The organism is Amycolatopsis sp. NPDC005961 (genome assembly GCF_040629235.1).
Classification (GTDB): Bacteria; Actinomycetota; Actinomycetes; order Mycobacteriales; family Pseudonocardiaceae; genus Amycolatopsis; species Amycolatopsis camponoti.
In genome coordinates, this window is record NZ_JBEXVF010000046.1 from 1 (window position 1) to 54,397 (window position 54,397).

Consider the following 54,397-nt stretch of genomic DNA (forward strand, 5'->3'; position numbering starts at 1 on the left):
GCCCGCCAGCCCGCCAGCCCGCCAGCCCGCCAGCCCGCCAGCCCGCCAGCCCGCCAGCCCGCCAGCCCGCCAGCCCGCCAGCCCGCCAGCCCGCCTACTGACAGGTAGCACCTGGTGAGCGATTGCGCCGTATGAGTGACAGGCGTACGCTTGCGGTTTTAGCAAGTGGTGCGTACGGTTGACAGTATGGCAGCCACACACGGGGAGATCGTCGCACGTATGCGTGCGGGGATGGCGGGGCTTGGCCTCAACCAGCAAGATCTTGCTGAACGTATCGGCATGAACCCTTCGTCGTTCTCCAGGGCTCTGGCTGGTCAGCGCCACTTCAAGTCGGTTGAAGTCGCGTTGGTCGCCGAGGCTCTGGGCTTGACGGTAGGCGAGCTGCTCGACGAAGTTGGTGAATCTCCGCAGGAAGTCATGGTGGCTGCTCGAACTCAGCCAGGCGTTGAGGCTGAATATGCAGCCGCATTGCATCGAGTTGAAGAGTTTGTGGAGATCAACCAGCTGCTTAACGAACTCGGTTACTACAACAGGGCTGAGAAGATTCCAATCGAGCCCGAGCTGGGAATCCCCGACTACAGACAAGGCGAGCGGCTCGCGGAAAAGCTTCGCGACAAAATCGGACTGCATGACGGTGATCTTCCGCTGAAGTTGGATGACTTCGCATCCTTCGTGGAAGCGAAGCTCGGAATTGATGTATCATTTGAGCCGTTGTCTGGCGGTTTTGATGGAATGTCAATTTCATGTGATAGTTTCAAATTGGCCGCGATTAATAGCAGAATTTCTGGTGTAAGGCAGAGGTTTACTCTGGCGCATGAGCTGGGGCATATCTTTGCTGGCGACTCGCAGTCTTTGCATGTCGATGAAAATATCTATGGTGTACGCTCTCCGGAGGAGCGAAGGGCCAACGCCTTTGCGGCCGCTTTTCTGATGCCTTCGCAATGCCTAAAAGATGCAACCGAAACCGCGACTATCGACGAAGATCTCATTGCGGATCTTTTGGGTAGGTACCGGGTTAGCCTCGAAGCGCTAACGTATAGACTTCACAATATTGGTGCGATTAATGCTGCTGAGCGCGATCGGATCGCGCGAATGTCTTCGAGTACTATCGCACTGCGCAGTGGACGGGCGGCAGATCTTCAGGCGCGCAATGACCGACGCTTTCCGGAGTTGCTCCTGATGCGTGCGATCCATGCCTATACCGAAGCGCGTATCAGTATTAGGCCAATCGCAAAGATTGCTCAAGTTCCACCGGAAGCGCTCCTTGAGGATCTTTCGCCTCACAAGTTTGCGCCTCCCGAGAACGCGGACGCGGTGGATGCCTAGAAATGAACGCACAGGTAGGCTCTGTTATATTTGACACCAATACGCTCGTGAACTTCGCTGTCGTTGATCGGCTTGACCTGCTTGAAGTCCACTACGGGTATCGGGCCTTGTGGACAGAGACGGTAGAAGTTGAGTTGCAGCGAGGCGTTTCCCAGGAGCCCAAAATTCGAGACATTTTGACTGCGAACTGGCTCGGAGACCCGGTAGAAATCCTGGTGACGCCTGACGAAAACCGCGAGATTGATCGGATTAGGCGAGCGCTGGGTGGGACTGCCTCCCTCCCCTTGCAGCACCTCGGTGAGGCTGAGATCATCTTCTACATGGAGAATCGTGCTCCGGGAGCGATCTTGATCACTGATGATATGCCGGCACTCGACTTCGCAAAGAACAAGGGGCTAACCGCGATCAATACGGCAAACGTTCTCGGGGAATGCTATTCGTATAGTGAGATCGGCTGTCCCCACGCTTACGAATTGCTTGTTGAGATGAGGAATAAAGGTCGCGGGGTGCGAGTTCCAGCAGATCATTCCTCGGTATGCTAGGTTCGTTGAACTGACGTCCCCTTTCACTTACTCGCCGCTGCTAGGACCTGCGATGCAGCCAGTGTCTCACGGTTGACCAGGCGAGATCGCGGTTCTTGATCACGATCGTTTGTCATCGTTCGCTGCTGTCATGTGGGCGGAATGTGGGCTGTGGATCCGGTTCACCCTTCGTGCGGTGCTGCTGTGCGCCTGCGGCGAACCTGCTGGCGCGCCGACGGACGGGAGCGCCTGGGTCCGTACCTCTGTTCGTCATGTTCGCCATGGGCAGCGACCTCACTACACATGGGGGCGGCCGACCTGATAGTGGCTACATGTGGTGCCGCCTACACGAGTGATGCGCATGAGATGGGCTAACGTTGGGGCATGACGTCACGTCTCTGGTGCCGGTTCGTTCTAGGGCGAACAGTCGGGCAGATTGCGCATGCGGCCTCCGACTTGGCTGGTTGTAGCCTTGCGACTTCCATGGACGGCTACAAGGTCGAGGTCAGCTTCCAAGACTCAAAAATTGGTTCCTTTACTCAGGTTGGCTCAGGCGATAGGGAAGAAGTGCACGGCTTCTATCTATCGACCTTCGAGACGTCTACTCATCTGAATTCCGTATCAGATGCAAGCAATCGGTCAATAATTGACGCTGCATTTGGCGCAACTGTTCGAGTTGCATCACTGATATCGGACACTTTCAAAGTTTCCCAGCCCACTGTTGGCTTGGCGGGAATAAAGCCGGAATTAGAGTCCGCAAAGGTCTTGCTCAATGACCACTGGGAGACTTTGGTGGGCTTCGGCGAGTATCGGCGCAACGGAATCGTGTCTGGCTGGCCAACGCCAAATCGGTCTCAGTTGGAGCACATTCTCTCTTTGCGAGAAATTGAACCATCGTCGATCCTGCTTGCACAAGCCTGTAATCAGGTGATGTTGAATCCGGATAGCACTAACGGGCCTGCTTTAGTGCTGGCTGCCACTGCCTGCGAGATAAAGATCAAGCAGCGGTTAGTAGACTTATCGAGCGACGATCAGTCGGAACTGCTTGAGCTGCTTCTGCCCGAAGGCCGGCCTGCAAAGCTGCGCGTTCTAGACATCGTGAAAGACGTAACAAAGGCAATATTCGGCCGCTCCTTGGCGATCGAAGATCCGCAGCTCTATGCGAAGTATGGAGAGTTGATAAAAGCGCGAAACGCCTTTACTCACCGAGGTTTGGATAGCGATTACCGCAGCTCGTGGACTCATGTGACTACGGCGCGAAATGTATTCAAATGGATAGATTCGCTGCCATAGCGAGACCTGCTTAAACTAGGGAATGACAGTGTCAGATGAAGTAAGCCCAAGTGACGGTAATGAAGATATTGAGCCACTTCGCAACGATGTCGCCGTGGCACACGCTGGGGCAAGTGAGTCGCGCGCAGAAGTGGCTTCCCCTCGGGTGAAGCGGCGTGCACTCGGTCCGACATTCTGGGGAAACTCTGTGATGGTTTTGGCAGCAGCCGTGCTGTCTGCAGGTGCAGCTCTCTGGGGAAGCTACATAGGCGCGTCAGGCTCTCGCGAGGCGGCACTGGAACAGCAGCACGTCGCTGCTCTCGACCAGCAAAACTCCGAGCTTAGAGCGAAGAGGTCTGAGGTTTACTTGCTATATCTGAATAGAGCTAACGAGTATTCGCGCAAGAACTTCGCACTCTTAGACGCCATCAAGAAATCTCACGGAGCGATTGACGTTAACCCAGGCGCCCCTGGACCAATCAAAGATTGGCTGGATGCCAGGGGAGCGTACCAGGATGCCGTGAATCTTATTTATGTATACGGGAGCAAGGCCGCCTGGGACGCTCATCGCGTCATGGCAAGTACGTTACCGCCCTCGCTTGGGACACTGAAGTTCGAAGATGTGGACAGCGGCAAGTTCACAAAAGCATACCAAGCGTTTCAGGTGGTTTTTTGCCAAGAGCTCAATCCGCGCGATAACAATGGGTGTCAATAGAGGGTCAATGTTTATTGGAGTGAGCGGCCTTTCGGCATCTCGTCGACCTGGCGTAGCCCGATCACGCTGTGTCAAGGGGGCCTATTCTGCTACTCGGCGGTTGCCTGCAGTCTGCCCCCTTGACGCGGCGTGATAGCCCTCGGGGAGGTTGACGAGATGCCGTTTGGCCGCACACGGACGCAACCGCCGCGCTCGACTTGGCCATCTCGGAGACCTGCCCGTCCGGCGAGGACATTCTCGTCTTCTTGAGCTGCGGTCCCTGGTGCAGCCGCCGGCCGGTCGCGTGGGTGCCGGAGGCGGGCCCCGCGCGTGCCGGCCGATAGCGGCGCGGCCCCGGAGGGGCCGCCTTGAACAAGAAAAGAAACTCTGAACACATCTGTTCCGAGGGACGGGCTGAGGTCACTCCGACTCGGACGGCTGAGACCGGATCTGGGTAATGCGGCCCTTGCTGATGCCGAGGGAAGCGGCAATCTCGGTGTACCTCATCCCGGCGTCGTGGGCTTGCTCGATCGCCTCCTTGCGCAGGCGTGACAGCTCGGCCATCCGCTCTCGGTACGTCTCGATCAGTGCTGTGGAACGCTTCGCCCGCCGGATCGGGTCGGGGTCCTGGTGAACGCGGTCAAACTCGTCGGCTTCCACGGTCGGGGTCCTAACTGGTCGGAATCAGGCGGCTGTCGTAGCCCGCCGCGATCAGCCTGTTGTACGCCGCCTCGACGTCGGCCGGGATGTCCTGGGGGATCGCGTACCCGGCGTCGGCGTAGATCGTCAGCCGCTGGGTGTCGCCGACAAGCATGTCGATCACGCGCTTGGGGTCGCCGATGCTCTCGACGTAGTCAGTCAATGGCTGTTGGATCGCGGAGCAGAGGAAGTCGACCTCTGGCCACAGCTTCTTCGCGGTCGTGTAGGCCCGGCGCTGCTGGTATGGCCGACTGAGGATGAGTGCGGTATTGACCTCGGTCCCGTGCTGGCGAAGTAGTTCACGGGTGAACTCGAAGTTCTCCGCCGTGTTCGTCGCCCTCGGCTCGACGAGAATGGCGGAGTCCGGGACGCCCTTATCCATCGCGATCTCTCGATAGTGGACGGCCTCGCCGCGAGGAAACCGGTCGACGGTGGTCGGAGCGTTGGCACCGGTGAAGGCGATCAGCGGGAAGAGGTGCCGGCCGTACAGCTCGGCTGCGTAGACGGCGACGCTCGGGTCATGGCTTCCGAGCCCGATGGCTACGTCGACAGGGCGTAACGGGTCGTCGATGCGGTGGAAGTTCCACAGCGTCTCGACGTCTTCCCGAAGCTCTCCGGGGATTCCCGTCGTCGGCGTCGGCACAGGTGTCTCCTCGCGGAACTACTCGGGGATCTCGAACGTGTAAGACCAGGCGAACCGGGAAGCCGCGTGAACCCCTCGTGCGAACTCGACCGGGGTGCCGTCCGCCGTCCGGGTCGTGCGCTCCAGGATCATCACGGGCTCACCGGCGGGGAGTTCCAGTTCGTCGATCTCCTCGGGAGTCGGCATGCGGGAGTGGAACGTCTCCGTCATGCTGTCGGGCTCCAGCCCCTGGAGCGTGAGCACGGCGAAGCCGCCGCCGGGAGTCGCCGTGCCGGGTTTCGGGTCGACGATCGGCGTGTTCTCGACGTGCTCGGGCCGGTAGTAGCTGGTGAGCGTGTGGGTCGGATGACCGTCTTGCTTGACCAGTCGCGCGCGCTCATACACGGGACTCCCGGGTTCGACGCCGAGGGCGCTCGCCACGTCGGCGTCGGCTTCGACCTTGCGGACCTGGTTGGTCTGATCGTTCCGGTTCCATGCCTGCCCCGAGGCTTCGCGGTCGGCGGCGAACGCCACGAGTCCGAACTTCCACTTGCTCTTCGCGTAGCGCTCTACACCGAGACGCTTCATCGGCGGCCGCGCTCGAACCACGGTGCCGCGTCGGCGGACGGACGTCACGAGCCCTTCGGACTCGAGAACGCTGATGGCCTTGCGCACCGTATTGACGTTGATGTCGTACTGGTTGGCGAGGTCATCCTGCTTCGGAAGCGTGCTGTCCGGCGGGTAGTCGCCTGCCCTGATGGCGTCCCTGAGCAGTGAGGCCAGGTCGCGGTAGCCGATCGTCAAGCCGCCTCCTCTCGGTGGGCGATAACCCTATCTCTACCTGCAGTCTACCGCGCCGATGAAGTAATAGAGATAGTTCTATTGACAGCTGCCATCCCCTCCGGTCTAATAGAGATAGTTCTAATGGTGACCTTGGAGGCAGGCATGCAGGACATCCCGTTCGTCAGCTCGGGCTACCGGTTCATGGTCACGGAGGCCCCGACGATGAAGATGCGCGAGGTCAAGGGGGAGCTCCAGCCCGCGATCGACCGCGAGGGCAACCAGGCGTTCGTAGTGATGCTGTTCGCGAAGCCGCGTCCGGTGGAGGGACGCCGCCCGGGCAAGGGCGAAGAGATCAAGGTGACGCTCGCATCGGACCCGGGGGAGGGGTTCGAGGAAGGCTCCTACGTCGAGTTGATCGACCCGGTCCTCAACACGTGGCAGACCATCGGGGATGACGGCCGGATCTCCGGCTCGGGTCTGTGGTTCAAGGCTCTCGGGTTGAAGCCTGTCGGGTCGGGTGCTGCGCAGCGCGCCGCCTGAGCCTGACGTCATGACCGGTGGGTGACCGGTTCGCGCGGCTACCTCCCCGGCTGTCGCGTCATCACCACCCTGGAGCCCTTCCCAAGTCGGTTGGCTGCCCGTTTTCGAGTCGGGCGAGGGCACTTCTTGTTCTTTGACAAATACAGAGTGGGCCGATCCATGCCTAAAACGCGCTGTTTGTGGTGGCGCGCCTCGATTCCCGGCCGGATCAACTGTCCGAGGGTCCTGGGGTTCTACCACGGAGTTTCGAGCGGAAGGAGTAGGCGAATGGGTGGCGCATTGAACGCGGTTCGGAGGGGGTTGTCGTCGTACGACCCGCACGGCCCGAAGCGGGGTTCCTGAGACCGACCACGTCTGTTCGGCAAGTTTCTGGCTGTCACCGACACGGGTTGCCACGTGCACCGTGTGCGGCCGCCAGTGGCACATGTAGGGAGGAAACAACGGTGTTCACGTACTTGGTGTGGCTGCTGCTGGTCGGGCTGCTGATCGTGGCGGCCCCGGTGTTCGGGGTTCTCGCGCTGGTCTCGGGGCTGGCGCTGGCGTGGAAGGCCGGCCGGTGAGCCGCCCGGTGAAGGTCGGTGTGGTGATCCGCATGCTCGCCGCGCGACTGGAGCGGGAACGGGCCGCCGCGCTGGCGGAGACGACGGAAGACCTGGCCTGGCAGGCGGGGTTCTGCGAAGGCATCGAGCACGCGCAGCACGTGATCCGGAACGGGGGCTGACATGTCGGAAATCCTGGCGATCATCACGGCGGCGAACGAGGCATACCGCGCGTTCGCGGCGACCGAAACGGATCGGGAGATCAAGGTCGCGGTCGGGAACGCGGTGCGCTTCCTGGCAGCGGACCTCACTTCGGCGGCTGAGCTGGTCGCCACGACGCGCGAAGGGTAGAGGCGAATGCAGGAGATTCAGGCGATTGTGGATGCGGCAACCGCTGCGTTCGAGAAGTTCCAGGCCACCGACGCCTCGGCCGAGGCGAAGAGGCAGGCCGGTCGGTGGGTCGCCGGGATGGTCGGTGAGCTGTCCAACCTGGCCTGGCAGTTGGAATACAACCCGGGACGGTGGAGCTGACATGCAGCTCGCGGTACTCAACCGACGCGCTCAGCAGCGCTACGCGACGTTCGTGTCCAACATGGACATGGTCGCCGAAGTCCTCGGCGAGGTCGACAAGCTCATCGACCGCTACGACGACGCCGCGATGGCCGACTCCTGGACCATCGCCACCAAGGACGAACTCAAGGCGCTGCGCACGAAGGCGTTCGACGAACTCGACCGGCTGCGCGTGCTGGGCAAGAAGCACGAAGCAGAGCTGATCTCGCGGGACTGGAGGTTCTGACCATGGCGCACCAGGTCGACCGGGTCGTCGACGACCTCGGTTCCACGCTCACGCAGCTCAAGGACTCGATGCGCGGGATGCCGTTGCACAGGAACGGTTTCAAGGCCGCGCACGACCGTATGGCTCGCGCGATGGGCACGCTCACCACCGAGCTGACCGACGCCCGGACCGCCATCACCCCCTGACCCCATGATGCGTTGCGCACGCGACCGGCCCCAGCTCCCACCACGGGACGCGGGGCCGGTCTTGTGCTGTTCGAGAGGACCACCAAAGCCATGAACACCCCCAAGTCGTCCCGCCAGACCGGGACCGAAGTCAAAGCACTCAAGTGGCTCGCCCACCACCCCGGCGCCACCCTCGCCCCGACCACGCTCGTCGGGTCCGGGCTCGAGCTCGGCTGGACCGCTGCCGGCGGGATCGCGGGCGGAACGGCCGGCGCCTTGCTCTGCTGGTACCGGGCGCACCCGGACACCTTCGACCACTACGCCGCCCCGCGGCTTCGGGCCTGGCGGCGCCGCTGGTCGGCCTACGTCGGGCCGCGCTTCACCCGGGCGTTGCGGGCGTGCGACATGTACGTCACCGACCGCAAGACCGGTGAAGACCTGTTCCCGCGCATCACCCGGCTGCGCTCCTACTCCCCGTCGGTCGACGTGGTCACGCTGGCGCTGGCGCGTGGGCAGGCTCGCCGCTCGATCGAGGAGAACCTGGAACGGCTCGCCGACACCCTGCGAGTGCAGCGGATCGCGTTCGAGCACCCGAAGCCCGGCTACGTCGTGTTGATCATCGAACGGTCGGAGCCGTTCACCGAGACCATCTCGGCCCCGGAGATGCCCGACACGCCGGATGCGGTCGACCTGGATGACATCTACGTCGGGGACACCGAGTACGGCACGGACTGGCGGCTGAGCCTGCGCTCGCACCTGTTCATCGCCGGGGCGACAGGTGCGGGCAAGAACTCGATCGTGCTGTCGCAGCTACGCGGCCTGGCTCCGCTGATCCGAGACGGGCTGGTCCGGTTGTGGATCTGCGACCCGAAGCAATTGGAGTTCCGCAAGTTCGGCGACGCCCACGTGGCCTACCGCTACGCCGACACCGAGGAGAGCTGCGCGGCGCTGGTGGAGGAGTACATCGCGGACCTGCGGTCGGTGCAGCAGTCCTTCGCCGCGACCGGGCGCCGCAAGATCGAGGTCTCGGCTGAGACGCCGTTGAACCTGCTGATCATCGACGAGATCGGGGCGCTGTTGGCCTACGGCGACGGTTCGATCGCCCGGACGTTGCGTAAGCAGCTCGCCATCGCCGGGTCCCAGGGTCGCGCCACGGGGCACTTCATGACCGCGTTGGTGCAGGAGCCGACCAAGGACACGGTCCCGGTCCGGGAGCTGTTCCCGACCCGGGTGTGCCTGCGGGTCACCGCACAGTCGCACGTGGACATGGTCCTCGGAGACGGCGCCCGCCTGCGCGGTGCCCTCGCCGACGAGATCCCGAACGTGCCCGACACCGCCGGTATCGGCTACGTGATCCGGCAGCGCACCCGCGTCCCGCAGCGCGTCCGGGCCGCCTACGTGGACGACCGGGAGATCGACGAGCTGATCGCGTTCATCCGCTCCGGCCGGCCGGTTCCCGGGCTTTCGGTGGTGGCGTGATGACCACGGTCACCTACCCGGCCTTACTGCGGCAGCCGCACTACCACGTCGTCGTGGGGGCCTACCCCCGTCCGCTCAGCGGCCGGATTCACCGCGACCGGTCCCGTGCGGTGTGGGAGATGCAGGTCGCGGCGGAGCAGTTCGCGGGACGCGGGATCGAGCTGTACGAGGCCCACGTTGCTTCACTCGATGAGGTGTACCTCGCGCGGTGCGGGGTGTGTGCCGAGCTGCCGGGGGACAAGCCGGACCTGTTCGAGGAGTGGGACGCCCTGCAGGAGACGTTGCGCACGTGGTGCCCGACCTGGGTCACCGAGTACCCGAACGTCTTCTGTCCTCGCCATCAACCGTCCGAAAAGGAATGACCATGTGGCGTCTCGGATTCTTCGTGTGGCGAGCTTGGCTCTACGCCAAGTACGGCGTCCCGGCCGCGCTCGTGCTGTGGCTGATCTACCTCGGGCAGGGCTGGTCCCCGCTGTTCTGGATCGTGGCCGCCGTGCTGGGCTGCGTGGGGCTCGGGATGGTGCTCGGGGTGACCGAGTTCCGCAACCGCGAGTTCGGCGACGTCGGACGGGAGCGCATCCGATGACCCGCCGCGACCCGGGGCAGCTCGGTCTGTTCGGCACCCCCACGCCGGCATCGGCTCCGACGCCCGGCCGCGCGTGCCCTCCGGCCCGGGGACGCCGCAAGCCCCTCGGCTCGCCCGGGAACCCGCTGGTGGCCAAGGACGTGCTCGCCGAAGTCCGGGAGGGGAAGTTCGGGCTACTGGACGACACCGACCGCGTGATGGTCCTCGACGGTGAGGGTCACTGCCGGGCTGCCCAGGAGGACGACGTGGTCATGCACCTGGTGGCCATCGGCTACGTCGAACGCAGCCCGGCCCGCGAGACGGTCTCGTGCCTGCACGGCGTCGTCTGCAAACCCGTCCTGCCGCTACGGCTCACCCGACGCGGCCGGGACATGCTCCAACGCTGGTCCAACCTCACGCCGCTGACCTGAAAGGCCTTGCTATGAGCGGAATTCACTACTTCGGACACATCGACCGGTTGCTCTACGAGTACTACACGGCAGAGCTGGCCATCCCCAGCAGCGAACGGGAGAAGCCGGGCTACCGGAACCCGCAGATGGCTGAGCTGGCCGACACCGTCGTCCGGCTGCTGGAGCAGGAAGCCGACCACTACCGCCACTACGCCGCCCGGTGGCGCGGCGAACACTGACCCGAAGGAGACATCCTCATGTCCACTGCGGACAGTACGAACCGGACTCGTCGGCTGGTGGACATCGTCCGAACCTTGGTTGCCGTGGTTCTTGGCACGATCGGTGCGGCGGCCGGGTTCACCCACACCCACGACTGGGCTGTGCACCACGGGCAGCTCGGCTGGATCGCCTGGGCCGACGCGGTGGTGATCGAGGGCATCGTGATCGTCGCCGGGTTCGAGATCCAGCGTGACCACCGCACCGGCGGTTCCCGCAAGCTCACGTTCCCGGTGGTGGTGCTGGTGGCCGGGTTCGGGGTGCAGATGGCCGCTCAGGTCGCGCTCGCCGAACCGACCCCGGCTGGGTGGCTGGTGGCCGCGATGCCGGCACTCGGGTTCCTCGTGGTCGTCAAGCTCCTCATGCGCCGCACCCCGACCCCGGAGACCCCGGCGGCTTCAGTGCCTGAGCCGGTCACCGTGACCGCGTCCCGGACCGACGCCGCAGCACCCCCGGCGCCGGTCGCCACGGTCGCTCCGGCCCGGCCTCGGCTCAAGCTGCCGGCTGAGCTGACCAGCCGGATCACCACCGCCGCCGAAACCGCCCGCAGCGAAGGCCGCGAGCTGACCATCGAGGAGATCCGCCGCGTCGTGCGGGTCCCGGAATCGATGGCCGCGCAGATCCTGCGCGAACTTGCGACCACCTGACCCACCTGCGACGTATCCCGCCACGGCGCGGGAGCCCGGCCACCAACCGGCTCCCGCGCCGTTTTCATGCCCGCCAACCGAAAGGCTCCGACATGCTGACGTTGGAAGACCGCCTCGCCGCCCGCGTGAAAGCCCTCGACTACCACGACTGGCGAGTCAAGGTCCGCGCCGTCAACGGCTGCGCCCGCCCCATCCGCCTCTCCGGCGCCCAGCAGCTCCAGGACGTCGCCACCGGGGCTGTGCTGCACCACCACGGCGGGGACATCTTCGCCCCGTGCGGCAACCGCCGGTCCGGGGTCTGCCCGGCCTGCTCCGACCGCTACGCCGCCGACGCCTTCCACCTCATCCGCGCCGGGCTCATCGGCGGCCACAAGGGCATCCCCACCACGGTCGGCGACCGGCCCCGCGCGTTCGTCACCCTCACCGCCCCCTCGTTCGGCCCGGTGCACACCGCGCACATCACCCGCAACGGGAAGCGTCGGCCGTGCGGCTGCGGGGAGTACCACCACGACGACGACACCCGCCTCGGCGCCCCGCTGGACCCGGAGACCTACGACTACGTCGGGTCGGTGCTCTGGCAGGCCCACGCCGGCGTCCTGTGGCAGCGCTTCACCATGCGACTCCGGCGAGAGATCGCCCGCCGGGCCGGGCTCAAGGCCCGCGAGTTCGCCGAACAGGCCCGACTCTCCTACGGGAAGGTCGCCGAATACCAGCGGCGCGGGCTTGTGCACTTCCACGCCGTAGTCCGCCTCGACGGCCCCGACGGCGCCGTCTCTCCCGCTCCCCGGTGGGCGCACCCGGACTTGCTCGAAGACGCCGTCTACGCGGCTGCTGGGGCCGTCCTCGTGCGAACCGCGTACCCCGACGGCACCGAGCTGCCGCTCACCTGGGGCACACAGGTCGACGTCCGCCGCATCGAACCGGCCGCATCGGCCGAGCTGGAAGACGATGCCGGCCAGATCTCCGAAGCCCGGCTCGCCGCCTACATCGCCAAGTACGCCACCAAGGGAACCGGCAAGAGCGAAGCCGCCGACCGGCCGATCCGCTCCCAGCTCGACATCGACCACCTGCAGGTGACCCCGCACCACCGCCGCATCATCCAAACCGCCTGGGATCTCGGGGACCTCCCGGTGTTCGAGGACCTGAAGCTCCGCCGGTGGGCGCACATGCTCGCGTTCCGGGGCCACTTCCTCACCAAGTCCCTCGCCTACTCCACGACGTTCAAGGCGATCCGCGGTGACCGCCGGGCGTTCCGGCTCGCCGAAACCCTCGAACGCCTGGGCCTCGACGACCGCGCCGACTCCGTCGCCGTGGTCAACGACTGGGCCTTCGACGGCTCCGGCTACCGCGACGACGCCGAACGCGAACTCGCCGCCGGTATCGCCGAACGCATCCGAGACGACCGCAAACTCAAGTACAGCAAGGAAAGCGACCATGAATAGCAAGCTGCTCAGCATCGAAGACGTAGCCGACTATCTCGGCATTCCGAAGAACACCCTCTACCAGTGGCGTACCAAGGGCTACGGGCCGACCGGCCGCCGCATCGGCAAGTACGTTCGCTACCGCTCCGAGGACGTCGACTCGTGGGTCGATCAGCAGGGGGTGGTCTGATGGGCAGGCCATCGCTCCCACTGGGAACCTGGGGAAAGATCCGCACGTACGACCTGCCGCACGGCGGAACGCGAGCTGTGGCGAACTACAAGGACTACGACGGCGTTACGCGACCGGTCGAACGGGTCGGGTCGACAAAGGCCAAGGCGATCAACAACCTGCTTGAAGCCTTGCGCGATCGCGCGCGAAGGTCGGGCGACGGTGAGATCAAGGCGGAGACCAAGGTTTCCGTCGCGGCAGATATGTGGTTGAAGTCGATTGACGAATCAAGCAAGGCCGCGCGCACCAAGCGGGAGTACCGCGACACGTGGAACCGGTACTTGGCGACGCCGATGGGGCATCTTCGAGTCCGAGACATCCGCGTCTCGACGGTGAACCGCCTGATCACTGAGACGCGGGATCGCAACGGCCGTGGTGCGGCGTCGCACGTCAAAGTCGTGCTGTCCGGCATCTTCGCTCTGGTCGTCCGACACGACGCACTCGACAAGAATCCGGTTCGCGAGATCGAGAGTCTGGGTGCCAAGAAACGCAAGAAGGAACGTACGGTAAACGCGAAGACCATCAGTCCCATTCTCGGGGTGTTCCACGCTGCTGAGAGTGCCAAGCGATGGGACTTGGTCGACATGGTCGACGTACTGTCCGGGCTCGGGTGCCGTATCGGCGAGCTGCTCGCGCTCGACTGGGAAACCTCGGTCAACTTCGATGCCGGCACGATCCGGTTTCACGGGACCGCGATTCGGGTGACCGGGCAGGGCCTATTCGTGCAGGACCACACCAAGAGCCGCGCGGGCATGCGCACGATCCGCCCGCCTGGCTGGGTGATGGACATCCTCAAACGTCGTCAGGCAGAGGCTGAGACGCTGTGGGTGTTCCCCTCAGCGACCGGCACTTTGCGGGACCCTGACAACACCCGGGCCCGGTTCCGGATGGTCGTTGAGAAGACGCCTTACAAGGGTCTGCACCCCCACGACTTCCGGCATTACGTCGCCGGGGTCCTCGATGATGCCGGCCTGACCGCTCGCGAGATCGCCGACTATCTCGGACACGAGCGAATCAGCACGACTCAAGAGGACTACATGGAACGAGGCGTTGTGGGCGAGGACGTCGGCCCGGCGCTGGCTGAGCGTCCGAAGATCGAGCTTCCCAAAGATGAGAGTTAAGCAAGGGTTGGCCTAGCGCGAAGCCCCTGGTCATCTACCCGACCAGGGGCTTTGTGCCCCCGGCAGGATTCGAACCTGCGACACCCGCTTTAGGAGAGCGGTGCTCTATCCCCTGAGCTACGAGGGCCTGCTACTGCCGACGCAAGCTTAGCCTGCCGAAGGGTGGTCGAGCACCTGGGGCGGTACGACCTACGGCGTCACCCAGGTGAGTGGTTCTCACCGGTCTCCCACATGGCGGATACACCCTGCCGGACGGTCCACCGCGCCTGACCTGGACGGACCAGCCGGTCACCTGGTCGTGTCTGGTTTCGAACTGCTGAACAACAGTAGGTAACCTTCGTTAACGGGACGCGGGGAGCCGCCTCCTACTGGCTGTTGCGGAGGGCTTCGTTGATCAAGCTCATGTTCGCCGACGACGAGGAACTGGTGCGCTCGGGGTTGCGCGCGATGATGTCCGGGGCTCAGGACATCGAGATCGTGGGCGAGGCCTCCGATGGCAGATCCGCAGTGGAGGTTGCCCGGCGGTACCACCCCGACGTCGCCCTGCTCGACATCAAGATGCGGGCTCCTGACGACGGCATTCGCGCCCTCAGGGCCATTCTCGCCCTTCCCGATCCGCCCACCGTGGCCATGCTGACCACCTTCGACATCGACGAGTACGTCAGCCTCGCGCTGCGGCTCGGCGCCAACGGCTTCCTCCTCAAGGACATCGATCCCGCCGCTCTGCTGAGGGCCGTCCGGGACCTGAGCCGCGGTGGGGCCGTCCTGGATCCGGGCGTTGCCGCGCGGATGGTCCAGTCCCACCGGGACGAACAACGCGCTGCTCAGCCGGCCCGGAAGCTGCTCGCCTCACTGTCCGAACGCGAACGCGAGGTCGTCGCGCTCATCGGGCAGGGACTGAGCAACGCCGAGATCGGCGGGCGCCTGCACCTGTCCGAAGCCACCGTCAAGGGGTACGTCTCCGCCGTGCTCTCCAAGATCGGGGCGGCCAACCGGGTGCAGGCCGCTTTGCTGGCCTACCGCGGTGGACTTCTCGACCAGTAGATGCTGCTCACGGCGCTGGAGTTCCTCGGGCTCGTCGCCTTCGCGGCGTCCGGGGCGCTCGCCGCCGTGCGGGCGCGGCTCGACGTCTTCGGCGTGGTCGTCGTCGGGCTCACCACCGCGCTCGGTGGCGGGGTCATCCGGGACGTCCTGCTCGGCATCCACCCGCCCACGACGCTGCGGAACTGGCCCTACCTCGCCGTCTGCGCGGCGACCGCCCTGGTCGTCTTCGCCTTCCACCCGCAGGTCGCGCGGCTGCGACGCGGTGTGCTGCTCGCCGACGCGCTCGGGCTCGGCGTCTTCGCCACCGCCGGGACGACCATCGCGCTGAACGCCGGCGCGACCGTCTACGCCGCGTGCCTGATCGGCATGACCACCGGCATCGGCGGCGGGGCCGTCCGGGATCTCCTGCTCCGGGAAATCCCCCTCGTCCTGCGGAAAGAGATTTACGCCGTCGCCGCGTTGGCCGGCTCGGCGCTCGTCGTGGTCGGTCACGCTGTGCGACTGCCGGAGGGGCCGGTGACCGTCATCGCGGCCGCCGTGGTCGTCGCGATCAGGATGATCGCGCTCTGGCGGCACTGGAACGCTCCGGTCGCGCGCGCACCGGAGTGAGGATTCTCTTTGTTAGTTCTGTGTGTGTTCTTAGGCGAGTCTCAGCACGCTGAGTAAAACTGTCGCCATGCGCATCCTTGTGGTGGACGACGACCGCGCCGTCCGTGAGTCGCTCCGGCGGTCCCTGGAGTTCAACGGTTACCAGGTCCAGCTGGCCAGCGACGGTGCGCAAGCCCTGGAAGCGATCATCGCCGACCGTCCGGACGCCATGGTCCTGGACGTCATGATGCCCCGCCTCGACGGCCTCGAGGTGGCCCGCCGCCTGCGCAGCACCGGCGACGACCTGCCGATCCTCGTGCTCACCGCGCGCGACACCGTCTCCGACCGCGTGTCCGGGCTGGACGCCGGCGCCGACGACTACCTGCCGAAGCCGTTCGCGCTGGAAGAGCTGCTCGCCCGGCTGCGGGCGCTGCTGCGCCGCGCCACCCCGGACGCCCAGAACGGCCAGGCGTCGGAGATGCTGTCCTTCGCGGATCTGACGCTCGACCCGGGCACGCGCGAGGTCCGCCGCGACGGCCGCGAGATCAGCCTGACCCGGACCGAGTTCGCGCTGCTGGAACTGTTCCTTTCCTACCCGAAGCACGTCCTCACGCGGGGCCGGATACTGGAGGAAGTATGGGGTTACGACTTCCCGACGTCGGGCAACGCGCTGGAGGTCTACGTCGGCTACTTGCGCCGCAAGACGGAGGCCGAGGGGGAGCCGAGGCTGATCCACACGGTGCGGGGGGTGGGCTACGTCCTGAGGGAAACCCCGCCGTGATCGAGCCCGGCGATCCCCGCGGCACGCGCTGGGGGACTCGCCGGTTCTCGCTGCGCGGCCGGGTGACGCTGCTCGCCGCCGCCTGTGTCGCCGGCGCCGTCGCGCTGGTGTCGCTCGGCGCGTACATGGTCGTGAGCAACAACCTCTACCAGCAGCTGGACGACGGCCTGATGGCGCGCGCCCAGGCGGCCGTCGCGTCGCCGCAGGTGCAGACCGAGCTGCGCCAGGTGCCGGGCGCGTTCCTGGCCAGCGCCGACCTGCAGATCGGGCAGCTCAACGCCGCACCCGACGTCCAGCACGCCGTGATGACCTACCCGCTCTCGAGCTCGCCGCCGCCGTTCGGGCAGGACGAGCTGGCCGTCGCGAACGGCGACTCGGCGGAGTCGCTGCGGACGGACTTCCGCACGGACAGCCGCGTGGTCGCGCTGCCCACCGGGCACGGCGAGGCCATCGTGCTCGCGCAGTCGATGGCGCCGACCAAGCGCACGCTGAACGAGCTCGCGCTGGTGCTGTTCCTGATCGGCGGCGCCGGCATCCTGGTCGCCGCCGCGGCGGGCACCGCGGTCGCGCGCACCGGTCTGCGCCCGGTCGACCGGCTGACGTCGGCCGCCGAGCGCGTCGCCAAGACCGGCGACCTGCGGCCGATCCCGGTCAGTGGCGACGACGAGCTCGCGCGCCTCACCACCAGCTTCAACACCATGCTCGGCACGGTCGCGGACTCGCAGGAACGCCAGCGCCAGCTGGTCGCGGACGCCGGCCACGAGCTGCGGACGCCGTTGACGTCGCTGCGCACCAACCTCGAGCTGCTGCTCGCCGCGAGCAAGCCGGGCGCGCCACCGCTGCCGGACGAGGACCGCGTCGACATCGTCGCGGACATCAGCGGCCAGCTCGACGAGCTGACGCAGCTCATCGGCGACCTCGTCGAGCTCGCGCGCCAGGACGAGCCCCGCGAACGCTTCGAGCGCGTCGAGTTGCTGGACGTCGTCGAGCGAGCGCTCGACCGGGCGCGGCGCCGCGCGGGCGAGATCAACTTCGACGTCTCGCTGCAGCCGTGGGTGCTCACCGGCGACAACAGCTCGATCGAACGCGCGGTGCTGAACCTGCTGGACAACGCGGTGAAGTTCTCCCCGGCGGACGCGACGGTCTGGGTGCGGCTGTACCCGCTCGGCGACGGCACCGCCGTGGTCGAGGTCGCCGACGAGGGCCCGGGCATCGCCGAAGAGGACCTGCCCAAGGTGTTCGACCGCTTCTACCGCTCGTCGGAGGCGCGGACGCTGCCCGGTTCGGGCCTCGGCCTGGCGATCGTGAAGCACGCGGCCGAACGGCACGGCGGCGCGGTCTACGCGGCGCGGGCGCCCGAGGGCGGCGCGCTGATGACGATCCGGCTGCCGGGGGCGCCTGGCTGATTCGTCGTGGTGTTGTTCGCCCGCGCCCGCTACGCCTGCTCCGTGACCTGGTCATTCGAAGTTCACCCAGGTCGACCCTGCGGATCCTGTGTTGAATCGTGTAGGATTTTGTGTGGTTGGGGTGTGACGGGGACGGAGTTGAGCGGTGCTGGCGCGTCAGCGACAGGCGGTGATCCTGGAAGAGGCACGCCGGACCGGTGCGGTCCGGGTCAGTGACCTCGTGACCAGGCTGGGTGTCTCCGATATGACGGTGCGCCGCGATCTGGACGTCTTGGCCGGGCGAGGGCTCGTCGAGAAGGTCTACGGCGGCGCCACTTCGATCGTCGGCAAGAGCACCGACGAACCCGGCTTCGAGGCCAAGTCCGTGCGCCAGCGTGCGCAGAAAGAGGCCATCGCCGAGCTCGCCGCGACGCTCGTGCGGCCCGGCACCGCGATCGGCATCTCCGCCGGCACCACCACGTGGACGCTCGCCCGCGCGCTCGACGCGATCCCGGGGCTCACCATCGTGACCAACTCGATCCAGGTCGCCGACGTGCTCCGCGGGTCGACGCAGCCGGACCGCACCGTCGTGCTCACCGGCGGGGTGCGGACGCCGTCGGACGCGCTGGTCGGGCCGGTCGCCGTGCACAGCCTGCGGTCGCTGCACCTCGACGTCGTCTTCCTCGGCGTGCACGGGATGGCCGAGGGGCCGGGGTTCACGACGCCCAACCTCACCGAGAGCGAGACCGACCGCGCGCTGGTCGAGGCCGGGCGCAAGCTCGTCGTGCTCGCCGACCACACCAAGTGGGGCACCGTCGGGATCTCCACGATCGCCGACCTGGACGAGGCCGACGTCGTCGTCACCGATGACGGAATTCCCGACGACGCCAAGGAAATACTCGCCGAAAGGGCAACGGAACTCATGATCGCCGAGACGGCGGAGACAGTCGAGGCCGAAGAAGCGTGAAGCGCACGGTACGACACCTGGCCGACGGCCGGGAGATCATCTACTTCGACCAGCCCGGCGCACCCGACCGCGTCGCCGAGGACACCCGCGACCTGCCGCCGGTTTCGGCCGCGTCGGAGATCCGGCTGGATCCGCTGACCGGCGAGTGGGTCGCGATGGCCGCGCACCGGCAGACGCGGACCTACAAGCCGCCGGCGGACCTCTGCCCGCTGTGCCCGAGCAAGCCCGGAAAACCGAGCGAAATCCCCGAAAGCGACTACGACGTCGTCGTCTTCGAGAACCGCTTTCCTTCCTTTGCCGAAGATGTCATCGGCGAGCCGTCCACTGTGGATGGTCTCGGACTGGTGCAGGTGCGGCCCGGCCGTGGACGCTGCGAGGTCGTCTGCTTCACCAGCGACCACGACGGCGCTTTCTCGCGGCTGAGCCCGAAGCAGGTGCGGGCGGTGGTGGACGCGTGGGCGGACCGCACCGCCGCGCTGTCCGAAGTGCCCGGTGTCGAACAGGTCTTCCCGTTCGAGAACCGCGGCGAGGAAATCGGCGTCACGCTGTCGCACCCGCACGGGCAGATCTACGGCTACCCGTTCGTCACGCCCAAGACCGGGCGGATGCTCGACGTCGCCCGTGCCTACCAGGCCGAACACGGCCGCCCGGTGCTCGGCGACGTGCTGGCCGCCGAGCGGAAGTCCGGGGCGCGCGTGGTGGCGTCCGGCGAGCACTGGACGGCGTACGTGCCCCCGGCCGCGCGCTGGCCGATCGAGGTGCACGTGGTGCCACACCGGCAGGTTCCGGACATCCCGGCCCTGACGGACGCCGAGCGTGACGACTTCGCCGACGTCTACCTGGACGTCCTGCGCCGGTGTGACGCGCTGTACGACCGGCCGCTGCCGTACATCGCGGCGTGGCACCAGGCGCCGGTGCGCCGCGACCGCGAGCTCGGCTGGCTCCACCTGGAACTGTTCTCCGTGTTGCGCGCCAAGGACAAGCTGAAGTACCTGGCGGGGTCCGAATCGGGCATGGCGGTGTGGGTCAACGACGCGACGCCGGAGCAGATCGCGGAAAAGCTCCGCGCGGCGGGCTGATCCGGCCATACTCATCTCCGATGCACAGGTTCGGCTCAGGAACCTCTCAGGACCGTCCCGCAAGGTGATGACATGACCGAGAACGACCCCACTGCGCACGACCCCGCCGCGCCGCGGCACCCCGAGACCGGCCAGCAGGCCGCTCAGGGCGGTTGGGCGGGGAGCCCGTACGGTGACCAGGCCGCCACGCCCGAGTCCGGCGGCACGCCGCAGTACTCGTCGCCGGAGCCGTCCTACCACGCGGTGACCGGGGCCGATCCGTCCTACGGGGCGCCGAACTCGAACCCCTGGTCCGCGTCGGGTCAGACCCAGCAGAGCGTCTACCCGAACCCCAGCCCGTACGGGCAGCCCGGCACGTCCGTCTACGGCGCGCCGCCGGCGCCGCCCGCGCAGCCGAAGCGATCCGGCGGCAAGCTGCTCGCCGGCGTCGCGCTGGTCGCGCTGCTCGTCGGCGGCATCGCGGGCGGGGCGGTCGGGTACCTCACCGGCGGCTCGTCCAGCGGACCGGGCAGCAACGCGCTCGACGCGCCGAAGCCGGCCCAGCAGACGGGCAACGCGCCCGCCGGCTCGGTCGAGGCGGTCGCGCAGAAGCTGTCGCCGAGCGTCGTCGAGCTGCAGGTGAGCGGGCAGCAGGGGGCAGGCGAGGGCTCCGGGTTCGTCATCAGCACCGACGGCTACATCCTGACCAACAACCACGTCGTCGAGGTCGCCGCGAACGGCGGGCAGATCCAGGCCGTGTTCCAGGACGGCAAGAAGTCCGCCGCCAAGGTCGTCGGCCGCGACCCGACGACCGACATCGCGGTCGTCAAGGTCGACGGCGTCGCCAACCTGACCCCCGTGGAGATCGGCCGGTCCGACGACCTGCGGGTCGGCCAGTCGGTGGTCGCCATCGGCTCGCCGTTCGAGCTGGCCGGCACGGTCACCTCCGGCATCGTCAGCTCGCTGCACCGGCCGGTGCGGGCGGGCGGCGGCCAGGGCGGCCAGGAGACGGTGATGGACGCCGTCCAGACCGACGCCGCGATCAACCCGGGCAACTCGGGCGGTCCGCTGGCCAACATGTCCGGCCAGGTCATCGGCATCAACTCGGCGATCTACAGCCCGCAGTCGGCGTCCGGCGGCCAGGGCCAGGGCGGCTCCGAGAGCGGCAACGTCGGCATCGGCTTCGCCATCCCGATCGACCAGGCCCGCCGCACCGCGGACACGATCATCAAGACCGGCCAGGCGGTGCAGACCTACATCGGCGCGCAGGTCACGGACGCCCCGCAGGGCGGCGCGAAGCTCGGTGCCATCACCGCCGGCAGCCCGGCGGAGAAGGCCGGCCTCAAGTCCGGCGACATCGTGACGAAGATCGACGACCGGAACATCGACACGTCCGACACACTGGTCGCCGCGATCCGCACCCGCGCCCCGGACGAGAAGGCGACGTTCACCCTCTCCGACGGCCGCACGGTCGAGGTGACGCTCGGCGGACAGCCCGTCCCGGCCAACTGATCCCACCAGACGCTCGGCCGCCTCGGCGCGGCCGAGACCAGCATCGGCTCGACCCCCGTACCTCGGGGCCGGACCCACAAAGGCCACGCGCGACCAGGCACTCGATGCCGGTCGCGCGTGGCCGCGTTTGCGGCCGGGGTCAGGTGCCGGAACGGTCGGTTCGCGTACCCGGAGGGTCGGCCGGCGTACTTGAGGGGTCGGTTCGCGTGCCTGGGGGGTCGGCTGGCGTACTCGGAGGGTCGGCCAGCGTGCCTGGAGGGTCGGCTGGTGTGTCTGGCGGGGCATCTCGCGTGATTGGCGGGGTATCTCGCGTGATTGGCGGGGCATCACGCGTGTCTGGAGGGACGACACGCGTACCTGGGCGGACGACACGGGCCAGGGCGGTCAGGACCACCGCGAGCCAGACCGCGGACAGGGTCAGGGCCAGGCCCAGGGCCGGGTTGCCGTCGTGGAGGCCGGGCATCGGGGGCGTTCCGTACGGGCGCCAGAGGAGCGGGAACGCCACGATCAGCAGCACGCCCGTGATGACCGTGCCCGTGACCACCGGAACCCGCCAAGGCGGCCGGAGGACGCGGGCCAGGGCGATGCCGAGCACCGCGGTCAGCGGGGCGACGACGCCGTCGTTGACGAGCGGTCCGCCGACGATCCAGCCGACCGTCCCGAAGACGTCCGGACGCAGCGGGAACGCGTACTCGACGAACAACACCACGCCCCAGGCCAGCGCCGCGAGGCCCGGCAGGGCGAGCAGAGCGCGAGCGGTCTTCACAGCGCCTCCAGCTTCGTGACCCACTTCGTCTGCAGCACCCCGGGCCGGTTCGGGGCGATGATGCGGCACGGGAAGCCGTGGTCGAGGTCGAGCACCTCGCCGTTCAGCTCCAGCGCCAGCAACGTCAGTTCGTCGGCCGTGTGCTCGCCAGGCAGGACGCTGACGCTATAGAGCCCGGAACGCTCCGAAGAGGACACCCGTACCGCGGTGCCCGGTGACGCGCCGACGGCTTTCAGCAGCACCGGCAACGAGATCCCGCGCCAGGTCGCCGACTGGCTCCAGCCCTCCACGCAGGCGATCGGCAGCTCGGCCGTCATCTGCGGCAGCGCGCGCAGCTCGTCGAGGGAGAACTTCTTCGTGCCGCCCGGGGTCACCACCGAGAGCCGCCAGGACGCCGACCACGTGACGCCCGCGGCCGCCGCCGTCCGGTTCACCGGGAGGTCCTGCGTGCCCTTGCCCGTCTTCCAGGAGAGGCCGGACACCCCGCGCAGGAACGGAACCGTCGCACCGGCGGTGGCGACGACGGCGACGCCCGTCGCCAGCCCGGTCGTGCGCAGGAACCCGCGCCGGGACAGCCCGGCGGCCGGCGGCTCCTCATCGGGCGTCCCGCGGCTCAGCGCCCGGCGGATGACCGGCAGCTTCACCGCGACGTGCACCAGGATCGACCCGATCGCCAGCCACGCGACCGCGTAGTGCACCTGCGGGAAGTAGAAGCCCCACGGGTAGTTCTGCGCGACGTTCAGCAGCCCCGTCGTCAGCTCGAAGAACGCCGCGCCCGAGAGCACCAGGATCGAGAGGCGCTCCAGCGCGTGCGGCAGCGAGCGGACGAGCGGCCGGCCGAACAGCTTCGGGTAGACGCTCCACAGCTTCGCCAGCAGCAGCGGTATCGACGCCACGCCGGAGATCACGTGCAGCCCCTGCGTGACACGGTAGAGCCCGACCGGGCGGCTGGGCCAGAAGAACCACTCCGGCGGGTGCTGGATCAGGTGGCTGATCAGGCCGGTGACGAAGCACGTCGTGAACGTGACCGCCAGCGCCAGGCCGATCTTCGACGTCACGCGCTCGTCGTGCGCCGCCGCCTTGAACTGTTCTTCCTTCGGGATGGGCAGTTTCACGATCGCTCCAGCCTCGCGAACCAGCGGTGGCCGTGCTGCGTGGTCCAGTCGACGCGCAACCCGGCGCGCACGGCGACTTCGGCGATCGCGTCCACGCCGACCCACGCCCAGGTGAACCACGCGACGTCGGCGTGCCCGGGCTGCAGCCGGACGCGCTCGTGCCGCAGCCCGTGCCCGGGCGGTTCCAGCTCGACGAGGACGTCGCCGTCGACGGCGATCAGTTGCGCCGCGCGCCGCAGCAGGACGACCGGGTCGCCGCCGATGCCGATGTTGCCGTCGGCGAGCAGGGCGTGCTGCCATCGTCCCTCGCCGGGCACGTGGTCGAAGACGTTGCGGTGCAACGCACTTCCGCCGCGACGGCGCGTCAACCGGACGGCCGTGCGCGAGCTGTCCACGCCCAGCGCGACGACTCCGCGCGCGGCCAGGGCCGCGGTGAGCCGCCCCGGACCGCATCCGATGTCGAGGGTCGGTCCGGCGCAGGCGTCGAGCAGGACCTCGTCGCCGTCGGACGGCGCTCCCCACCGCTCGACCGGCAGCTCGACCCGTTCGCCGTCGGCCAGTTCGAGCCAGCAGTGGTGGCCGAGCAGGCCGCGGTCGAACTCGTTGCCGATGAGTGCCGTCTTCATGCGACCGCCCGCCCTCGGACCGCCGCGACCGCGCGGGCGAACCGGCCGTCCGGGCACGCCGCCGCCACCGCGCGAGCGTCCACCATCGTGTCCACATCGGACAGACGGGCGGCTTGCCGCGGCCGCAGTCCGCACGCGGTGAGCGCGCTCAGCGTGCGTGCGCCGGTGTCGTCGCGCGACATCGGGACGCCCGCGAGGACCTGCGCGTGCCGCGGGTCGGCGAGGCCCAGCGCCCACCAGCCGCCGTCCTCGGCCGGGCCGAGCACCGAGTCGTGACTGCCGTGCACGACCGGGGCGGCCGCCGCGGTGAGCGAATCCGGGGTGACCTGCGGGGTGTCCATGCCGATCTGCAGGATCGGCAGACCCGTGTGCACCGCGGCGGCGTCCGCGTGGGCGTTCGCCAGGCGAGCCCCGAAGTCCCAGCCTCGCTGCGGGATCGTGGTGACGCCGCGCAGCGCCAGCCCGATTTCGGTGGCCAGGGCGGCGGCGCCGAGATCGCCGGTCATCGCGACGACCGGCGCCGCGCCCGGGACAGCGCACACGGCGTCGAGCGTGTCGAGCAGCGCGGCCGCGGCGATCTGCGCGGCCTGGGCGGGTGTCGCCGGCGGGCAGAGCCGGGTCTTGGCGAGCCCCGGCACCGGCGCCTTGGCCACGACGAGCAGCACGAACCGAGCGGTCATCGCGCCAGCACCCGCCCGAAGTCGCGGACCGCGCGCAGCGTGCCCCGCACCGAGCCGGACACCTTCGACTTCGTCCCCTTGGCGCGCTCGCCGTAGCGGACGTCGAACTCGCGCACCCGCCAGCCGGCCCGCTGGGCCTTGATCAGCAGTTCGAGCGGGTAACCGAACGCCCGGTCCGTGATACCGAGGCCGAGCAAGGCCCGCCGGTCCGCCGCGCGCAGCGGGGCGATGTCCCGCACCGGCAGCCCCCGGCGACGCAGCAGCTGCGCCAGCACGACGTTCCCGGCTCGAGCGTGCCACGGCCACACCCCGGGCCCAGTCGGCACCCGCCGTCCGACGGCCAGATCGGCGCCGTCCCCGACCGCGGTCACCAGCCGCGGCAGGTCGCCGAGGTCCAGGGACCCGTCGGCGTCGGCGAAGCACACGATGTCCGCCGTGGCGGCCTCCAGTCCCGCGTGCACGGCCGCGCCGTAGCCGCGGCGCGGCTCGTGGATGACCTTCGCGCCGAGCGAGGCCGCCACTTCGGGCGAGCCGTCGGCCGAACCGTTGTCGACCACGATCGCGCGGTAACCCGGCGGCAGCCCGGCCAGGACCCCCGGCAGGGCGCCCGCTTCATCGAGGCATGGGAGGACGACGTCCACTCCTGAGTCAGTCACGGCGCCGACCGTAAGTCCGGGGTGGACCGCGGAGAACCCTTGCGCTCCTTACTGAATCATGACGAGTGACGAGGTTCTTACCGGGTCGTTACGGCTGCCTCCACCGGCCCGCGGAGTCCGGCTCGCGGACTTATGGTGGTCGGTGATGAGCGAGCCGAACCCGGCAGCCCGGCTCGCCGAGCCGCCTGTCCGCGAACCCGAGATCCCGGTCGCCGGGCGCCGCGCCGATCTTCTGGCCGTCGCGGTGGCTGTGGTGCTCGTGGCCGCGGCCACGGCGGTCGGCATCTATTACAACCGGCCCCATTCCGGCGTCGTCATCTTCGTGTCGTCGCCGCCGCTGTTCGCCGACTGGCTCCCGCACGTCGGCCCGGGCTCGGTGTTCGCCGTGCTCATCGCCGTCGCGGTGGTGCTCCACGGCCCCGTGCTGGCCGCCCGCCTGCCGTGGCGCCGGGCGCTCGTCGCCTCCTACCTGGCTTCGCTCGCCTGGATCTTCTCGCTGGCCATGGTCGACGGCTGGTCCCGCGGGTTCGCCGGTCACCTGACCATTCCGCAGGAGTACCTCCACGAGGTCCCCGGCATCACCGACATCCCGCGGATGCTGCGTGAGTTCTCCTCCCGCATCCTCGACTTCCAGCCGGACTCGTGGACGACGCACGTGTCCGGCCACCCACCGGGCGCGACGCTCGTCTTCGTCTGGCTGGACCGGCTCGGCCTGCACGGCGGCGCGTGGGCCGCGACGGCCGTCGTGCTCGTCGGCAGCCTGGTCGCGGTGGCCGTGCCCGCCACGGTCGCCCTGCTCGGCCGCGCCGAAGCGGCTCGCGCGGTGCTGCCCTTCGCCGTCCTGACGCCCGGCGCGGTCTGGATCGGCGTGTCGGCGGACGGCTTGTTCGCCGGCACGACCGCCACCGGGCTGGCGCTGCTCGCCTTGTCCGCCAAGGGGTTCTCCCGCGGCCGCCGGTACGCCGTCCCCGCCGGGCTGGCGGCCGGGCTGCTGCTCGGCTTCGGGATCTTCCTTTCGTACGGCCTGGTGCTGCTCGGCCTGCTCGCGCTGGCCGTGGCCGTCCTCGGCCGGCAGTGGCGGGCGGCCGCCCTGGCCATCGCGGCGGCGCTGGCCGTCGTCGGCGCCTTCGCGTGGGCGGGCTTCTGGTGGCTCGACGGCTACCACCTGGTTGTCGAGCGCTACTACCAGGGCGTCGCGCTGGTCCGGCCCTACTCGTACTGGGTCTGGGCCGATCTGGCCGCGGTGTCCGTCGCGCTCGGTCCCGCGGTGGTGGCCGCCCTGCGCCGGGGTCTCGCGGACGCCTTCTTGCCCCGCCCGGGTCGTGCCCTGCTTTCCGACCCGGTGCTGCTCCTCGGCGTCGCCGCTCTGCTCACCATCGTGTTCGCCGACGTCTCGGGCCTGTCGAAAGCCGAGACCGAACGAATCTGGCTACCGTTCGGGGTGTGGTTGCTGCCGCTGACGGCCCTGCTGCCGCGGCCCGGGCGCCGGTGGTGGCTCGCCGCCCAGGCGGCGACGGCGCTGGCGGTCAACCACCTGCTGCTGACCGGCTGGTGAGGGAGACATGATGGACGATCAGGCCGGCCGCGTGCTCGTGGTCGACGACGACGAGACGGTCCGCGACGTCGTGCGCCGCTACCTCGAGGTCGCCGGGTTCACCGTCGACCAGGCCGGCGACGGCGCTCAAGGGCTGGCCGAGTTCGCCGCCCACGAGCCGGACCTGGTCGTCCTCGACGTCATGATGCCGGGGATCAACGGGCTCGAGGTGTGCAAGCGGCTGCGCCAGGTCAGCCAGGTGCCGATCGTCATGCTCACCGCCCTCGGCGAGGAGGAGAACCGGATCGCCGGGCTCCAGCTCGGCGCCGACGACTACGTCACGAAACCCTTCAGCCCCAAGGAACTCGCCCTCCGCGTCGCCTCGGTGCTGCGCCGCGCCCGGATGCCGCGTCCGGAACCGGCCGCCGCCGAACTGGCTGACGGCAACCTGCGTCTGCAGATGACCGCGCGCACGGCGACGCTCGCCGGCCGCGAGCTGCCGCTGACCTCGCGGGAGTTCGATCTGCTGGCCTTCTTCCTCGCCCATCCCGGCGTCGCGTATTCGCGCGGGGATCTGCTCGAGAAGGTGTGGGGCTGGGACTTCGGCGACCAATCGACGGTGACCGTCCACGTGCGACGGTTGCGCGAGAAGATCGAACGCGACCCGGCCAAGCCGACCCGGGTGGCGACGGTGTGGGGTGTCGGCTACCGCTACGACCGGGAGCAGCCGTGATCGAACCCGGTGAGTCCTTCGGTGAGACGCTGACGCATCTCTGGCACATCCTGCCGCTGGCACTGCTCTTCTCGTTGCCGATCGCGGCCCTCGGCGGGGTCGTGCTCTACGTGGTGCGCCGCGGTTCGCTGGCCACCACGCTCACCGTGCTGGTGCTGATCCCGGTGCTCGCCACCCTGGTCGGCGTGCTGGGCGTCAGCGGGTTCATGTTCACCCCGGCGCTGACCACGATGCTGCTGGTCTGCCTGCTCGTCGCCGTGGTCACCGTCCCGGCGGCGATCATCCTCGGCCGGGCCATCGCGCGCCGCAGCGTGTGGGAGCGGGAAGCGCGCAACCGCGAGCGTGCGGCCGAGGCGTCGCGGCGCGAGCTGGTCGCGTGGATCAGTCACGACCTGCGCAGCCCCTTGGCCGGCATCCAGGCGATGGCCGAGGCGCTGGCCGACGGCGTCGTGTCCGAACGCGACGAGGTCGCCGACTACGCCCAGCGGATCGGCGGCGAGACCCGGCGGCTGTCCGCGATGGTCGGCGACCTGTTCGAGCTCTCGCGCATCACCGCCGGCGCCCTCGAGCTGACGATGTCCGCGGTGCCGCTGCGGGACGTCGTCAGCGACGCCGTCGCCGCCCAGTCGCCGGTCGCCGAGCGCAAGCGCGTGCGAGTGCTCGCCAACGCGTCGACCTGGCCGGTGGTGACCGGGAGCGACCCGGAACTGGCGCGGATCGTGCGGAACCTGGTGTCCAACGCGATCCGGCACACCCCGCCGGACGGGACGGTCGCGGTGCAGATCGGCGTCGACGGCGACGAGGCCCTCCTCGCCGTCGACGACTCCTGCGGGGGTATTCCGGACGACGAGATCAGCCGGGTCTTCGACGTCGCCTTCCGCGGGACGCAGGCCCGGACGCCCGAGCGCGGCGGGACAACCAGCGGTGGTGGGCTCGGGCTGGCCATCGCCAAGGGGCTCGTCGAGGCCCACCGGGGGAAGATCGGCGTCCACAACCACGGGCCCGGGTGCCGGTTCGAGGTCCGGTTGCCGCTCGCGATGTCCTAGATCTAGCCCTGGAAGCGGCGACGCCTCACCGGCCTGTATCAGTGGCAACCGGGGCGCGCAGTTCCGCCGTCGCGAAGTCGGTGATTCCTTCTTCGAAGCCGATTTCCGCTGTGAAGCCCAGCAACTCTCGGGCGCGGGCCGGGTCGGCGACCACGTGGCGGACGTCCGCGGGGCGGGCGCCGCCCGCCACCTTCGGCTCGGGGCCGGCGCAGGCGCGTGCCAGTTCCCCGGCCAGCTCGCCGACCGTGTGCGGGGTGCCGGAGCAGACGTTGACCGGGGTGATGTCGCCCTCCGGGCCGGCTGTCCGAAGAGCCAGGACGTTTGCCCTGGCGACGTCGTGGACGTGCACGAAGTCGCGCTGCTGGCGGCCGTCCTCCAGCACCAGCGGGGCTTCGCCGCGCTCCATGGCCGAGCGGAACAGCGACGCCACGCCCGCGTACGGGGTGTTCTGCGGCATCCGCGGGCCGTAGACGTTGTGGTAGCGCATCGCCCACACGCTGCCGCCCGTCTGCCGCGCCCACGCTCCGGCCAGGTGTTCCTGCGCGAGCTTCGTCGCCGCGTACGTGCTGCGGGGGTTCAGCGGCGCGTCCTCGGGCACCAGCCGCCAGCTCAGCTCGGTGCCGCAGGCCGGGCACCGCGGCTCGAACCGGCCGGCGTCCACATCGGACGCGCGGCGCGGTGACGGCGGCACCACGCCGTGGTCCGGGCACGCGTACCGGCCTTCGCCGTAGACGACCATCGACGAGGCCAGCACCAGCTTCCGCACCCCGGCCGCGTGCATCCCGGCCAGCAACACCGCCGTGCCGTAGTCGTTGTGCAGGGCGTACGACGGCGCGTCCGATGGGTCGACACCGTGCCCGACCACCGCCGCCTGGTGGCAGACCGCGTCGACGCCGTCCAGCAGTTCGGCGACGATCTCCGTGTCGGTGACGTCGCCGCGCAGGAACCGGTGCCTGCCGGTGTACGCCGGCGGCGTGCGGGAGCTGTGGGCCGTGGGGAGGAGGTTGTCGAGCACTACGACCTCGTCGCCCCCGTCCGCCAGGAGATCGGCGATGTGAGACCCGATGAACCCGGCTCCGCCGGTGACCAGTACGCGCACCCCGGCCACGCTAGGGGGCCGCGGACCGGCGCGCCCGGCCGCGCGCGGGCACGTCACGGAATCGTCAGAACTCACCCGGCACCTCCCGGCGCCGGGAAGGCGAAACCGACTACGGTGGGCGCCATGGAACGGAGTGCACAACGGCTGGGCCGGGCCCTCGTGGTCATCGTGGACGATCGCGTGGCGCACGGCGAGCACGAGGACACCACGGGACCGCTGGTGACCGAGCTGCTCGAAGAAGCGGGCTTCATCGTCGACGGTGTCGTGGTCGTCGAGGCCGAGACCGCGGGGATCCGCAACGCGCTCAACACCGCCGTGATCGGCGGCGCCGACCTGGTGATCACGGTCGGCGGCACCGGTGTTCTGCCGCGTGACCGCACGCCGGACGCGACCGCCGGTGTGCTCGACCGCCCGATCCCGGGCATCAGCGAGGCCATCCGTGCGTCCGGGCTGGCGGCCGGCGCCGTGGACGCCGGGATCTCGCGGGGGCTCGCCGGGGTGTCGGGGAGCACGCTGGTGGTCAATCTCGCCGGGTCGCGGTCTGCGGTCCGCGACGGGATGGCGACGCTGACCTCGCTCGTGCCGCACGTGATCGACGAGCTCTCGGGCCTCGAAGAGGTCTGATTTCCTTCGCGTGATCGGGGCGCCGCCGATACCGTTGCCCCGATCATGGATTTCCGCATCGGTGGGCAGCTCGAGGTGCGTCGGCTCGGCTTCGGGGCGATGCACCTGTCGACCGAAGCCGGCCCCGCGCGAGAAGAGGCGATCGCGGTCGTCCGGCGGGCCGTCGAGCTGGGCGTCACGCTGATCGACACCGCCCACCTCTACGGCGGCGGAGCCAACGAGGAACTGCTCGCTTCAGCGCTGTACCCCTATCCGGCCGGTCTGGTGATCACCACCACGGTGGGTGTCGCGCGCACCGGGCCCGGCGGTGAGTGGCGGCGCGACGCCCGGCCCGAGATCCTGCGTGACCAGGTCGAGCAGGCTCTGCGCCGGCTGCGGGTGGAGCGGATCGAACTGCTGCAGCTGCACCGGATCGACCCGGAGACGCCGTTGGCCGACCAGCTCGGCACCCTCCGGGAGCTGCAGACAGCCGGGAAGGTCGGGCTTCTCGGCCTGTCCGAGGTGACGGTCGACGAGCTGGCACGCGCTCGGGAGATCGTCGACGTCGCGAGTGTGCAGAACCGCTACAACGTGCTCGACCGGGAGCACGAGCCGGTGCTGCGGGCTTGCGCCGAAGCAGGAATCGCGTTCCTGCCGTGGCGGCCCATCGCTCCGATCGGCTCCACCGCGATCGGCGCCATCGCGGGGGAGCTGGGCGCCACCGCCGCTCAGGTCTCGCTGGCTTGGCTGCTGGCGCGCTCGCCGGTGATCCTGCCGATTCCGGGGACCGGCAGGATCGCGCATCTGGAGGAGAACCTCGCCGCGGCCGAGCTGGTACTGACACCGGCGCAGCGACGGCGCTTGACCGGGCCGGACCTCGCCGAGATCGAGGCTTGTTTCGCCGACATCCTGTCGGGCCGGATCAGCCGCGACGCGGCTGACCGCTGGGCCGGCCGGTGGCTCAGCGACGACTTCCGGCACGAGATCGACCTGGACGAAGACCAGCAGTGGGCGCTCGAACTGCTCGCGGGCATCGACCTCCCGGACTGGCCGGGCCCCGGGTTCCTCCACAGCGAGGACCAGATCCGCGGCTGGCGGGACGAAGTGCGGCGCCGCCGGGGGTGAAGTTCACTCTGGAGTTGTCAATCAACGCGTCGTGGGAGACTGGGGGCATGTCCGGTCAGCAGCGCGATCCCCAGGCCGCCAGTGAGCGGCGCAGGCGGGTCGATGAGATCTTCGGGGACGTCCTGCCCGAGACGACCTCCGATGAGCGCGATCCCGACCGGCGCACCGGGCTCCCGGACGACTGGTACCGGGAGAACCGGCCGCCGCACCACGATCGCTGAGCCCGCTCAGTCGCGGCCGTTGTCGCGCTGGGCCTGGGCTCGCAGCAGGTCGCGGATCTCGATCAGCAGCTCGACGTCGGTCGGCTCGGAGGGGCCCGGCTCCTGGCCACGCTTGCGCCGCTCCTGGACGTGCTTCACCGGCAGCACGATCACGAAGTAGACCACCGCCGCGACCAGCACGAAGTTGATCGCCGCGTTGATCACGTCACCGAAGTTCAGGAACGTGGCCTTGTTGTTTTCGAAGATCTGGTAGCCGAGGCCGTTCGCGGCGTCCGTGCCGCCGATCGTGCTGATCAGCGGCTTGATGAGGCCGTTGGTGAACGCCGTGACGATCGCCGTGAACGCCGAGCCGATGACCACCGCGACGGCCAGGTCGACGACGTTGCCGCGCATCAGGAAGTCCTTGAAACCCTTGAACACTTGCTCTCCTCACGAACGGGAACGATGGGGGGTGGGCTAGCGGAGAGTAACCGTTACCGGACGCTCCAATGAAATCGCCGCCACCCTCGTCGCGATCGCGTCCGGGAGCCGGAGCAGCACCAGCGGACCCTTCGCCGGGGACGCCTCCCGCTGCCCGACCGCCACCACCGTCGCCCCGCTCGCCAGTACGGACGCGGGCACGCCCGGCTCCGGCGCCGCGACGACGTCGACGCGTCGCCCGGGCTCCAGCAACTCGGCGACGCCGGCATCGGCCAGGCGCACGGGCACCGTCGCCGTCGCGGGATCACCCGAGCCGGGGATGGCCGTCGCCAGCCGGACGTCGGTCAAGGGTTCGCCGGCGCGGACGGCGCCCGCCAGCAGGTGGCCGTCGACGTCGTCCAGGGTGCTCAACGCGCCCGCCGGGCGAGTGGAGTCGGGGAGGTCGGCCAGCCGCACGTCGGGAGCGCGCAGAGCCGCGCCGGAAGGAAGGTCGTGCGCCGCGACGACGGTCGGAGTCGTCGGTGCGCCCCGCGCGGAACCGGGGTGCGCGAACAGCAGTACCCCGGCCAGCAGCAGGCCGGCGGCGAGCCAGCGTCGGATGAGCCGGGCCCGCCGGCCCTGCAGCCGGGTCAGATCAGGTGTGCGGAACTTCGCCGCCACGTCCACGGTGCCCCCTCGGTCGGATCGAGTGCGGCGGTGCGCCGCACGAGATCGACGTTAGGGAAGCCGGACGGGCCGCCGGAAGGGCCACGCCCGGCATCTGTGGACAACCGGGGTGTTGTGGACAACCTCGCCGGTCAGGAGGCGGCGGCGGTGGTTTTTGTCGTACCCGAGGAGGAAGATGCCGAGCTCGTGTCGGACTTGGTCTCCGACTTCGACTCCGTCTTGGTCTCGGTCTTCGCCGGGGTCGCGGTCGTGCTCGACTTGCCCGAGTCACGCGAGTCGGTGCGGTAGAAACCGCTGCCCTTGAAGACGACGCCGACCGAACTGAACACCTTGCGCAGGGTGCCGGAGCACTGCGGGCACACGGTCAGGCTGGGGTCCGAGAACGACTGCACGGCTTCGAACCGGTGGTCGCATTCTTTGCAGGCGTACTGGTACGTAGGCACTGAGAGCTCCTTTGCTGGCACTCGTCCGACCAGAGTGCCAACCCGATTGTGCTGGAAAACATTCCCCGAAAGCAATTCCACGTTGCTCACATCGGCAGGTCGAGCACGCCTCGACCCGGCGTCAGCGCCCCGCTCATGCGCACGTCGTGGGGTTCCCCGGGCAGCCGTTCGACCAGCTCTTCGTCCCGGACGACGGCCAGCAGGGGCACGCCGGCCGCGGCGAACGCCAGCGAGCGATCGTAGTGACCGGCGCCGCGGCCGAGCCGCACACCCTGGCGATCCACGGCCAGCGCGGGCACCAGGATCAGCTCCGCGGCCCCGACAGCCCCGGTACCCAGGCGTTTCCCGCCGGGCTCGCGGATGCCGCGGAACCGGCTGGGCACGAGATCGGCCTCGCCCGTGTACTCCGCCCAGTCGAGCGGCTCCGTCCGGGACAGGATGACCGGCAGCAGCACCCGCGCGCCGCCGGCCGCGAGCGCGTCGACGAGCGCCGTCGTGCCCGGCTCGGTGCCGAACGGGAGGTACGCGCACACCGTGCAGGATGTGACGTTCGACACCGCGCTGACCAGTGCCGACGCGTCCCGGGCGTGCGATTCGGCGGTCTGGTCCGCTCGCGCGCGCGTCAGCCGGTCACGCCACTCCGCCTTGCTCAGGTGCTCATTGCCCAGCGCGTGCATGACCTCACGTTAGGCTCTGCGCCCATGACGGGCGCCGCAACCACCCAGACGTTCAGAACCGCCATCGTGCCGGCCGCCGGCCTCGGGACGCGCTTCCTGCCGGCGACGAAAGCCGTGCCCAAGGAGCTGCTGCCGGTGGTGGACACGCCGGGGATCGAGCTGGTCGCGGCCGAAGCCGCCGCCGCGGGAGCGGAGCGCCTGGTCATCGTCACCTCACCGGGCAAGGACGCCGTCGTCCGGTACTTCGAAGAGCAGCCCGAGCTGGAGAAGAACCTCGAGGCCAAGGGCAAGACCGAGCTGCTCGAAAAGGTGCGCCGCGGGTCCGGGCTGCTCGCCGTCGAGACCGCCATCCAGGAGCAGGCGCTCGGCCTCGGTCACGCCGTCGCCCAGGCCGAGCCGAACCTGAACCCGGACGACGAGGCCGTCGCCGTGCTCCTGCCGGACGACCTCGTGCTCCCGACCGGCGTGCTCGAGCGGATGGGCGCGGTCCGGGCCCAGTACGGCGGCAGCGTGCTGTGCGCGTTCGACATCCCGAAGGCCGAGATCTCGCCGTACGGCGTCTTCGACGTCTCGGACACCGACGACGAAGACGTCAAGCGCGTGCACGGGATGGTCGAGAAGCCGAAGCCGGAGGAGGCGCCGTCGACCTACGCCGCGGCCGGGCGCTACCTGCTCGATCGGGCGATCTTCGACGCGCTCAAGCGGATCACCCCGGGCAGTGGCGGCGAGCTGCAGCTGACCGACGCGGTCGCGCTGCTGATCTCCGAGGGACACCCGGTGCACGTCGTCGTGCACCGCGGCGGACGCCACGACCTGGGGAATCCGGGTGGTTTCCTGCGCGCCGCGGTCGATTTCGCGCTTGAAACGCCCGAGTACGGTCCATCTTTACGGGCGTGGCTGACGGAACGGATCGGGACAGATCGCCCATGACGGAATCCCTCGACGCGGCACGGCCGGAAGTGGCCGGGGACGAGACCGAGCTGCGCTCGGTCGACGCGCAGATCTCGATGACCTTGGAAGCCGCCGTCCGGCCCCAGCCGGTGCGCGTGGCGATCTCCGAGGCACAGGGGCTGCTCTGCGCCGAGGAGGTCGTCGCCGAGCACGCGCTGCCCGGGTTCGACCAGGCCGCGATCGACGGCTACGCGGTGCGCAGCGTCGACGTGCGCACCGCCGGGCAGGAGCCGGTGCAGCTGCCGGTCGTCGGCGAGATCGCGGCGGGCTCGCGCCAGCCGCGGCGCCTGCAGCCCGGCCAGGCCGTGCGCGTCGACACCGGTGCGCCCCTGCCGACGCTGGCCGACGCGGTCGTGCCGCTCGGCTACACCGACGGGCACCAGGCCCGGGTCACCGTGCACCGGTCGGTGCCGTCGGCGGGGTACGTGCGCCGGACCGGCGAGGACGTCCAGATCGGTGACGTCGCGGTGCGCCGCGGCGACACGATCGGTTCGGCGCAGGTCGGCCTGCTGGCCGCGGTCGGCCGGGCCAAGGTCCTCGTCTACCCGCGGCCGCGCGTGTCGATCGTCTCGGTCGGCGACGAGCTGGTCGACATCGACCGGACGCCGTCGGTCGGGCAGGTCTACGACGTCAACTCCTACGCGCTCGCCGCGGCCGCCCGGGACGCGGGCGCCGAGGTCAGCCGGGTCGGCATCGTGCCGAGCGAGCCGAAGCGGCTGCGGGAGATCGTCGAGGGCCGGCTGCTGATGTCGGAGATCGTCGTGGTCGCGGGTGGCGCCGGGGGCGCCACCGGTGACGAGGTCCACGCGGCGCTCTCGGACCTGGGCCGGATCGACATGACGCGGGTCGCGATGCACCCGGGCTCGGTGCAGGGGTTCGGCAGGCTCGGCCCCGACTCGGTGCCGACGTTCCTCATCCCCGGCAACCCGATGAGCGCGCTGGTCGTGTTCGAGGTGCTGGTCAGGCCGCTGATCCGGGCGGCACGCGGGACGCGTAACCCGCACCGGCGGATCGTCGGGGCGCGGCTGCTGTCGCCGATCACGTCGACCGAAGGCCGGCGCGGCTACCTCCGCGGCCAGCTCCTCCGTGACGAGGCCAACGGCGAGTACCTCGTCCAGCCGCTCGGCCAGTCGGGGGCGCACCTGCTCGCGTCGCTGGCCGAGGCGAACTGCCTGATCAACGTGCCGGAGGAGCTGACCGACGTCCCCGCGGGCGAGCAGGTCCAGGTCACCTTCCTGGCGCAACGGGCCTGATGAACGCCGTGTCGGGGGTGTCCTACCCGGTCGAAAGCCGGCACCCGGGCTGGCCGGCCCGGCTCGGCCCGCTGCGGGTGCCCGCCGGGGAGGTCGCGATCCGGCCGGTGCGGCTGCGCGACGCCGGCGAGTGGAGCCGGATCCGGCTCCGGGACCGGGCGCACCTCGAGATGTGGGAGCCGACCGGCGTCGGGCCGTGGCCCGAACGCAACGCTTTCTGGTCGTGGCCGTCGCAGTGGGCGGCGTTGCGCTCGCTCGCGCGGCGTGGCCAGTGCCTGCCGTTCACGATCACCCTGGACGGCCGTCTCGCGGGGCAGATCACCGTCGGTAACGTCATCCGGGCGTCGCTGCGGTCCGCCTGGATCGGCTACTGGGTGTCGTCCGACGTGGTCCGCGGCGGGGTCGCGACGGCCGCCGTCGCCCTGGTCACCGACCACGCCTTCGGCCCGGCCGGGCTGCACCGGCTGGAGGCCACCGTGCGCCCGGAAAACGGCGCCAGCCTGCGGGTTCTCACCAAGGCGGGCTACCGGCAGGAAGGCCTGTTCGAGCGCTATCTCGACGTCGCGGGCGCCTGGCGGGACCACTACTGCTTCGCCGTCACGCGCGAGGAGACCGGGGCCGGGCTGGTGTCGCGGCTGGTCGCGGCGGGCCGCGCCGACTACGCCTGAGGGTCATTACCCACCTGGGTCCGTGAGCGCGTTACCACATGCTGTGAGATTCACCTAATCCGGTGAGGCATTTTCGTGATCCAATCCGGCGAGCCTCCGTCCGATCTGTTACTCCTGTGACTAGCGTGATTTCAGGTGGAAGGATCGGGGGAGGTGACGGGAGATGCCCAGCTCCGTGATCATCGTCGCGCTCGCCGCGGCATGGCTCGTCGTTCTCGTGCCCATGGTCGCGCGTCGGCGGCAGCAAGTGGCCCATACGGCCGACTCCGCGTTGGCGGCCAGGGTCGTACGCAGTGGACGCAACGAAGACCGGGAGGAATTCGCCATGTCCGAGGAGACCGTCAAGTCCCGGCCGTCGGTCGAGGACGACCTCGCGGAGCTGGAGGCCGACCTCGAACTCGAGGACGACTACGAGGAGCCGGAGCCCGAGCCGCTCCCGCAACCGACCCGCGCCGAGCGGGCCGAACGAGCCGAGCGCGCGGCTTACCGCCCTGGCCGGGGCGGCTTCGACCCGGAAGCGGCGGAGATGGCGGCGCGCGCGAAGTACAGCTTCCGGCAGCGCATCGTCGTCATCCTGCTCGCGGCGGCGGTCATCACGGCCGCGATCGCCGGGTTCGTCATGCCCCTGGTCTGGTGGGGCCACGCGCTGGCCGACGTCGTGCTGGTCGGCTACCTCGTCTACCTGCGCCGCCAGGTGCGGATCGAGGAGGAGATCCGGCAGCGCCGGCTCGCCCGGTTCAACAGCACCCGCGCGCCCCGGCGGTCGGTCTCGCGCCCCGCGGCTCCGTCGCCTTCCGCGGACGACGACGAGCCGGTCGAGGACACCGAGGACGTGGACGTCGTCGAGCCGGTCCGCCGCGAGGTGGTCGAGCGCCGTCCGTCGCCGACGTCGCGGGTCCGCCGCAGCGCGGTGGTCGTCGATCTGGACGACGAGGACCCGGCGTTCGAGGAGCTCGACGAGCCGGGGACCGGGCCTTATCGGCGGGCTGTCGGAGAGTGACCCCCTCGGAGAGGTGCTCGTAGGGCACTGCTAAGCTCTACGAGCAAGAACAAGGGGCTGTAGCGCAGTTGGTAGCGCGTCTCGTTCGCATCGAGAAGGTCAGGGGTTCGATTCCCCTCAGCTCCACCCTGAAGGGCTTACTAGAACATTGGACCAAGTCCATGCCCGTTAGTAAGACTTCAACATCGTTCATGACACGAAGGGCGTCTCCGGATCCGGAGACGCCCTTCGTGTCGTCTGTGGGCAGCGCGGCGGCAGTCCCAGGATCAGGTTTGTCGCTGCTCGCGTCCTGGTGGCGCTCTTCGATTGAGCGCAGTGTGGCAAACGGCTCGCGCAAGTCGTAGGTCGTGACGTCTTCGTCCTCGATGAAGATGTGCTCGAAGAGCGCCTGGTTGAGCAGCCTCCGTTGCTCATCGTCGCAGCGCCGGTATAGCTCTTGTGGATCCTCGAGCAGGGTGAGGCACAGTTCGACAAGCCTGGCGGCTTCCGAGAGGTCCTCGGTGGTCTCGTTCAGGCGTTCGGTCAGGCGCTGGCGTTGGCGACCGATGTCGCGCAGCTTCTCTTTGATCTTGTCTTGCGGCATCGTCTCGTCGTCGCCGGCGGCCAGGTCGATCAGCTTCTCTTCCTTGGTACCAAGGTCGCGGAGCTGCGTGGTGAGCTGCTGTCGCATCAGGCGCGCGGCAGCCTGCTCGTCCTGGAGAGCGGTGGCGACATGGACTCGGACGTCTGCGATGAACTCTGGGCTGAAGCGGACAGTGGCGTAGTGGGCCTCGACAGCTTCCTCGACGTGTAGGACGTTGACGTGGGGGGCGCTACAGTCGCCGCCCTGCTTGTTCCGGCAAAAGAAGTACGTGTACTCGTAGCCGCGCGAGTTGACCGTGTGCTGGATGATCATGCGCGACGTGGTGCCGTTCTTCTGGCAGCGGCCGCAGAACAGCGACCCCTTGAGATAGTGGTGATGCACGCGTCGACGCTCCTTTGCGGCGGTTCGTGAACTGGCGATGGTCTGGACGTGCTCAAACAGGACCGGGTCGACGAGAGGTTCGTGCCGCCCGCGGATCTCCTCGCCCTCATGCATCAGGTAGCCGACGTAGTACCGGTCGCGCAGCATCAACGACAGCTTGTTGATCGAGACCCGCTTGGACGGCCGCCGCGGCGTCGGCCGGGTACGCAGGCCACGCTCGTACAACTCTTCGTCCAGGTCCGCCAGCGTGTAGTCGCCGGTCGAGTACAGCTCGAATGCCAGCCGCACGAGTGGGGCGCGCTCCGGGTCGACGGCGATCGTGCGGATCTCGCCGCCCTCGGACTTCGGCTCACGGACGTTCAGGTAGCCGAGCCGGGCGATGCCGACTGTGCCCCCGTTCCGGACCTTCTGGCCCATCTTATAGCTGATATCCGCGCCGCTGGCTTCGGACTGGTACTGGTCGACGGCGTGCAGGATGGTCTCCACCATGGCGCTCTCTGGGCTTTCGCCCATGTCAAGGATCGTGGAGACGACCCGCGTGCCGACCCTCTTCAGGTCCCGCTTCGTGATGCCCGCGTCAACGCTGTTTCGGAAGACGCGGTTGAAGTGGTAGACGATGACGTAGTCGATGTCCTTCTGGGACTTGACCCAGGCGACCATCTCTTGGAACGTTGGCCGCTTGTCGATGCTGGTGGCGGTGCGGCCCGGTTCGACGAACTCCCGGACGAGGTCGGCGTCGAGCTGTGCAGCCTTGTGTTTGCCGGCCTCGCGTTGAGCCGGGATCGAGATGCCTTCTGGGTTGTAGTCGGTGTGAACCTGTCCGGGCGTCGATACACGGAGGTAGAGCACGGCTCGCTTGCGACGACGTTCGCCAGTCGCGTACCGGGCGACGTTGCGGTTCAAGGCTTGCTCGGTCATCAGAACCTCCTTCTGGCTGGTCGTGTGATCGAGTGGGCATTCTGGCTTGCTTATGCGCGCGCCTACTAGCGTGTGGAAGACTTCAATTTGGCATCGCCGGACACGCAGGCGAGTGCAAAGTGATCAGCCATAGCCTCCCAGTCTTCATTTTTGAGTGTCGTTGCCTTGAGTTGCAGCGGGTGGTCGATGATGTGTTTTAGGCCATGTATCACGGCGAACTCCTGCACGTGTGGCGGCAGAGAAGAGTCGACGTGGATGTGCCAATGCCCATCTCTCCAGGATATTTCTCCCTGAAACGGCGTGTCTCTTCGAAGTTCTACTCCTACGCTCGGAAATTGTTCGCTGACCGTTTCCATCCAGCCGCTGTGGCTGCTCGCCAGGCGGTGCAGCAACCGGGCCTGCGCTTCCGTTGTGCCCAAGGTGTCGATGAGCGACTCTGGCACCTTTGTTGCTAATGCTCGGAGCTGTGCAAGAGTAGAAGCTTTACGTTTCGTGGCTATAGGTGTTTCTAGTCGGGTTGTTGCAGGGGTTTTGTTGCTCATAATCGTAGTATTCTCTTTACTTGCTTTCATATTTTACCTCTCTTGTCGCCGAACCGTACCTGTTGTTGATAATTCCGCAACGTCAGGTAGCGATGCGGAAGTTGCTCCGTGCTGATATATGACTGTTTCGTTGACGGCAAATGAGACGGCGGTACTCCCGAGTAGCCACGCGTGCGTATGTCTCTGCATGATGCGTTTTATAGAGGTTAAGCGGTCGCTAATAGGTCCTTGGGTCTTGCTGAAGAGCCTTGTGTCCCCAGTTCGAGTCTGGGAGGAGCCACCAAAGAAAGTACCTACTCCACTAGGGGTGGGTATTTTCTTTGGGAAGATTTCTCGCAGTCCGCGACCCGCAGATCCATCTGAATCTGCGGTTTGACGGCTAATTTGACGGCTACCACCTCTGTTATGTGCGTCTCGGAACAGACGCCCTTCAACTTTCTGCAACGCGTTTCGCTTGCTGGTGAGATCGACGTGTTCGTAGATGCCGGTTGTGCGGACGTCGCTGTGGCCCAAGATGGCCTGTATGTCCCGCGCGTGCACCTGCAGGTCTTTCTGGGTGGTGGCGTTGCTGTGGCGGAGCCCGTGGAGCGTGATCTTGCGCAGGCCGTGGCGCTCACAGATACGGACAAATGAACGTCCGAGGTTGTGAGACTCGAGAGGCCGGCCGCTACGGGTGGTGAAGACCAGTTCGTCTTCAGTGCCGATACCTTGCCAGTCGGCGCCAGTGGCGAGGCGTGCGCCGGCCTGAGCAGCGCGCTGACGCTCAAGCGCTTCGCGTGCAGTGCCAAGCAAGGGTTCGTCGCGCTCGCTGGACTCGGTCTTGAGTTCGACTTGTTCCAGCTTGCCGTCGATCCGTTGTACCTGTTGGCGGATGCGGAGCACGCCGCGGTTGAAGTCGACATCACGCCAGCGGATGCCGAGTACCTCGCCTCGCCGTAGGCCGTAGAGCGTCAGGAGTACGAAGGCGGGGTAGAGCGGGTTGTCTCTCGCGACGTCGAGGAACTGGATGATCTCGTCGGGCGTCCAGTGAGCTGCTTCCGGACGTCGGTAGCGCGGCAGCTCGACGAGACGGGCGACGTTGCGGTTGACGATTTCTTGGCGCATGGCGTACGTCAGGGCAGCGCTTAGCACCTTGCGGATCTGGTGGATCGTCGAGGGCGTTCTGCCGTCGTCGTAGAGTTCGTCGAGGAAGCCCTGCACGAGGCGGACGGATAGGTCTTGCAGGCGGTAGCGGCCGAGGCCGGGCTTGATGTAGAGCCGGACGACTGATTCATGCCGTTTGCGGGTGAGAGGACGGCGCCGCTCGTGGTCAAGCCAGAAGTCGAGGTACTCGGCCATCTTCCAGGCATGCTCGGGCCGAAAGATCCCTTGGTTCGCCTCCTGGATGAGCGCCGTTAGCTTCTTATGCGCTTCCTGCCGCGTCTTGCCGTAGACGCGAAACCGCTTGCGCTTGCCGTTCGACGTCGGGAGCGTAGCGGCGGCCTCGTAGCGACCGTCCGCTCGTAGATAGATGGTGCCCTCACCGTTCGCCCGCCGACTCATAGCGAGTCTCCTTCTTCCCGTAGCTCCGTGATGAGAGCGGTGAGGTCAGGTTCGGCAACGAGTCGTCGGCGGCCGATCCGTATGGTCTTCAGGCGTCGTTGGTTGATGAGGGCGTACACCTGCCAGCGGCTGACTCGCAGTCGCTCGCTTGCTTCGCTGATCGTGAAGAGGCGCGGCGGTTCAGGCGCTGCGGGAGTGTTGAGTTCATCATTCTCTGGTTGGTTCATATGTACCTCCCTCCTGAGATTCTTTGTTGTCATGCATGTTTATTTGTCTGTTGCAATACTCAGCTATCTTGAGACGCGTGGTGTGAGGTAGATGTCGATACCGTGCATGGACATACGGCGTGATGCTCGGTAGTTCCTGCGGCATGATGTAGCCGGCCATCACGAACAGGTCTGCTAGCGGAACGTCAAGCGCGCTCGCCAGCTGCTTGAGTGTGTCAGGGCTGGGCGCGTGGATGCTGCCTTGCTCCAGGCGTGTAACGGTCCCACTGTCGATGCCTGCTGCCGCCGCGAGGCCGCGGACGCTCTGCTTGCGCTGAGCGCGTAGGTCTCTAAGGTATTCGCCGAAACGGCGTGCAGCATCGTCAGTCATATTCACGTAGTCCTCTGTTATTTGTTCCCCTATTTTACCTCCGTTTAGGCGCAAAAACACCCATTGTTGACAATTCTGCAACAGTATTCCGATTATTAGATTTATTGGACATCTCGACGCTGCACGCTCAGCGCCGCCGCTAGCGCATGAAGACATGGAACCTCCCATCGAACTCGACAACGTCCCAGCTGGCCCGGACCGCTCGCTCAAGCCGGTCTTGGTCGAGTTTCACGAAGTCCTCGAAGCCCCAGCGCTCCTCGGCTTCCTTCATGGCTGCTTTGAACCCCTTGATCTCCGTCAGTTCGTCGACGACGTCGGTCAGGCTGGCGAAGCTGCCGATGTGGAAGTCGTTGAAGCACTCAACAACGTCGTCAGGGGCTTCACCCGGGTATAGCTGGAGGTACGCCCAGAAGGGTGCGCCGTGCTCCTGTAGTCCTTGTTCGACGGCCGTCGTGATATCTGCGGGGTGCCCGGGGCGACCAGCGGGTTGCTTGATTAGGTAGAGCCCGAGCAGATCACAGAGCTCTTTGGTCTGGACATCGCCGAACTGCGCATGGATCGCGAGTTCGCGAGCAAGTCCAAGGTGGTCGATGCTGCCCGTGACGGCGTAGTGGTGCAGGTTGCCGGGCACCGGGAAGCGGTTGGCGAGCTCGCGGGCGATGACCCGGGCGCCCCAGTCGGGGATCTTCTCGCCTACTCCTTCCGCTTCGGTGATCGCGTCGAAGATGACGTCGGCCAACGCACCCGGCTGCGGGACACTGCCGGTGAGGTCGATCTCGCCGGCTTCCAGCCGTTCGCGTCCTGGGACGCTTCCGTCCCGGTCATCAGGGTTCAGTGGATATTTCTCCAAGTGGTACCTCCTTTCGCTGTGAGGGTTGGATGTGTTTCGCTCGTCGGCCTAGCGGGAGAAGACATGCACGGTGCCGTCTGGATCGGCCAGAACCTGCCAGCTGGGCTCGGCGTCCTCGGCGACAGCCTTGTAGTCGAAGACCACATACGGTCGTATGAGCGAGTCTGTGATGTGTCGGTCAAGGTCTCGGTGCCAGCCGAGGCTTTCGACGAGGGCCCACGCCCAGGCTTCACGAGACTGGTAGCTGCCGATGTAGGCGTCGCGAAATTCGGTGATCCGCGCGCGGTCGTTGCTGACAAACCGAGCCCAGGCTGCGAAGGCGCGGCCGTGTTCGACGAGGCCGTGGGCAAGGTCCGCAATGAGCGAGCTGTCAGCGACGGTCGACAGGTCAATGCCGTCGAAGTCTTCGCTAGAACGGACTGCCCAGAGCTTGGCGCCGGGTACCGGCGAGCTCGCCAGCATCGCCTCGATGTCCGCGTCGATCTCGCTCGCCGTCTGGTTGGCGTCGATCCACAAGCCGTGCTCGATGCCGCGCTCTGTGCTGGCCAGGTCGGCGACGTAGATCCTCGGATGGCGAGGTTGTTGTCGCTCCGGGCCGAAGCTGGGAGGGCGTTCGCCGGGCTCCTCGCCGTCGGGTTCAGGTTGGTGCGGGTGTCGTTCCATTAAGTGGTCCCTCCTTTCAAGATGAGTGGTTGGTTCTGGTGGTTGGGCTCAGCGGCCGCCGGCGGATCAGGAACCCCGCTGGTGATGAGTTGGCGGAATCCCGACGTCACCACCACCTGGAAGAGCCCCGGCTGGATGGCCTTGTCGGCCGCCAGTGCGGCCCGAAGCGCGCGCTCGCGGGTTTCATCCGGGACCACCCACACGACCGCGGGGAAAAGGCCGTGTCGCGCCTGGTGCGTGCCAGTGGCGGCGTAGCGCTGGTAGACCTTCGCCTTGCGGACGACGACGGTGGGGTGTTCGGTGGCGAGGTCCGCTTCGACGTACCAGTGGTCCTCGTAGTCGCCGCTCACCGTGATGGCGAACAGATCGGGCTTTAGCCGTTCGAGCGTGCCGTGAGGGCCGGCGAAGGAGCGCCAGCAGGACGGTTCCGTCTCGATGCTGGTTACCTCGATCACGCCGGTTCGGCTGAGCTCGTGCAGTGAGACGGCGAGTTCGGCGGTGGCGAGGGTGTGTGCCGCAAACGTCGCGCCAGGCTCAATGAACCGGCGGCGGTACTTCTTGCCTTCCATCGTGCGGATCAGACGCTCGCCGGTGGCGCCGAGCTGCCAGGTGATACCGGACGATCCGGCGCGGACGCCGCCGATGCGTCGCCCGAGGCGAGCGACCAGGTTCTTCTCTTCGAGGCGGGTCAAGACCCGCATGACGGCGCCAGACGCAGCCCCGAGGCTGGCGTGGCCGCGGGCGAAGTGCAGACGCCGGATGTGGGCAGTCGAGAGGAGGCGATGGGTGCTGATCGACTGCAGGATCGAAATGTCCCGCTCCGAAAGCTGCAGCAGCAACGTGGTGACGTCCGTCGGGCTCATACGCCGTCTCCTCGGTCGGCCCGGTGACCCCCAGATTGGGGGTCAGTCCCATCCCAGGAGGGGATAGGTAGGGGGTATGACCTGCGAGGATGCGGCAGTGGGATCGACACGGAGATACGGGCGAACATACGGGTGGAGACACTGCTTCTATCGTCAGTTCGCTGTTTCATGACGTCCTCCGCTTCCGACCGATCCGTTCGATCGGTTGAGGGGCCGGCTCGAGTGCGGGAGCGACCTCGGGCTCGGCGTCTGGCTTAGAGGAGCTCGGCGGCGCTGCCTCTTCGAGCGGGGCGTAGTTGGTCTGCGACGCGGCGCGGACGACGGCCGGGTCGATCGTCGGTTGCGTTCGCGGCAGCGTCTTGATCAGGGCCCAGCCGGAGGGGTGGCCGTCGGCGACGAGGTTGGCGTAGGCATGGAACTGCGGCAGCGACATGAAGTCCTCTGGCGTCAGGTCGCGGGTGAGTTTGGCGGTGTCCCGGGCGTCCTCGTACTCCGTTGCGAACTGGATCTTGGAGCGAGCGTTCATGTCGACCGCTCGGGCAAGGGCAGGTGGGAACTGGGAGCGGAACTGGGCGGCGAGGAACCAGCCGACGCCGAGGGAGCGCGATACGGCGAGGGCGTCGGCCATCGAGACGGGGAGGTTCAGGAAGCGCGGCGCCTCGTCGATGTAGATCGTCGCTGGGTTCGTGCTCGCCTCTGGGTCCCCGGCGCGCTCCTGCGTGGCCTGCCAGATGTCCGCCACGATCAGGCTGCCGAGGAGACTGGCGGTACCCGGTCCGATGAGCCCTTCGTTGAGCGGGACGAGGACGATCTTGTTCTCGCGGAACAGATCGCGGAGCCGGAAGCGGCCGCTCCGCTGGTCGAGCATCCGGATCAGCGCTGGACGGAGCAAGAACTGACGCAGCTTATTGAGGGGCGGGGCGATCGCCGCGGCTTGTGCCTGTGGCGACTGTCCCTCGTACCAGGCCCAGAAGCCGGCCAGGGCGACGTCGCTTTGGATGCGGCCGACCTGCCGACGACGGAACGCGGGGTCGGTCAGCAGCCGAGTCAGGTCGACCAGGGTGGCCGGTTCCGTCGGTGTACTCGCTCTGGCCAGTGTGCGCAGACAGGCGGAGAAGATGTCTTGGGTCCTCGGGCCCCAGCCGTCGCTGAAGACGGCGGCGAAGACCGCAAGGATGCCGTCGACCACGACGTCGGGGTCGCGCTCGCCAACGTCGAGCGGGTTGAATCCAACGGGTGCCTGGTCGCCGGCGTTGATTTCGACCACGTCGCCGATGCGGCGTTCGGGAATCCGGGCCATGAGGTTGTCGATGAGCTGGCGCTTCGGGTCGAGAACCGCGACAGCGCGACCTGCCTCGACGTCTGCGAGGATCAGGTGCTCGATGGCCGTGGTCTTGCCGGAGCCGCTGGGACCGTAGGCAATGCCGTGGTACGTCTGGTCCTGCGGTGAGATGCCGATCTGGCGGTCGTCACCGGGCGCCGCACTGATCGCGAAAACCCGTGGACCGGAGTGCACGTTCGTTGCAGCGCGGAGCCGCTTCGGATGCAGTGGCGGCAGTCCGGGCAGCTCACCCTCGCCGATCGGCCACGCGAGGAGCCCGAGAAGTTCAGGTACCGCCAGGTGCAACGGCCAGCGCCAGGGCAGCCGCGCGCCGTCGAGCGCCTCCGACTTCTCCGGCGCGAGCGTCATCTGAACGCCGGGACTGCGCGCGGTGGAGATCGCGCTGAGCAGCCCCGTGATGAAGCGCCTCCGGCGATCGGAGTCGCTGCTGGCGGCGCCCAGCCGGATGGTGGCCCCGAAGCCGCTTCTGGAGAGTCGGTCCTTGAGGCGCTGACGCGTCTCCGCGCTGGCGGGGCGAGACCCTGCCGTGAGAGCGTCGAGCACGGTGCCGTCGGGTTCGGGGGCGTCGGGACGAACAGATCTTGGAATATGCCGCGGGCCCAAGATGACCTGGAGCACCAAGGCCTCGCCAGCATGAAGGTGGACCGCAAGCGCCGAGAGCAATGCGAGCGCGGTCTGCTCGGCTCCGTCCATGCGAAGCGGCAAGCTGGCTGACCGCAGGCGGAGTCGCCTGGCGACGTCGACGGCCGGACGGGGATCCGCACCGGACGGCGCGACGCCGGTGAGGATTGTGCCTGGCAATAGGTCACCGAGCAGGCGCCTGAGCGGGTGCACGTCGCTGGCTCGGCAGCCTAGTAAGTGCTGAGTACCGGACTCGCCGGCGCGTGCTTCGAAGACGACTCGTGGTTCGTCCCGGTCGGACGCGAGACGTTCGAGGAACCGCAGGACCGTCGAGGACTCGAGCGGGCGTGGCAGGTGGAGCTGGGAGAAGACGAGGTGACCAGCGTCAGGCGCCATGACGACCACCCTTCTGCGCAGATGGAGGCGAGTCGCCAGCGCCGGGCTGCTGGGCTGCTTGCGCTTGGGCTTCGCGCTCAGCCTCGGCCAGCGCAAGCCCGATGATGGCCTTGGAGAGCTTGCGCATATCCGGTGTGTTCCGACGAACACTACGGACCCTTAAGCGGCGTTCACGACGCTCCTTCCGGTTCTTACTCGTCTTCTTTGGGGCTGGGGTCATAGATCACCTCGCTTTCTCCGTATCGTGCTTGTGCTGCATGGATTCAACACTCGGCAACGGCTTAACTTATTACCTATCTTCGACGAAACGTCAATAATGTTTGTTTATTTAACAACGCGTGTGCAGGACATGTGTCGGTCCGCTTCGACTACCAGCGAGACCGTCGCCACCGGATGAAGACGACCACACACCAGACGAGGAAGGCGACCGCGAAGCCGGCGATCAACCAGGGCACGACCGGCTGGAGGAACGTGACCGCCAGGTTGAGCGCGATGGACGCCCCGAGCATGACGAGACTTGCATGGAGCAGCCAGGCGAGCGGGTTCTTCGAGCCGCCCTTGTCGTTCACTGGGTGTCTCCGGTCCGCCGCCGATCGCTTGGCACGGGATAACCTGGTATCACGACGTCAGCAGCAACTTCGTTGCCCCACATCGACCAGTCGGCGTTCGACGGAGGCCGGCGGCGGGCGAACAACTCAAGGTACGGGCCGGGCGAGACGCGCTCGATGAGGGCGTACTGCTCTTCCGGCTTGTGCGAGTGATCTTGGACGGGCGCCGTAAACCAAGTCGGCTGAGAGCGGAACTGGACCGGTGCTCGGCCACGGGTACAGAGCAGCAGGTGCTCCGTCGTGTTACGGAGGTACATCCCGAGGCCAAGGCGGAACTTCACCCAGGTGAGGGGTGAGCGCACCGTGAATCCCCAGGCTTCGGCGATGTCGTACCCGTCGCGCAGGGTGGCATTGGTGACCCACAGCCAGAGGTGTGCGTTGTCGTGGGCAAGGTCGCTGATCGGCATGGCCTTGATGCGCTCCAGCGTCATGAGCATGTAGTGGCGTCCGGCACCGCGTCCGCCTTTCTGCAGTACGTCCCACGGGGGATCAGCCAGGATGGTTCGGAACCGCTCCGGTGCGGTTGCGGCGACTTCGTTCGTTGTTGTCACGCATGTCTCTCCTTTCTCTTCCTGGACTGGAACCGAGTGAGGCGCCGGCCAGGTCTGTGTCTAGTTACTACGAGGAAGGGGCGGGAGGGAAACCGTCGGTTCGATCGAAGGTTCGGGCGAATGTTCGATCGAACCGACGGTGTCCTTTCGGGGTGGAGCTCTGAAGATCGACGCATCGGCCGTTCTCGATTAGTTGTTGTGGAATTGACTACGCATTAGTTTGGTAGCAGCGGAGTGCTGCCGGGCCGACGCGCGACGAGGGAGCCGAAGAGCGCCTTCGCGACAGCGCCCCGCGGGCTGTCTTGCATGATCTGCGTGACCGTCACGGCGCCGTCGATGACGCCATCCGGGACTCGGCTGCCCAGCACCACCGCGTGCACCGATCCCGGGAAGGCCCGGAGATCGGACAGCACTTGGCCCGGTTCGGCGTCGAGTAGCAAGAAGTCCGACAAGACGACCAGCGTGCTCTGATGCCGCGGGTGACGATGGGCCAGGTCGATGGCCTGATCGAGGCTCGGTGCCAACGTGCTCGAGCCGACACCGTCTTTCGGTCGGTGAAGGCCCCAGTGCAGCGACAGTATGCCGAGGCGGGTGATTGGTGATGGCCCGGCGTCGCTCACGCACGGCGAGTCGAAGTGCAGAACCGCTCCGAGCTCGCGTCGTGACCCTCGCCTGGCGACGACCTGGAACGCGTGTTTCACCTCCTCGTACCGCCGGGCGAGCGGGTCAGTGCCGCCTCGTCCGGTGACCGAGCCGGAGTCGTCGAACAGGGCGATCACCATGGTCGGTGTCGGTGACGGATGGCCCGGATCACCCAGTTCGTAGGGCGCATCGTCGAGGTCGAACCCTTTCTGATCAGCGTTCTGGTCAGGAGGTGCGCCGAGAAGTCGGCTCCGTCTGGAGGTGCTCGGCAGCAGGCGAGAGGGCAGGATCATGCGGCGCCACCTCGGCGAGGCCGCCGGCCGATCACCCCGCCCTGCTCTCCAGTCGGAAAGCCATGGCCGAGAACGGCTGGGTTCCGGACCTGGATGTGCCATGCGAGCGCCTCCATGTGCTCGGCCGCGGCCTGGCCACGGAGCGCGTACTCCTTCTCGATGGACTGAGCGACCGCTTGGCCGGCGGCGCGCAGTCGGAGCGGGCTGGAGCTAGCCAGCTGGAGATGACGGGCTTCAACGCGCCGCACACGTTTGGCCAAAGCGTCGAGCAGATCCGCAACGTCATCGGCGGCGGAGTAGCTGAGCAGCCCAGAGGCCAGCGCGGTCGCGGCTGCGAGCATGCCGAAGGTCAGCCCAGCAGCCTGGCCATCGACAGAGGCACGCAGGGTGCCAACGCCGAAGGCGATCAAGCCGACGACTGCGAGTGATAGGAGTCCGATCAGCTTGAGAATGCCCGCGCCGCCGCCTGTGCCAGCGAACAGCTGGTGGTAGCGCTTCTCATCCTCGCTCAGCTGGTCGCGAGCCTGCTGCCGTGCTCTTGCCAGGCGGATGGTTCGCAGCTCGGCGCCCGCAAGGCCGGAGCACACGCCCGCCATGCCGGAGGCGAGGGCGAGGAACAAGGCGATGTAGATGACGTCGCCGTTCATGACGGCGGCGGCCCAGACGCCGCCGGTGTCGCCGAACCACAGGACAGGCATGCCCAGCCAGTAGCGCAGCTTGGCGCCGGCTGACCGTTTGACGTGGTGGCTCAGCGTGCGGACCGCGTGCTGGTGGTCGGTGTGGGCATGACGAACCTGTCCTTCGCTCTCGGTGAGCAGGAACTCGGTAGCCGCCGCGGCGGTCGATGCCTCATCTGCCTGCGCCTGGTGTGGAGACGCCGCCGCTTCGCCAGCTGCTGACCACAGAGCAAGCTGCTCCTCACCGAGGGCCTGGTACTCGTGCTGGACGTACACCGTCCCGATGTTGTTCGGCCGCGGGCAGGCGGCCGAACCATCGAGCTGTGGCAGCGTGACGCTTGCGGCGTTCTGCTGCCAGGCTGCGGTCTGGTCCTTCTGCGCGCCGATCACGCGCTGGGGGCTCATCGGCCGGCCACCGTGTAGTCGGTGACCGAGACGCACTGCGCCGCGGACGCCTTCTTGCACAGAGCGTCGTAGAAGGCGATGAGCCCGTCCACCATTTCGGAGCTCGGCGGAGCACCCGAGATACGCCCGAGGCCCGCGACCAGCACCGATGCGCCGGGAAGCTGCGGTACGGCGACGCCGCTGGCGAGGTCAGCGGCCTCCTGCTTGGAGATGACCTTGTCGTCCAGCCGGAAACCGACGTTCTGGAAGCCATCCGTCAGCAGATAGAGGTGCAGCCGGTAGGGCGCACCGACCTGGCCGATCCACTCGTTGGCCAGCCGGTACTCCGCGCTGATGTCGCTCCCGCCGTTGGGCAGCGAGCTCGCCGTCGCGGAGTAGCCGCTCCGGATAGCGGTCATGGTGTCGGTGACCAGGGTCGGAAGCCTCTTCAGGCGGGCGTTGTCGGTCGCGCCATCGAGGTGAAGCGGCTTGTCGATGATGATGTTGGTCGCCGCGCTGCTCGAGGAGAAGACGCTGACGCGGAGACGTCCGCTGCAGATCGCGGTGGTGCGCACGACCGACTCGATGGCCTTGAAGCGCTCCTCGGTGATGGCGTCCGAGCTGCTCGAGCCGCTGCCGTCAATCTGGATGTCAGCGGCCGGCGGTGCCGCGGCGTCACAGGTGGCGAGGATCTGCTGGTCAGCGGCCAGATCGTTGTTCGGGCGAGATGCCGTACTGCAGCTCGTAAGCACCAGCGCGGCGCCGAACAGTGCAGCAGCAGCGCTCGCTCGCACTGGGGTGACGTGGGCGAGGTTCGACTTGGTGAAGCGGGACATGGAAGCTCCCTTCTCTCGATATGGGCGTGGCGTGAATTGGGCGGGGCAACGGGTGTTGCCCCGCCTAAGAACTGACTCTTATTCCGTTGTCATGCGCTTGGCTCGCCGCTTGCGGTCGACCCGAGCGCTGCGCCTTTCTTTCTCTTCGTTCCGCATGGGAAGTAGCGCGGACTGCGGATCCAATTGGTGGAGATCGCGACCCAGCTCGCACAGTTCAGTCTCTTGACGTGCAATCTCGGCGCGTGTGCGAATGCGAACGACCTTGGTGTAGCGGTTGCGGGGCATGTTGGCTCCTTGTCTGAGTTCTGGGACTTGGGATCTGACCTGATCGGGCCGGCTGTCGCTGGCCTATTGAAATCAGACAGGAGCGAAACGAAAATCAGGGCAATGTGGGTTGTGGTAGGCAAGTGGTTGGCACATATGCGCTGGTCAGGGCACTAGTGGTCTGCCTGTGGTGGTAGAGGGCAGGTCGAGTAGCGGTGTTACTGAATGAAGAAGTCGTCGCCCGGCCGCCGCAAGACGCCGTCTTGTGCCTCAAGGCTTCGTTGAGTCGTCCGGGTCGTCCTCGGGAGCGCGCGGGTCGGGATAGCCGAAGAAGTCCTCGAATGATGGAGGCGTGACGACGCGGTTGGCGTCGTTGAAATCCTTCATCATCTGAACTTCGTCATCGGTCGGGTTTTCGGGATTGTGCGCGAAGTTCTCGATCGGTTGATCAAATATGGTTAAGTATGCTTTTTGGACAGCTTCGAACTCTTCAAGTTCTTCGAGGGTCGGAAATTTGTCGCCAGAATCTAATTTGCCGCGCTCGGGGGTGTCGGAGCCAGAAGTGTTTGGTGCGTATTCACTCATATATAATTTTCTCTATATTTAGTTATAGCACAGTTTAATCGCTATTGTCGACGATTCTGCTTCTGTGCTGTACCCTCCATCCGTCAATGACGGGTGGAGGGTGGAGTGTCTGACGACGCTGGTAACGAAGATCAAATTTCTCGGCTGCGGTCAGCGCTCGAGGCTTTAACGCAACGTGAGGGCATCTGGCGCCCGGACTTGATGGAGCTCCTTGCTGGAAGGCTGCACATACTGTGCGAAAAGTGGCGAATTGATCTTGATAAGCCACTGAAGGTTGTCCGGGACGTGTTGACAGCAAATCTGGCAGCGCAGATCAAGCAGTTGGAGCCCAGAGGCGCTCGTCAACAGCTGACGGTAGACCAGCGCCGCGCTCAGTACACACATGCGCTTCTGGTGAGCTTCAACATCCTTCCCTTGGAACAGCTCCGTGGACTTGGCCTGGGCGAACGTCGACGTTGGCTCGAAAGCGACGCTCGTCGCTTGCTGAAGATCGCATCTTCGACTGCAAAGCGGGAGCTGGAACACGCCATCGAGCAGATAGCACGGTCACTTGCCTCGGGAGCCGTTGAGCGTGCCGACGCCGGAGCAGACGGTGTCTACCCGTCTTCGTCGACTAATGGTGCCGAAGAGCCGGCGGACGTCGAGATCGCGACTGTCGCGTTCCCCGACCTACGACCTGGCGTGGGGAGCCCGAACAATTCGGATACGTCCGTGCACGCTGCTGGCTCGGAGGGGGCACAGCCGCCTCGGATCTCCGGGGTAGAACTCGCTGACACGCGAGACGTGGCTCGACCGGCTCGAGGTTGGAAAGGAAAGGTTGGCCTCAGTGTTCTGGCCGTGGCCGTGGTCGGCGTCCTAGCTGCTGGTCTCGTCGTGTGGTCGCCATGGAAGTCTCCAAGCTCGGGGGTGACCTCGTCGTCGCAATCTTCGCCATCGTCAACGGCTGCCGCTGCGCCAGCTGCCGCTAACGGCTGCACGGACGCCCTTTGCCTGACAACAATGTCTTGGCCGAGGTTTCGAGGTTGTGATGGTGCGACGAGCGTCGCTATGTCACCAGGGGGGCCAGACTTTACTGCTTTCGCCAGCGCGTCGGACACGGGGAAGGATCTGGCCGACGCATCGGCAGGAGGGGCTTCCTGGAAGGAGGGGCACCTACAGTTGCTTCTTGGTGGCGTGGACGAGCGGCCTACCGTAATCCAAGACATTCGTAAGAGCAAGATTGAGCGCCTGCCGGCGGGGCCTAAATGGGTCTACACCCCGCAGGGCGGCTGTGGAGACACGTACGAGCGTGTGTTCAATTTAAACCTTGACAAGGGAACTGTCGTGGATGCGGGCCGCGTGGGAAGCCCCGAGGCTGCGACGTCGACGCCCAAAGCCGAGCCGCTCGGTCGCTCGTTCTATGTGACCAAGTCGGAGCCCGCGGAAGTGCGAGTCGACGCGCTTAGCTGCCACGGAAACTACAAGTGGTCTCTTGATGTTCTCTACGGGAGGCCCGGCGAAACACCGCAGGTGTATACCGTCGGCCCGTTCCTTTCGATGGGGCAGTCAGAGAAGACGTCTTTCTACACGGATTCGGCTGGTCCGGGCACCCCGCCGCAGCTGACACCTTCCGCTCCGAATGACTCTATGTGCCGGTAGCTAGCCTGGTCTCGCGTCTGGAGAAGATCTTGAAGGTTCTCATGCGGCGGGTGCTCGTATCGGCTCTCGTGCTCGTTGCCGCTGCGGCGTGCTCGGCCGGTGGGGGTGCTGGAACTAATGCGGCACCGTCGAGCCCTTCGATCAGCGTCAGCTTCGACATCAACAAGTGCAAGTCTGCGAAACCTGGCCCAATCGAGTTGCCCTCTTCCGGTCCGGCGTTGACCGACGACACAGGCTGCGCAGTCGAGAATCCGGAACTTGTTCAGAAGGTCTACCATGAGCTTGAAGCTGGAGACTTTGATGCGCTGATGAAATATGGCGGTCCTGATCGGTGGCTATGGAATTATGAGAAGCAGCCGGAGTTGTTGGCGCAACCTGATGTTCGAGCCAGAGTTATGAAGTCAATGACTGTGCACCCGCACTGTGACGGTGGGTGCACCTATCCGGGGTTTACTGTCACGGGTTGGGATAGTGAGTTGGCCCGTTATGACGCCCAGCTGTTAGGAGTTGATCCTGCGGCGGTGCCTGATCCCACCGCGCAGATTCCGGTATATACAAGTACATTCCCAGATTGTGCGTGCGACTGGTTAGGCGTCATGGCGCCGAGTAATTCCCGTGATTGACGTGCAGTAAGTTGCGGAAGCGTCTGCTGTGATGCCGTTGGGCTCACGGCAGACGGCTTCCGCTGGTGAGCTCGCTTCGTTAGGCGAACTCTCCGTTCACTCGGAGGGGGGCGACGGCTTCCCACGCCGTGATGGCGCCGGGCTCGCTGCCGCTTCGGCGCTCTTGCTGGGCTTGGCGCTTCCTTCGCCGAAGATGGCAGCGATCGCTGCCTGCTCCGTTCGAGCCTTGCGCTCGATCTCGGCCCTGACCACCTCGGCCTTCTTGAGGATGACCGGG

At 67.2% G+C, this 54,397-nt stretch carries 65 protein-coding genes, 2 tRNA genes and 2 pseudogenes (1 of these 69 cut by a window edge); 39 read left to right on the forward strand and 30 right to left on the reverse strand.

Annotation, left to right across the window (positions count from 1 at the left end):
- The first annotated feature begins 186 nt into the window (after positions 1-186).
- From ABZ342_RS32510 to ABZ342_RS32525, 4 genes are all read left to right on the forward strand, one after another.
- Complete coding sequence (locus ABZ342_RS32510; RefSeq protein WP_360481080.1) at positions 187-1,326, forward strand: ImmA/IrrE family metallo-endopeptidase; 1,140 nt, start codon at positions 187-189, stop codon at positions 1,324-1,326.
- A gap of 2 nt (positions 1,327-1,328) precedes the next feature.
- Entirely contained in the window at positions 1,329-1,868 is a 540-nt protein-coding gene (locus ABZ342_RS32515; RefSeq protein WP_360481083.1) for a hypothetical protein, read from the forward strand.
- Positions 1,869-2,330: 462 nt separating this feature from the next.
- Entirely contained in the window at positions 2,331-3,140 is an 810-nt protein-coding gene (locus ABZ342_RS32520) for a hypothetical protein (protein WP_360481086.1), read from the forward strand.
- 28 nt (positions 3,141-3,168) lie between these two features.
- Positions 3,169-3,834 carry a hypothetical protein gene (locus tag ABZ342_RS32525; protein ID WP_360481089.1) on the forward strand — a complete coding sequence of 222 codons (666 nt, stop codon included), beginning with the start codon at positions 3,169-3,171 and terminating at the stop codon, positions 3,832-3,834.
- 399 nt (positions 3,835-4,233) lie between these two features.
- Here ABZ342_RS32525 and ABZ342_RS32530 read toward each other — a convergent pair whose 3' ends face one another.
- From ABZ342_RS32530 to ABZ342_RS32540, 3 genes are read right to left on the reverse strand one after another with little or no spacing between them, the layout of a single operon-like run.
- Positions 4,234-4,473, reverse strand: coding sequence for a sigma factor-like helix-turn-helix DNA-binding protein (locus ABZ342_RS32530; RefSeq protein WP_360481092.1), 240 nt, complete (start codon positions 4,471-4,473; stop codon positions 4,234-4,236).
- Positions 4,474-4,483: 10 nt separating this feature from the next.
- A complete protein-coding gene (locus tag ABZ342_RS32535; protein WP_360481095.1) occupies positions 4,484-5,155 on the reverse strand; it encodes a YdcF family protein in 672 nt (223 codons plus the stop codon).
- A gap of 18 nt (positions 5,156-5,173) precedes the next feature.
- Entirely contained in the window at positions 5,174-5,938 is a 765-nt protein-coding gene (locus ABZ342_RS32540) for a GntR family transcriptional regulator (RefSeq protein WP_360481098.1), read from the reverse strand.
- Between the two features lie 141 nt (positions 5,939-6,079).
- Here ABZ342_RS32540 and ABZ342_RS32545 point away from each other — a divergent pair, with 141 nt between their 5' ends.
- The 15 genes from ABZ342_RS32545 (at position 6,080) to ABZ342_RS32615 (ending at position 14,104) form a co-directional block, all read left to right on the forward strand.
- Entirely contained in the window at positions 6,080-6,457 is a 378-nt protein-coding gene (locus ABZ342_RS32545; protein ID WP_360481298.1) for a hypothetical protein, read from the forward strand.
- Positions 6,458-7,013: 556 nt separating this feature from the next.
- A complete protein-coding gene (locus ABZ342_RS32550; RefSeq protein ID WP_360481101.1) occupies positions 7,014-7,178 on the forward strand; it encodes a hypothetical protein in 165 nt (54 codons plus the stop codon).
- 1 nt (position 7,179) lies between these two features.
- Positions 7,180-7,347 (forward strand): hypothetical protein, encoded by a 168-nt coding sequence (locus tag ABZ342_RS32555; protein ID WP_360481104.1) that lies wholly within the window; start codon positions 7,180-7,182, stop codon positions 7,345-7,347.
- 6 nt (positions 7,348-7,353) lie between these two features.
- The gene (locus tag ABZ342_RS32560) at positions 7,354-7,527 is read left to right on the forward strand and encodes a hypothetical protein (protein WP_360481107.1); all 174 of its coding nucleotides are present in this window, start codon (positions 7,354-7,356) and stop codon (positions 7,525-7,527) included.
- A gap of 1 nt (position 7,528) precedes the next feature.
- Positions 7,529-7,792, forward strand: coding sequence for a hypothetical protein (locus tag ABZ342_RS32565; protein ID WP_360481110.1), 264 nt, complete (start codon positions 7,529-7,531; stop codon positions 7,790-7,792).
- A gap of 2 nt (positions 7,793-7,794) precedes the next feature.
- A complete protein-coding gene (locus ABZ342_RS32570) occupies positions 7,795-7,977 on the forward strand; it encodes a hypothetical protein (protein WP_360481113.1) in 183 nt (60 codons plus the stop codon).
- Between the two features lie 90 nt (positions 7,978-8,067).
- Complete coding sequence (locus ABZ342_RS32575; protein ID WP_360481116.1) at positions 8,068-9,435, forward strand: FtsK/SpoIIIE domain-containing protein; 1,368 nt, start codon at positions 8,068-8,070, stop codon at positions 9,433-9,435.
- Complete coding sequence (locus tag ABZ342_RS32580) at positions 9,435-9,797, forward strand: hypothetical protein (RefSeq protein ID WP_360481119.1); 363 nt, start codon at positions 9,435-9,437, stop codon at positions 9,795-9,797. Before ABZ342_RS32575 ends, ABZ342_RS32580 begins: the two co-directional genes overlap by 1 nt.
- Positions 9,798-9,799: 2 nt before the next feature.
- Positions 9,800-10,021 (forward strand): hypothetical protein, encoded by a 222-nt coding sequence (locus ABZ342_RS32585; RefSeq protein ID WP_360481122.1) that lies wholly within the window; start codon positions 9,800-9,802, stop codon positions 10,019-10,021.
- Positions 10,018-10,431: a hypothetical protein gene (locus ABZ342_RS32590; RefSeq protein ID WP_360481125.1), complete on the forward strand. Its 414-nt coding sequence runs from the start codon at positions 10,018-10,020 to the stop codon at positions 10,429-10,431. Before ABZ342_RS32585 ends, ABZ342_RS32590 begins: the two co-directional genes overlap by 4 nt.
- A gap of 11 nt (positions 10,432-10,442) precedes the next feature.
- A complete protein-coding gene (locus ABZ342_RS32595) occupies positions 10,443-10,649 on the forward strand; it encodes a hypothetical protein (RefSeq protein ID WP_360481128.1) in 207 nt (68 codons plus the stop codon).
- An 18-nt stretch (positions 10,650-10,667) separates the two neighbouring features.
- Positions 10,668-11,333, forward strand: coding sequence for a DUF2637 domain-containing protein (locus tag ABZ342_RS32600; protein ID WP_360481131.1), 666 nt, complete (start codon positions 10,668-10,670; stop codon positions 11,331-11,333).
- 92 nt (positions 11,334-11,425) lie between these two features.
- The gene (locus ABZ342_RS32605) at positions 11,426-12,775 is read left to right on the forward strand and encodes a replication initiator (protein WP_360481134.1); all 1,350 of its coding nucleotides are present in this window, start codon (positions 11,426-11,428) and stop codon (positions 12,773-12,775) included.
- The gene (locus ABZ342_RS32610) at positions 12,768-12,944 is read left to right on the forward strand and encodes a helix-turn-helix domain-containing protein (protein WP_329054973.1); all 177 of its coding nucleotides are present in this window, start codon (positions 12,768-12,770) and stop codon (positions 12,942-12,944) included. Before ABZ342_RS32605 ends, ABZ342_RS32610 begins: the two co-directional genes overlap by 8 nt.
- A gap of 77 nt (positions 12,945-13,021) precedes the next feature.
- Positions 13,022-14,104 (forward strand): site-specific integrase, encoded by a 1,083-nt coding sequence (locus ABZ342_RS32615; protein WP_360481138.1) that lies wholly within the window; start codon positions 13,022-13,024, stop codon positions 14,102-14,104.
- Positions 14,105-14,158: 54 nt separating this feature from the next.
- Here the strand turns inward: ABZ342_RS32615 and ABZ342_RS32620 are convergent.
- Positions 14,159-14,231: transfer RNA gene (locus ABZ342_RS32620), tRNA-Arg, on the reverse strand.
- A 263-nt stretch (positions 14,232-14,494) separates the two neighbouring features.
- Here ABZ342_RS32620 and ABZ342_RS32625 point away from each other — a divergent pair.
- The 7 genes from ABZ342_RS32625 to ABZ342_RS32655 all read left to right on the forward strand — a co-directional run bounded on the left by ABZ342_RS32625 (position 14,495) and on the right by ABZ342_RS32655 (position 21,439).
- Positions 14,495-15,148 carry a response regulator transcription factor gene (locus ABZ342_RS32625; RefSeq protein WP_013230063.1) on the forward strand — a complete coding sequence of 218 codons (654 nt, stop codon included), beginning with the start codon at positions 14,495-14,497 and terminating at the stop codon, positions 15,146-15,148.
- Positions 15,149-15,757 carry a TRIC cation channel family protein gene (locus ABZ342_RS32630; protein ID WP_155540829.1) on the forward strand — a complete coding sequence of 203 codons (609 nt, stop codon included), beginning with the start codon at positions 15,149-15,151 and terminating at the stop codon, positions 15,755-15,757. It abuts the gene before it with no gap.
- A gap of 67 nt (positions 15,758-15,824) precedes the next feature.
- Entirely contained in the window at positions 15,825-16,517 is a 693-nt protein-coding gene (locus ABZ342_RS32635; RefSeq protein WP_155540830.1) for a response regulator transcription factor, read from the forward strand.
- Positions 16,514-17,923, forward strand: coding sequence for a HAMP domain-containing sensor histidine kinase (locus tag ABZ342_RS32640; RefSeq protein WP_360481142.1), 1,410 nt, complete (start codon positions 16,514-16,516; stop codon positions 17,921-17,923). Before ABZ342_RS32635 ends, ABZ342_RS32640 begins: the two co-directional genes overlap by 4 nt.
- 145 nt (positions 17,924-18,068) lie before the next feature.
- A complete protein-coding gene (locus ABZ342_RS32645) occupies positions 18,069-18,869 on the forward strand; it encodes a DeoR/GlpR family DNA-binding transcription regulator (RefSeq protein WP_155540832.1) in 801 nt (266 codons plus the stop codon).
- Entirely contained in the window at positions 18,866-19,948 is a 1,083-nt protein-coding gene (gene galT / locus ABZ342_RS32650) for a galactose-1-phosphate uridylyltransferase (RefSeq protein WP_360481146.1), read from the forward strand. The genes ABZ342_RS32645 and galT overlap by 4 nt, the downstream gene beginning before the upstream one ends.
- A gap of 72 nt (positions 19,949-20,020) precedes the next feature.
- Positions 20,021-21,439 carry a trypsin-like peptidase domain-containing protein gene (locus tag ABZ342_RS32655; RefSeq protein ID WP_155540834.1) on the forward strand — a complete coding sequence of 473 codons (1,419 nt, stop codon included), beginning with the start codon at positions 20,021-20,023 and terminating at the stop codon, positions 21,437-21,439.
- Positions 21,440-21,578: 139 nt separating this feature from the next.
- Here ABZ342_RS32655 and ABZ342_RS32660 read toward each other — a convergent pair whose 3' ends face one another.
- The 5 genes from ABZ342_RS32660 to ABZ342_RS32680 are packed head-to-tail and all read right to left on the reverse strand — an operon-like array spanning position 21,579 to position 25,267.
- Positions 21,579-22,205: a hypothetical protein gene (locus ABZ342_RS32660; protein ID WP_360481149.1), complete on the reverse strand. Its 627-nt coding sequence runs from the start codon at positions 22,203-22,205 to the stop codon at positions 21,579-21,581.
- Positions 22,202-23,320: a molybdopterin-dependent oxidoreductase gene (locus ABZ342_RS32665; protein ID WP_360481152.1), complete on the reverse strand. Its 1,119-nt coding sequence runs from the start codon at positions 23,318-23,320 to the stop codon at positions 22,202-22,204. Before ABZ342_RS32665 ends, ABZ342_RS32660 begins: the two co-directional genes overlap by 4 nt.
- Entirely contained in the window at positions 23,317-23,946 is a 630-nt protein-coding gene (locus ABZ342_RS32670; RefSeq protein ID WP_360481155.1) for a class I SAM-dependent methyltransferase, read from the reverse strand. Before ABZ342_RS32670 ends, ABZ342_RS32665 begins: the two co-directional genes overlap by 4 nt.
- Complete coding sequence (locus tag ABZ342_RS32675) at positions 23,943-24,626, reverse strand: DUF2064 domain-containing protein (RefSeq protein WP_360481158.1); 684 nt, start codon at positions 24,624-24,626, stop codon at positions 23,943-23,945. The genes ABZ342_RS32670 and ABZ342_RS32675 overlap by 4 nt, the downstream gene beginning before the upstream one ends.
- Entirely contained in the window at positions 24,623-25,267 is a 645-nt protein-coding gene (locus ABZ342_RS32680; protein WP_360481301.1) for a glycosyltransferase family 2 protein, read from the reverse strand. Before ABZ342_RS32680 ends, ABZ342_RS32675 begins: the two co-directional genes overlap by 4 nt.
- A gap of 160 nt (positions 25,268-25,427) precedes the next feature.
- On the opposite strand from ABZ342_RS32680, the gene ABZ342_RS32685 reads away from it, so the two are divergent.
- From ABZ342_RS32685 to ABZ342_RS32695, 3 genes are read left to right on the forward strand one after another with little or no spacing between them, the layout of a single operon-like run.
- Positions 25,428-26,837, forward strand: coding sequence for a hypothetical protein (locus ABZ342_RS32685; protein ID WP_360481161.1), 1,410 nt, complete (start codon positions 25,428-25,430; stop codon positions 26,835-26,837).
- A gap of 10 nt (positions 26,838-26,847) precedes the next feature.
- Positions 26,848-27,549, forward strand: coding sequence for a response regulator transcription factor (locus ABZ342_RS32690; RefSeq protein ID WP_155540840.1), 702 nt, complete (start codon positions 26,848-26,850; stop codon positions 27,547-27,549).
- On the forward strand, positions 27,546-28,595 hold the full coding sequence (locus tag ABZ342_RS32695; protein ID WP_155540841.1) for a HAMP domain-containing sensor histidine kinase: 1,050 nt from the start codon (positions 27,546-27,548) through the stop codon (positions 28,593-28,595). The genes ABZ342_RS32690 and ABZ342_RS32695 overlap by 4 nt, the downstream gene beginning before the upstream one ends.
- A 25-nt stretch (positions 28,596-28,620) precedes the next feature.
- Here ABZ342_RS32695 and ABZ342_RS32700 read toward each other — a convergent pair whose 3' ends face one another.
- A complete protein-coding gene (locus tag ABZ342_RS32700) occupies positions 28,621-29,694 on the reverse strand; it encodes an NAD-dependent epimerase/dehydratase family protein (protein ID WP_360481166.1) in 1,074 nt (357 codons plus the stop codon).
- Positions 29,695-29,817: 123 nt separating this feature from the next.
- Here ABZ342_RS32700 and ABZ342_RS32705 point away from each other — a divergent pair, with 123 nt between their 5' ends.
- The 3 genes and pseudogenes from ABZ342_RS32705 (at position 29,818) to ABZ342_RS32715 (ending at position 31,643) form a co-directional block, all read left to right on the forward strand.
- On the forward strand, positions 29,818-30,318 hold the full coding sequence (locus tag ABZ342_RS32705; protein WP_013230045.1) for a molybdenum cofactor biosynthesis protein B: 501 nt from the start codon (positions 29,818-29,820) through the stop codon (positions 30,316-30,318).
- Between the two features lie 45 nt (positions 30,319-30,363).
- Positions 30,364-31,149: pseudogene (locus tag ABZ342_RS32710) on the forward strand (aldo/keto reductase); the annotation flags it as partial.
- A 320-nt stretch (positions 31,150-31,469) separates the two neighbouring features.
- Entirely contained in the window at positions 31,470-31,643 is a 174-nt protein-coding gene (locus ABZ342_RS32715; RefSeq protein WP_155540842.1) for a hypothetical protein, read from the forward strand.
- A 6-nt stretch (positions 31,644-31,649) separates the two neighbouring features.
- On the opposite strand, the gene mscL is transcribed toward ABZ342_RS32715, so the two are convergent.
- The 4 genes from mscL to ABZ342_RS32735 all read right to left on the reverse strand — a co-directional run bounded on the left by mscL (position 31,650) and on the right by ABZ342_RS32735 (position 33,849).
- On the reverse strand, positions 31,650-32,063 hold the full coding sequence (gene mscL / locus ABZ342_RS32720) for a large conductance mechanosensitive channel protein MscL (protein ID WP_155540843.1): 414 nt from the start codon (positions 32,061-32,063) through the stop codon (positions 31,650-31,652).
- Positions 32,064-32,099: 36 nt separating this feature from the next.
- Positions 32,100-32,729, reverse strand: coding sequence for an SAF domain-containing protein (locus ABZ342_RS32725; protein WP_360481170.1), 630 nt, complete (start codon positions 32,727-32,729; stop codon positions 32,100-32,102).
- Positions 32,730-32,860: 131 nt separating this feature from the next.
- Complete coding sequence (locus tag ABZ342_RS32730; RefSeq protein ID WP_155540845.1) at positions 32,861-33,172, reverse strand: FmdB family zinc ribbon protein; 312 nt, start codon at positions 33,170-33,172, stop codon at positions 32,861-32,863.
- A gap of 86 nt (positions 33,173-33,258) precedes the next feature.
- Positions 33,259-33,849 (reverse strand): 5-formyltetrahydrofolate cyclo-ligase, encoded by a 591-nt coding sequence (locus ABZ342_RS32735; RefSeq protein ID WP_360481174.1) that lies wholly within the window; start codon positions 33,847-33,849, stop codon positions 33,259-33,261.
- A gap of 24 nt (positions 33,850-33,873) precedes the next feature.
- On the opposite strand from ABZ342_RS32735, the gene ABZ342_RS32740 reads away from it, so the two are divergent.
- The 6 genes from ABZ342_RS32740 to ABZ342_RS32765 all read left to right on the forward strand — a co-directional run bounded on the left by ABZ342_RS32740 (position 33,874) and on the right by ABZ342_RS32765 (position 38,514).
- Entirely contained in the window at positions 33,874-34,779 is a 906-nt protein-coding gene (locus ABZ342_RS32740) for a UTP--glucose-1-phosphate uridylyltransferase (protein WP_155540847.1), read from the forward strand.
- A complete protein-coding gene (gene glp / locus ABZ342_RS32745; protein ID WP_155540848.1) occupies positions 34,776-36,053 on the forward strand; it encodes a gephyrin-like molybdotransferase Glp in 1,278 nt (425 codons plus the stop codon). The genes ABZ342_RS32740 and glp overlap by 4 nt, the downstream gene beginning before the upstream one ends.
- Positions 36,053-36,721, forward strand: coding sequence for a GNAT family protein (locus tag ABZ342_RS32750; protein ID WP_155540849.1), 669 nt, complete (start codon positions 36,053-36,055; stop codon positions 36,719-36,721). The genes glp and ABZ342_RS32750 overlap by 1 nt, the downstream gene beginning before the upstream one ends.
- A gap of 163 nt (positions 36,722-36,884) precedes the next feature.
- Entirely contained in the window at positions 36,885-37,721 is an 837-nt protein-coding gene (glpR, locus tag ABZ342_RS32755; protein ID WP_360481179.1) for a gephyrin-like molybdotransferase receptor GlpR, read from the forward strand.
- A 53-nt stretch (positions 37,722-37,774) separates the two neighbouring features.
- A tRNA-Ala gene (locus tag ABZ342_RS32760) sits at positions 37,775-37,847 on the forward strand.
- A gap of 310 nt (positions 37,848-38,157) precedes the next feature.
- On the forward strand, positions 38,158-38,514 hold the full coding sequence (locus ABZ342_RS32765; protein ID WP_360481182.1) for a hypothetical protein: 357 nt from the start codon (positions 38,158-38,160) through the stop codon (positions 38,512-38,514).
- Positions 38,515-38,544: 30 nt separating this feature from the next.
- Here the strand turns inward: ABZ342_RS32765 and ABZ342_RS32770 are convergent.
- The 15 genes and pseudogenes from ABZ342_RS32770 to ABZ342_RS32840 all read right to left on the reverse strand — a co-directional run.
- A pseudogene (locus tag ABZ342_RS32770) lies at positions 38,545-39,603 on the reverse strand (recombinase family protein); the annotation flags it as partial.
- Positions 39,604-39,668: 65 nt separating this feature from the next.
- Complete coding sequence (locus tag ABZ342_RS32775; protein ID WP_360481185.1) at positions 39,669-40,145, reverse strand: hypothetical protein; 477 nt, start codon at positions 40,143-40,145, stop codon at positions 39,669-39,671.
- 33 nt (positions 40,146-40,178) lie between these two features.
- The gene (locus ABZ342_RS32780; RefSeq protein ID WP_360481188.1) at positions 40,179-41,687 is read right to left on the reverse strand and encodes a tyrosine-type recombinase/integrase; all 1,509 of its coding nucleotides are present in this window, start codon (positions 41,685-41,687) and stop codon (positions 40,179-40,181) included.
- Complete coding sequence (locus tag ABZ342_RS32785; protein ID WP_360481192.1) at positions 41,684-41,947, reverse strand: helix-turn-helix domain-containing protein; 264 nt, start codon at positions 41,945-41,947, stop codon at positions 41,684-41,686. The genes ABZ342_RS32780 and ABZ342_RS32785 overlap by 4 nt, the downstream gene beginning before the upstream one ends.
- Positions 41,895-42,452: a helix-turn-helix transcriptional regulator gene (locus ABZ342_RS32790; protein WP_360481195.1), complete on the reverse strand. Its 558-nt coding sequence runs from the start codon at positions 42,450-42,452 to the stop codon at positions 41,895-41,897. Before ABZ342_RS32790 ends, ABZ342_RS32785 begins: the two co-directional genes overlap by 53 nt.
- Positions 42,424-43,134: a hypothetical protein gene (locus ABZ342_RS32795; protein WP_360481198.1), complete on the reverse strand. Its 711-nt coding sequence runs from the start codon at positions 43,132-43,134 to the stop codon at positions 42,424-42,426. Before ABZ342_RS32795 ends, ABZ342_RS32790 begins: the two co-directional genes overlap by 29 nt.
- 48 nt (positions 43,135-43,182) lie before the next feature.
- Entirely contained in the window at positions 43,183-43,797 is a 615-nt protein-coding gene (locus ABZ342_RS32800) for an antirestriction protein ArdA (protein WP_360481201.1), read from the reverse strand.
- Positions 43,797-44,660, reverse strand: a complete 864-nt coding sequence (locus ABZ342_RS32805) for a replication-relaxation family protein (protein ID WP_360481204.1) — start codon at positions 44,658-44,660, stop codon at positions 43,797-43,799. The genes ABZ342_RS32800 and ABZ342_RS32805 overlap by 1 nt, the downstream gene beginning before the upstream one ends.
- A gap of 166 nt (positions 44,661-44,826) precedes the next feature.
- Entirely contained in the window at positions 44,827-47,019 is a 2,193-nt protein-coding gene (locus ABZ342_RS32810) for a type IV secretory system conjugative DNA transfer family protein (protein ID WP_360481207.1), read from the reverse strand.
- Positions 47,020-47,387: 368 nt separating this feature from the next.
- The gene (locus ABZ342_RS32815) at positions 47,388-47,588 is read right to left on the reverse strand and encodes a hypothetical protein (RefSeq protein WP_360481210.1); all 201 of its coding nucleotides are present in this window, start codon (positions 47,586-47,588) and stop codon (positions 47,388-47,390) included.
- Positions 47,585-48,178, reverse strand: a complete 594-nt coding sequence (locus tag ABZ342_RS32820) for an MT-A70 family methyltransferase (RefSeq protein ID WP_360481213.1) — start codon at positions 48,176-48,178, stop codon at positions 47,585-47,587. Before ABZ342_RS32820 ends, ABZ342_RS32815 begins: the two co-directional genes overlap by 4 nt.
- 215 nt (positions 48,179-48,393) lie before the next feature.
- A complete protein-coding gene (locus ABZ342_RS32825) occupies positions 48,394-49,113 on the reverse strand; it encodes a hypothetical protein (RefSeq protein ID WP_360481216.1) in 720 nt (239 codons plus the stop codon).
- On the reverse strand, positions 49,110-50,195 hold the full coding sequence (locus tag ABZ342_RS32830; RefSeq protein WP_360481219.1) for a hypothetical protein: 1,086 nt from the start codon (positions 50,193-50,195) through the stop codon (positions 49,110-49,112). The genes ABZ342_RS32825 and ABZ342_RS32830 overlap by 4 nt, the downstream gene beginning before the upstream one ends.
- Positions 50,192-51,010, reverse strand: a complete 819-nt coding sequence (locus tag ABZ342_RS32835; RefSeq protein ID WP_360481222.1) for a hypothetical protein — start codon at positions 51,008-51,010, stop codon at positions 50,192-50,194. The genes ABZ342_RS32830 and ABZ342_RS32835 overlap by 4 nt, the downstream gene beginning before the upstream one ends.
- A gap of 534 nt (positions 51,011-51,544) precedes the next feature.
- Positions 51,545-51,859 carry a hypothetical protein gene (locus tag ABZ342_RS32840; RefSeq protein WP_360481225.1) on the reverse strand — a complete coding sequence of 105 codons (315 nt, stop codon included), beginning with the start codon at positions 51,857-51,859 and terminating at the stop codon, positions 51,545-51,547.
- A gap of 1,667 nt (positions 51,860-53,526) precedes the next feature.
- Here ABZ342_RS32840 and ABZ342_RS32845 point away from each other — a divergent pair.
- Positions 53,527-54,120: a hypothetical protein gene (locus tag ABZ342_RS32845; protein ID WP_360481228.1), complete on the forward strand. Its 594-nt coding sequence runs from the start codon at positions 53,527-53,529 to the stop codon at positions 54,118-54,120.
- Between the two features lie 96 nt (positions 54,121-54,216).
- On the opposite strand, the gene ABZ342_RS32850 is transcribed toward ABZ342_RS32845, so the two are convergent.
- Positions 54,217-54,397, reverse strand: partial view of a hypothetical protein gene (locus ABZ342_RS32850; protein ID WP_360481231.1) — the 3' portion only. 170 nt of this gene lie beyond the right edge of the window; only the last 181 of its 351 coding nucleotides appear in the window; the start codon falls outside the window, past its right edge; the stop codon is at positions 54,217-54,219.

Coding starts and splice junctions, on each gene's coding strand:
- ABZ342_RS32655 (WP_155540834.1), top strand. CDS start 20,021: ATGACCGAGAACGACCCCACTGCGCACGACCCCGCCGCGCCGCGGCAC.
- ABZ342_RS32835 (WP_360481222.1), bottom strand. CDS start 51,010: ATGTCCCGCTTCACCAAGTCGAACCTCGCCCACGTCACCCCAGTGCGA.
- ABZ342_RS32595 (WP_360481128.1), top strand. CDS start 10,443: ATGAGCGGAATTCACTACTTCGGACACATCGACCGGTTGCTCTACGAG.
- ABZ342_RS32705 (WP_013230045.1), top strand. CDS start 29,818: ATGGAACGGAGTGCACAACGGCTGGGCCGGGCCCTCGTGGTCATCGTG.
- glp (WP_155540848.1), top strand. CDS start 34,776: ATGACGGAATCCCTCGACGCGGCACGGCCGGAAGTGGCCGGGGACGAG.
- ABZ342_RS32675 (WP_360481158.1), bottom strand. CDS start 24,626: ATGACCGCTCGGTTCGTGCTGCTCGTCGTGGCCAAGGCGCCGGTGCCG.
- ABZ342_RS32825 (WP_360481216.1), bottom strand. CDS start 49,113: ATGATCCTGCCCTCTCGCCTGCTGCCGAGCACCTCCAGACGGAGCCGA.
- ABZ342_RS32555 (WP_360481104.1), top strand. CDS start 7,180: ATGTCGGAAATCCTGGCGATCATCACGGCGGCGAACGAGGCATACCGC.
- ABZ342_RS32610 (WP_329054973.1), top strand. CDS start 12,768: ATGAATAGCAAGCTGCTCAGCATCGAAGACGTAGCCGACTATCTCGGC.
- ABZ342_RS32590 (WP_360481125.1), top strand. CDS start 10,018: ATGACCCGCCGCGACCCGGGGCAGCTCGGTCTGTTCGGCACCCCCACG.
- ABZ342_RS32735 (WP_360481174.1), bottom strand. CDS start 33,849: ATGCACGCGCTGGGCAATGAGCACCTGAGCAAGGCGGAGTGGCGTGAC.
- ABZ342_RS32670 (WP_360481155.1), bottom strand. CDS start 23,946: ATGAAGACGGCACTCATCGGCAACGAGTTCGACCGCGGCCTGCTCGGC.
- ABZ342_RS32580 (WP_360481119.1), top strand. CDS start 9,435: ATGACCACGGTCACCTACCCGGCCTTACTGCGGCAGCCGCACTACCAC.
- ABZ342_RS32800 (WP_360481201.1), bottom strand. CDS start 43,797: ATGGAACGACACCCGCACCAACCTGAACCCGACGGCGAGGAGCCCGGC.
- ABZ342_RS32810 (WP_360481207.1), bottom strand. CDS start 47,019: ATGGCGCCTGACGCTGGTCACCTCGTCTTCTCCCAGCTCCACCTGCCA.
- ABZ342_RS32780 (WP_360481188.1), bottom strand. CDS start 41,687: ATGAGTCGGCGGGCGAACGGTGAGGGCACCATCTATCTACGAGCGGAC.
- ABZ342_RS32740 (WP_155540847.1), top strand. CDS start 33,874: ATGACGGGCGCCGCAACCACCCAGACGTTCAGAACCGCCATCGTGCCG.
- ABZ342_RS32520 (WP_360481086.1), top strand. CDS start 2,331: ATGGACGGCTACAAGGTCGAGGTCAGCTTCCAAGACTCAAAAATTGGT.
- ABZ342_RS32790 (WP_360481195.1), bottom strand. CDS start 42,452: ATGGGAGGTTCCATGTCTTCATGCGCTAGCGGCGGCGCTGAGCGTGCA.
- ABZ342_RS32605 (WP_360481134.1), top strand. CDS start 11,426: ATGCTGACGTTGGAAGACCGCCTCGCCGCCCGCGTGAAAGCCCTCGAC.
- ABZ342_RS32565 (WP_360481110.1), top strand. CDS start 7,529: ATGCAGCTCGCGGTACTCAACCGACGCGCTCAGCAGCGCTACGCGACG.
- ABZ342_RS32785 (WP_360481192.1), bottom strand. CDS start 41,947: ATGACAACAAAGAATCTCAGGAGGGAGGTACATATGAACCAACCAGAG.
- ABZ342_RS32805 (WP_360481204.1), bottom strand. CDS start 44,660: ATGAGCCCGACGGACGTCACCACGTTGCTGCTGCAGCTTTCGGAGCGG.
- glpR (WP_360481179.1), top strand. CDS start 36,885: ATGCCCAGCTCCGTGATCATCGTCGCGCTCGCCGCGGCATGGCTCGTC.
- ABZ342_RS32560 (WP_360481107.1), top strand. CDS start 7,354: ATGCAGGAGATTCAGGCGATTGTGGATGCGGCAACCGCTGCGTTCGAG.
- ABZ342_RS32570 (WP_360481113.1), top strand. CDS start 7,795: ATGGCGCACCAGGTCGACCGGGTCGTCGACGACCTCGGTTCCACGCTC.
- ABZ342_RS32830 (WP_360481219.1), bottom strand. CDS start 50,195: ATGAGCCCCCAGCGCGTGATCGGCGCGCAGAAGGACCAGACCGCAGCC.
- ABZ342_RS32600 (WP_360481131.1), top strand. CDS start 10,668: ATGTCCACTGCGGACAGTACGAACCGGACTCGTCGGCTGGTGGACATC.
- ABZ342_RS32750 (WP_155540849.1), top strand. CDS start 36,053: ATGAACGCCGTGTCGGGGGTGTCCTACCCGGTCGAAAGCCGGCACCCG.
- ABZ342_RS32690 (WP_155540840.1), top strand. CDS start 26,848: ATGGACGATCAGGCCGGCCGCGTGCTCGTGGTCGACGACGACGAGACG.
- ABZ342_RS32515 (WP_360481083.1), top strand. CDS start 1,329: ATGAACGCACAGGTAGGCTCTGTTATATTTGACACCAATACGCTCGTG.
- ABZ342_RS32510 (WP_360481080.1), top strand. CDS start 187: ATGGCAGCCACACACGGGGAGATCGTCGCACGTATGCGTGCGGGGATG.
- ABZ342_RS32635 (WP_155540830.1), top strand. CDS start 15,825: ATGCGCATCCTTGTGGTGGACGACGACCGCGCCGTCCGTGAGTCGCTC.
- ABZ342_RS32575 (WP_360481116.1), top strand. CDS start 8,068: ATGAACACCCCCAAGTCGTCCCGCCAGACCGGGACCGAAGTCAAAGCA.
- ABZ342_RS32585 (WP_360481122.1), top strand. CDS start 9,800: ATGTGGCGTCTCGGATTCTTCGTGTGGCGAGCTTGGCTCTACGCCAAG.
- ABZ342_RS32775 (WP_360481185.1), bottom strand. CDS start 40,145: ATGAGCAACAAAACCCCTGCAACAACCCGACTAGAAACACCTATAGCC.
- ABZ342_RS32840 (WP_360481225.1), bottom strand. CDS start 51,859: ATGAGTGAATACGCACCAAACACTTCTGGCTCCGACACCCCCGAGCGC.
- ABZ342_RS32685 (WP_360481161.1), top strand. CDS start 25,428: ATGAGCGAGCCGAACCCGGCAGCCCGGCTCGCCGAGCCGCCTGTCCGC.
- ABZ342_RS32715 (WP_155540842.1), top strand. CDS start 31,470: ATGTCCGGTCAGCAGCGCGATCCCCAGGCCGCCAGTGAGCGGCGCAGG.
- ABZ342_RS32630 (WP_155540829.1), top strand. CDS start 15,149: ATGCTGCTCACGGCGCTGGAGTTCCTCGGGCTCGTCGCCTTCGCGGCG.
- ABZ342_RS32545 (WP_360481298.1), top strand. CDS start 6,080: ATGCAGGACATCCCGTTCGTCAGCTCGGGCTACCGGTTCATGGTCACG.